This is a genomic window from Pseudoflavonifractor phocaeensis (assembly GCF_021531375.1).
Classification (GTDB): Bacteria; Bacillota; Clostridia; order Oscillospirales; family Oscillospiraceae; genus Lawsonibacter; species Lawsonibacter phocaeensis_B.
This window is the reverse complement of sequence record NZ_JADYTU010000002.1, coordinates 112,212-168,362: the sequence shown is the minus strand read 5'-3', so window position 1 is coordinate 168,362 and position 56,151 is coordinate 112,212. Positions and strand designations below refer to the sequence as shown.

Genomic DNA, 56,151 nt, shown 5'->3' with positions numbered 1-56,151 from the left:
ATAGGCAGCATAGTAGACTGCTGGGCGATTTCGATGTCAGTCATGATTGTTGGCCTCCTTAAAAATATGTATGGTTTTTACGCGTTCCGCGTTTTGCGACTGTTATTATTGTACCGCATTTTTTCCGTTTGGTAAAGATTTTTTGTTGCTTTTTTCAGAAACAATTGACTTTGTGCACTGCTGTTTTTGATGGTTTTATTTTAGCGCAAAACGCTCGATTTCGTAAAGTTTTTCCTTTTTCCTTTTTCTCGCTCCAACTTTCCTTTGTTAAGCAAGATTCTCTTTTTTCAGAATAAAAAAAGGGGGTCTTTTTTTCTCTTCGTCCATCCCCCCTTCCGCGTCAAGGGTTCGGCCCATTTTTTGGTTATTTTCTACAGAAAACCCTATCCTTCTTTTTTGTATTTGCATTCTTCTGTTCTCTATGCTATGCTGTAACAAACGTTTCGAAAGGACGGCTCCCCCATGAAAACGGCTCCGGCCGTCCCCGCACGCGCCCCCAAAACAATGATTTGGAAAGGATGGATCTTCTATGGAATCGTCTCTCACCCCCGCTGAAATTGCCGCAAAATACGCCGCCGTCGGTGAAGGAAAAGCAAAACGCTCGACCCCGCTCCTCATCGTGCTGGGCATCCTGGCCGGCGCGCTGATCGCTCTGGGCAGCGCCGCCACCAACACCGCTGTCTACGGCATCCAGGACACCTGGACCGCCCGCACCATCTGCGGACTGCTGTTCCCCTTCGGACTGGGCATGGTAGTCATCATGGGCGCGGAGCTGTTTACCGGCAACTGCCTCATCACCGTCTCCCTGCTGGACAAGCGCTGCACCTTGGCTGAGATGCTCCGCAGCTGGGTCATCGTCTACCTGGCCAACTTCGTGGGCGCCCTGGCCGTGGCCGCCGGCTGCGCCTTCTTCGGACAGCTGAACTACTCCGGCGGCGCTCTGGCCGTCTACACCATGAAGGTAGCCGCCGGCAAATGTGCCATTCCCTTCGCCAACGGCGTGGTACTGGGCATCCTGTGCAACCTGCTGGTCTGCCTGGGCGTCCTCATGGCCATGTCCGCCAAGGACACCACCGGCAAGATCATCGGCGCTTTCCTGCCGGTGGCTTACTTCGTCCTGTGCGGCTTTGAGCACTGCGTGGCCAACATGTATTACATCTCCGCCGGCCTCATGGCCAAGGCGGTTCCCGCTTACGCCCAGCTGGCCGCCGAGGCGGGTGTGGACCTGTCCGCCCTCACCCTGTCCAATTTCCTGTTGGGCAATCTGGTCCCTGTCACTCTGGGCAATATTCTGGGCGGCGCGGCCCTGGGCTGGCTCATGTGGTTCTGCCACCTGAAAAAGCGTTAAATACAAGCAGCAGGATAAAAAAACTTCCCATCCGGCCGGATGGGAAGTTTTTTGCTTTTAGCCCGGAGGCCAGGTCATATCACGGCCGCTCAGAACATGAAAATGCAGATGGTGGACGGACTGCCCAGCCTGCTCGCCGATGTTGGACACCACGCGGTAGCTGTCCAGACCAAGTTCCTTGGTCACTTTGGAGATGACGGCGAAAATGTGGGCCACCACAGCGGCGTTGTCCTCATTGACCTCGGCTACGGAGCCGATGTGGGCCTTGGGGATCACCAGAAAATGGGTGGGCGCCTGAGGATCAATGTCGTAAAAGGCATAGCACACCTCGTCCTCATAAACCTTGTTGGACGGGATCTGCCCCCCTGCGATCTTGCAAAACAGACAATCGGACATGGAAAAACCTCCTTTGTTGCTTGGTAATTCCATTTTACCTCATTCTGCGGGGATTGCAACAAAAATCTGCGGGAATCCCGAAGGATTCCCGCAGATCATCTGGTAATCAGGTTTTCCGCTCCAGACCCAGCACGTCATAGTACTCGTCAGAGAACCGCAGAATACCGGGGTCAAAATCCGCCTGAAACGCCCGGACCGGACCGTAAGAATCGGCGGGAGTCAGGCCAAAAGCCTCTCCAATGGCAACCAGGGTGGACTCCTTCTGCGCCAGGAAGGACTCACAGCCCGGCCACCGGGCCTGGGCGTCCTCCTCCAGCAGCTGACGGAAACGTTCTTCCTCCAGCCACCAAATCTGGGCAATCGGGCCGACATCACAGCAATAAAGGACGAAGGACAGGAACTGGCGCATATCCTCCGCTACCGGCAGCACATAGGTCCCCGGCTCCCCCATGGCGGGGTCTACACAGAACACCCGCTCATCCCCGGGAAGTAGGACGAAATGGACGCCGTCACAGCCCAGCCGCCCCACATATTCCGCGCCCACAGGCGTGCAGAAATAGGGAGGCTGGTCCACGCCGGGCTCCAGCAACCCGATGGACTCAAAGTCGATCTCCAGCGCACAGAAGCGGCTCAGGTCCTCCCGGGTCATCTTACAGGCCCAGCTTCATGGACACCACGTTGTCCACCATGGCCAGAGCGTTGTCCAGCATCAGGATATCCTTGCCGCCGCCCATGGCGGAATCGGGCTTGCCGCCGCCGGAGCCGCCGGCAATGGCGGAGACCTGCTTGATGATGTCCCCGGCCTTAATGCCCTTGGCCACGGCCTCTTTGCCGCAGACGCACAGGAAGGTGATCTTCTCCCCGTTGACGGAGGCCAGGACGGCCACGATATTGGCGGCCTTATCCCGGAGCATATCGCCCATTTGGCGCAGACGGTTGGCATCGGCGTCGGGGATGTTGGCGGTAAGGACCCGCAGCTCGCCCACGCTGTGGGTGCTGAACAGCAGCCGCTCGGTCTCGCCGGCGGCCTCCCGGGCCTTGAACTTCTCCACCATCTGGTGCAGTTGCTTGATCTCGGCCATGGCGGCCTCGGCCTTTTCCCGCAGCTCGCCGGGCTTGGCCTTCAGAGAGGCGGCGGCCTGGAACAGCATCTCCTGATTCCGGTTCATGATCTCCAGAGAAGCCTTGCCGGTGGTGGCCTCAATGCGGCGGACGCCGGAGGCCACGGAGAACTCGCTGCTGATGTGGAACACGCCCACCTTGGCGGTGTTGTCCAGGTGAGTACCGCCACAGAACTCCACGGAGTAGCCCTGGCCCATGTCCACCACCCGGACGGTGTTGCCGTACTTTTCGCCGAAGAGGGCGATGGCCCCCTTCTTCTTGGCCTCCTCGATGGGCATCTCCTCGGTGACGATGTCATAGCCCTCCAGCACGGCCTCGTTGACCATGGCGCTGACACAGGCCAGCTCCTCGGAGGTCATGGCGGAGAAATGGGTGAAGTCGAAGCGCAGGCGGTCGGGCTCCACCAGAGAGCCAGCCTGATGGACGTGGTCGCCCAGTACGGAGCGCAGAGCCTTGTCCAGCAGGTGGGTGGCGGAGTGGGCACGCATGACGGCCTTCCGGCGGTCCAGGTCGATGGCGGCGGAGACCGTGTCGCCCAGTTTCAGAACGCCCTGGGTCACCTTGCCGTAGTGCATATACTTGCCGCCCTTGTTCTTCTGGACGTCGGTGACCTGGAAGGTGACGCCGCCGGCGGTGATGACACCGTGGTCGGCCACCTGGCCGCCCATCTCAGCGTAGAAGGGGGTCTTGTCCAGGACCACGATGGCCTCCACGCCGGGCATGACCTCCTCGGCCTGCTCGTTCTCCACCACCAGAGCCACCACCTTGGCGCCGGTGATGGAAGCGTTCTCATAACCCATGAACTGGGTCTCGGGCACGTCCTTGCCGAACTCCACGCCGGCCCAGCCCAGGTCGCCCAGGGCCTCGCGGGCCTTCCGGGCCCGCTGACGCTGCTCGTCCATCTGCTTGTGGAACTCGGCCTCGTCCAGCTTCATGCCCTGCTCCTCCACCATCTCCAGAGTCAGGTCGATGGGGAAGCCGTAGGTGTCGTACAGCTTGAAGGCGTCGGCGCCGGAGAAGGTCTTCTCCCCCTTCTCCTTATGGCCGGCCAGCATCTCGTTGAAAATCTTCAGGCCGCCGTCGATGGTCTTGGCAAAATTCTCCTCCTCGGTGCGGATGACCTTGGTGATATAGTCCTGGCGCTCCCGCAGCTCGGGGTAGTGGCCCTCGTTCTCATGCACGACGGTGTCGCAGACCTTGTACAGGAAGGGCTCGTTAACGCCCAGCAGCTTGCCGTGACGGGCGGCCCGGCGGAGCAGACGGCGCAGGACATAGCCCCGGCCCTCGTTGGAAGGCAGCACGCCGTCGCAGATCATGAAGGTGGCGGAGCGGATGTGGTCGGTGATGACCCGGAGGGACACGTCCTTGTCGTGGCTCTGGCCGTAAGAGGCGCCGGTGATCTCGGTGACCTTGGCGGTGATGTTCATCACGGTATCCACATCAAAGAGAGAGTCCACATTCTGGCAGACCGCGGCCAGACGCTCCAGACCCATGCCGGTGTCAATGTTTTTCTGCTTCAGCTCCGTGTAGTGATCTTCCCCGTCGTTGTCGAACTGGGAGAACACCACGTTCCAGACCTCCATGTAGCGGTCACAGTCGCAGCCCACGGTGCAGCCTGGCTTTCCACAGCCATACTTCTCGCCGCGGTCATAGTAGATCTCGGAGCAGGGGCCGCAGGGGCCGGAGCCGTGCTCCCAGAAGTTGTCCGCCTTGCCGAATTTGAAGATGCGGTCGGCAGGGATCCCAATCTCCTCATTCCAGATGCGGAAGGCCTCTTCGTCGGCGGGAGTGGTCTCGTTCCCGGCGAAGACGGAGGGATAGAGACGGTCGGGGTCCAGACCCACCCACTCGGGGGAAGTGAGGAATTCCCAGGCCCAGTGGATGGCGTCCCGCTTGAAGTAGTCGCCGAAGGAGAAGTTGCCCAGCATCTCGAAATAGGTGCCGTGGCGGGCGGTCTTGCCAATATTCTCAATGTCGCCGGTGCGGATGCACTTCTGGCAGGTGCAGACCCGGTGGCGGGGCGGCTCCTGCTCCCCGGTGAAGTAGGGCTTCATGGGGGCCATGCCGGAATTGATCAGCAGCAGGGACGCGTCATTCTGGGGGATCAGGGAAAAGCTGGGCAGGCGCAGGTGTCCCTTGGTCTCGAAGAAGGACAGGAACATCTCACGCAGTTCGTTTAAGCCAAAGGGCTTGGGATCGCTCATGGGTATTACCTCCGTTTTTTATCTTAAATTTTGGTTTCTCACTTTTGTTTTACCTGAAGGCCGATCACCTTCAGGTCGGCATCGAAGGAGATCTCATAGATCACATCCTTCGACTGGTGCTCGCAGTAGACGGCGGTGGCGGCATAGGGCTCGGTGAATTTCTTGCTGTCGCCCCCCACCACCAGGGTACGGGTAGTCTTCACATAGCCGCCAGCCTCAGACACCGTGTCCATCATGGCCTTGACGGTGTCGGCGGTGACGGAATACTCCTCCTTCACCTCAGGGCGGAAAGAATCGGCCACCTCCTGGTAGTTTCCGTCCACCAGCAGGGCTACGATCTCCCGGGCGGCCTCGCCCACCGCCTCCTCCTCCATGCCCTCGGGCAGGGGACGGGCGCCTCTGCACCCGGTCAGCGTCAGAAGGGCCAGCAGAAGCACGGCCATCAGAACAGATATTTTTCGCTTCATTCCACATCCTCCAGCATCAGTTCACATTCGGCATACAGCACCGCGCGGCCCGCCAGAACCACCCGGTCTCCCTCCAGGCGGCAGTACAGGGTGCCGCCCCGGGGCGAGGCCTGCCGGGCCGTAAACTCGGTTTTTCCCGTTTTGGCGGCCCAGTAGGGGATGATGTGACAGTGGCCGGAGCCGCACACCGGATCCTCCGGAATCCCGCATTTGGGCCCGAAGGTCCGGGACACGCAGTCATACCGGCTGCCTCTGGCCGTCACCTGGCACAGCGCCCCCCGCAGCTTTTTCATCGCCTCCAGGTCGGGCTTCAGGTCCGTCACGTCCTCCTCGCGCTCCAGCACGCAGACCAGGTCCCTGGCCCGCCAGGCCTCCACAGGGCGTACGCCCAAGGCCGCCTCCATGTCGTCGGTGACTTCCACTTGCTTCAGGGAATAGGCCGGAAAATCCATCTCCAGCAGGTCCTCCCGCCGCCTTACGGTCAGCGTCCCGCTTTTGGTCTGAAAAGCCACCTGCTCCGTCTCAGGCCGGACCCGGTTCAAGATCACATAGGCGGCGGCCAGGGTGGCGTGTCCGCACAGGTCTACCTCCTCCCCGGGGGCGAACCACCGCAGGCGGTAGCCCTCTCCCTCCGGGACGGCAAAGGCCGTTTCCGGGAGGGCGTTCTCTCCGGCGATCTTAAGCATCAGCTCCTCGCCGGGCCACCGGTCCATGACGCACACCGCCGCCGCGTTGCCTTCAAACATACGGTCGGCAAAGGCGTCCACGATATACTGCTTCATGATCTCTCCTTTCCTTCGGAACAAAAAACCGCCCCTGACAAAAGCCAGGGGCGGAAAGTTCCACGGTACCACCCTGATTATCCCGATAAAAGGCGTCTCAGTCATCCAATAACGGGGATGGGCCGTCCCGCTCGTCGCGGGCCGTTCCGGAGTGGCGCGCGCTGCCGTGTGGCCGAGGGCTCCCACCGTCCCCTCTCGCTCGTGACCGCGTACCGCGCTTGGTTCCGTCAACACATTTATCGGGAGTATTTTATCACATTTTCCCTTCTTGTCAAGGTATCCCGTCCACTTTTCTTCCAAATGCGGGCGGGCAATCCCGGCAAGAGACTCACAGGCGTATATCGGTCAGCGGGTAAAAAGCCCGGCGCGGCAAAGCACCGAGCTTTCTGTCTATTCTCCTAGAATTTGATTCGCCAGAGCATCCATAGCCTTTTCCATAAACTCGTTCAGGCTATACCCAGCAGCCGTCGCCGCCGCTCTGTATCTTTCCTTTTTCCCCTTCTTGACAAACGGGGAAAGCCTGTCGTAATTTGCGGCGTTATATTTGTTTTTCGCTCTTGTCGCCGCCGTACCGGTTTTCTTTTCCATGGGATCGCCTCCTTTTGCTATATTATAACAGCGTTCTTATAACTGTGACCGGACACACATCGCGCAGCCTCACGCAAGTACTTTTACTCAATATTTCGCCCTTCATATACACTCACACCAAGATGCAATGATGATCAGAACGGAAGTCATTGAGCCGGTCAGGTGAAAGAAAAAACGCCGCAGGCAAAAGCCCACGGCGAGGCCCGACAGATTGGAACAGATTCTCGCTGACATTCTGGCGGGCACGGTGTCCGGCCTCATAGTTCTGGCAATGCAAGAATTGCTGAACTGGTAAAGGCCGGGGGTGCGGGGCTACCACCCCGCACCCCAAATATAAAACAAATCTCACGTTTTTGTCAATAGGAGGGCATGATTGCGCATCTTTTTTATCTCGAATTCCACACCGGCGTCAATTACATGGGAAAGGAAAATCTGTGCTAACTATCATGCTAACTATAGAATATTTTCTTCTCAATATCAGGGCATGATTGCACATCCTTTCAATCTCTTTCCCCCAGCACAAAAAATGCTAAAACACAAAAAGAAAGTGCCGAAACCGCTTGTTCAAGCGATTTCGGCACTTTCTGGCGCAGAAGGGGGGATTCGAACCCCCGCACGGTTTTACCCGCCTACTCCCTTAGCAGGGGAGCCCCTTATAGCCACTTGGGTACTTCTGCATGGCTGTAAGTTCCGGATCAATCTTCAGTTGTCCGAGATTAAAGTGGCGGAGAGAGTGGGATTCGAACCCACGGCTCTTGCGAGTCACCGGTTTTCAAGACCGGCTCCTTAAACCACTCGGACATCTCTCCTCATCTTTACTCAATCAGAGGCGAATGTTATCTTAGCATGTTTTCCTCTGTTTGTCAATAGCCAGCTTACCCGGTCCCGGCTCAAAAATAAATCATCACCTTCCCAAATTTTCTCTGAAACCGCCGTATAGTTTCGCCCGGTCCCTGCCAAACTACCTGCGTATCCAAATTATGAGGAGGTACGATCCATGAATCCCAATCAGCAAAACAATCAGAAGCGCCAGAACAATCAGGCCCAGGACAGCGTTCAGAATTCTCAGAATCAGAATGCTCAGAACGCCCAGAACCGTCTGAACCAGAAGAAGAACAGCCGGGACCCTTCCGCCCGCTGAGCCCTTCTCCCCCTCCGCGAATCCCCGCGTCTACTCAACACGCCGCCGGGCTGTTAAGCAGCCCGGCGGCCAAAGGTTTCGGCGGGATAGCTCGTCTGAAAGGGAACCGTCAGGGTACCCTTTCTTTTTTATCTCTTAATACCAACTCCAAAACAGTCAGAAATCTGCCCAGGCTGGTGAAAAATGGTTTCGCCCGTCCGGGCGCTCTTTATTTTTTGCACCTTTCTCCGCACCTTAAAGACTTCTTAACAATTTCTCCCTTGCAACTTAATCTGTCTGTGATATGCTAATCTTAAAGATATGATCAAGAAAAAGGGAGAACGGCCATGACCCACACCATTCTGATTTGTGACGACGACCGGGACATCGTCTCGGCTCTGGATATTTATTTGACCAGCGAGGGCTACCAGACCGTCAAGGCCTACAACGGACGGGAAGCCCTGCGGGCGGTGGAGCAGAACGACATCCACCTGATCCTGATGGACATCATGATGCCCGAGCTGGACGGCATCCGCACCACCGCCAAGCTGCGGGAGGACAACAACATACCCATTATCCTGCTCACCGCCAAAAGCGAGGACGCGGACAAGATCCTGGGGCTGAACATCGGGGCGGACGACTATATCACCAAGCCCTTCAACCCCCTGGAGGTCATCGCCCGGGTCAAGTCCCAGCTGCGGCGGTACACCAGCCTGGGCGGTGCGGAGAAGGGTCCCGGTCTGCTCAGCGTGGGTCCCATCGCCATGGACGACGGAGCCAAGCAGGTGACCGTGGACGGCGCGCCAGTCTCCCTCACCCCCATCGAGTACAACATTTTGAAGCTGCTTTTGTCTCACCCGGGGCAGGTGTTCTCCTCGGCCCAGATCTATGAGCAGGTATGGAACGACCCGGCCTACGGCTCGGAGAACACGGTGGCCGTACACATCCGCCACCTGCGGGAGAAGATCGAAATCAATCCCGCCGAGCCCCGGTATCTGAAGGTGGTCTGGGGGCTGGGCTATAAGATGGAAAAGGAGTGACGTGCCTTGAAGCGGATACAGGACGGCATTCCGGGCAAGCTCATTGCCTGGATGCTGCTGTTTTGCGCCGTATTTATGGGCGCCAGCTGCGGACTCAAGGCACTCCAGGCCGCCCCCTATCTGGGCGGAGAGAGCTACCAGGATACCGGCCAATTTCGCAACCTGCTGCGGGAGTACCAGAACCAGATCGCAGAGGCTTTCGCGCTGGACCATGAACTGGAGCAAGCGGACCTGACTTATGTGGAACGGCAGCAGATCATGGAGCGCATGCAGCAACTGGAACAGAGCCTTGATCCCTCCGCCACCAATTTCCGCTTTGTGGTCCGCAGCGCCGGGGGCGAAGTGGTGACCTCCAATTTGGAGGAGGGGACCATTCTCGCCGACCAGGTCCAAGAAATCAACTACGCCTTTTTCATCCTGGGAGAGTTCTTCACCTCCGACGCAGGCGAGGCATACGCCGCAGAGTCCTCCATCCCTCCCGGTCTGTCGGAGAACACAACCTCACCGGGCAAGACGTCCCAGGAAAAGACCGTTTATACCGTGGAGTGCGGCGTTCCGTCCATGGACCAGCTCGGCACAGTGCAAGACGACTTCGCTCAAATCTCCTACCGATATTACCAGGCAAATTACTGCTTCTCTCAATGGCTGATCATTGCCGGTGTCTGTCTTGCCGCTGCCGCTGCCGCCCTGTTTTTCATCCTTTGGGCCGCCGGACACAAGGCCGGTGTAGAGCAGATCGTCCCTACCTGGCAGGAAGCTATCTTCTTTGACCTGTATCTTATGGTTATGGTAATCGCCGGAACGGCGCTCTTTGCCCTGGGATGGTACCTTTTGGAGTGTTTTTACAGCTACGTGGTGGGTCGTCCCCAGCTGGAGCCGGAGTACGGCTGGCTGTCCGCAGCAGTGGCGGCGGTCTGCGTTTTGTTTGCCGCTGTCATCGCCCTGACTCTGCGGACTCTGGCGGTCCGTCTGAAAGCCCACACCCTGGCCCGGACCACCCTGATCTGCCGCATCTGCGGCTGGCTGTGGCGGAGCGGTCTGGAACTTGTCCGCTCCCTCCCCCTCCTGTGGCGGATCATCGCCGCCTTTGGCGCATACTTTTTTGCAAACGTGATACTGTTTACCCGGTCAATGTACGATGGGTGGGCCGGTCTGCTGTGGTGGCTGCTGAACGGTGCGGTCCTACTTCTGCTGTGCTGGTGGTCCCTGGGCTTCCGCAAGCTGCGCAGGGGCAGCCAGGCCATCGCCGCCGGCAATCTGAGCCACCAGATCGACACCCACCGCATGCCCCATGACCTGCGTTGTCACGCCGAAGACCTGAACAATATTTCCCAGGGCATGGCCGAAGCCGTGGACGAGCAGATGAAGAGCGAGCGGTTCAAGGCCGAGCTCATTACCAACGTGTCCCACGATCTGAAGACTCCCCTCACCTCCATCATCAATTATGTTGACCTTCTCAAGACCACCGACCAGACCGACCCCAAGGCGCTGGAGTACATTGAGGTGCTGGACCGGAAGTCCCAGCGGCTGAAAAAGCTGACGGAAGATCTGGTGGAGGCCAGCAAGGCCTCCACTGGGGTGCTCAGCGTCAACCGGGAGAAGATTGGCATGGCCCAGCTCATTGACCAGGCTCTGGGAGAGTGGACGGAGAAGCTGGAGGACCGGAAGCTCACCGTGGTCACCGCCCTGCCCGAGGGGGAGACCTGGGTCTATGCCGACGGCAGGCACCTGTGGCGGGTCATTGACAACCTGCTGTCCAACTGCTCCAAGTACGCTATGGAGGGCACCCGGGTCTATCTGGATCTGAGCCGGGGCCACGGCCAGGTAACGCTGTCGGTCAAGAACATCTCCCGGGAGCCTCTGAACGTCCCGCCGGAGCAGCTGATGGAGCGTTTCGTCCGGGGAGAGGAATCCCGGACCACCGAGGGGTCCGGTCTGGGGCTGTCCATTGCCCGCAGCCTCACCGAGCTCCAGGGCGGCACCTTCGATCTGACGGTGGACGGGGATCTGTTCAAGGCCATCGTCTCCCTGCCCCAGGCCAACTGAATTACGCAAAAAATCGGAGCCCCGGATCAATTTCCGGGGCTCCGATTTTATTTACGGTCTGTGACTATGTCACCTGGTTCAGAGGACGGACTTGACCTGCTCCACGGCCCGCTTGGTGGCCTCGGCATCGCCGAAGGCGGTCAGCCGGACATAGCCCTCGCCGCTGGGGCCAAAGCCTGCGCCGGGGGTGGTGGCCACGTTGGCCCGGTCCAGCACCAGGTCGAAGAAGTCCCAGGAGCCCATGCCGTTGGGGGTCTTGACCCAGATGTAGGGGGCGTTGACGCCGCCGAAGCACTGGAAGCCGGCGGAGGACAGGCCCTCCCGGATCACCTTGGCGTTGTTCTGGTAATAGGCGATGGACTCCATGATCTGGGCGTGGCCCTCGGGGGTATAGACGGCGGCGGCGCCCCGCTGGACCACATAGGGCACGCCGTTGAACTTGGTGCACTGGCGGCGGTTCCACATCTTGTTCAGGCTGGCTCCGTCCCGCTCCAGCTCCATGGGGACCACGGTGTAGGCGCAGCGGTTGCCGGTGAAGCCGGCGGTCTTGGAGAAGGAGCGGAACTCGATGGCGCAGGTCCGGGCCCCCTCGATCTCAAAGATGCTGTGGGGCACATCCTCCTCGGTGATGAATGCCTCATAGGCCGAGTCGTACAGGATGACCGAGCCGTTGGCGTTGGCATAGTCCACCCAGACCTTCAGTTGCTCCCGGGTGGCCATGGCGCCGGTGGGGTTGTTGGGGAAGCACAGGTAGATGATATCCGCCTTCTCCTTGGGGGGCTCGGGAGAGAAGCCGTTGGACTCCACGCAGGGCATGTAGATCAGCTTGTTCCAGCGGCCCAGCTCCTCCTGGAAGTCGCCAGCCCGGCCCGCCATGGCGTTGGTGTCCACATAGACGGGATACACCGGGTCACACACCGCCACCACGTTGTCCACGCCGAAGATATCGCCGATATTGCCGCAGTCGCTCTTGGCGCCGTCGGAGACAAAGATCTCATCGGGCTTGATATCCATACCCCGGGCGGCGTAGTCGTGCTGGGCGATGGCCTCCCGCAGGAAGGGATAGCCCTGCTCCGGGCCGTAGCCGTGGAAGCCCTCGTAGGTCCCCATCTCATCCACGGCCTTGTGCATGGCCTCCACCACAGCGGGCACCAGGGGGCGGGTCACGTCGCCGATGGACAGCTTGGTGATCTGGGCCTCGGGGTGGGCGGCGGAATAGGCGGAGATCCGCCGGGCCACCTCGGAAAACAGATAGCTGCCGGGCAGCTTCAGATAGTTTTGATTGACTCTTACCATGGTTCACAGCTCCTTTGTGCGATTGATCTTACCGCAAATCTGATGGTTGATATTATCCCCGATTCCAGAATCGTTGTCAATGTAAAAATTCCTCGGCCCCGCGCCTGCCCGGTTCATTCCCCGATCTCCCCTTCAAAAACAGTGCGGGCCGGACCGGTCAGGAAGATCCGCCGTTCCCGCTCTTCCAGCGTCAAAACGCCCCCCGCCAGACGGACTGAGGCCGCGGGTCCGCACAGCCCCAGCTTCCGGGCGGCGGCAAAGACAGCGCAGGCTCCGGTGCCACAGGCCAGGGTGACGCCGCTTCCCCGCTCCCAGACCCGGACGGTCAGGCAGTCCTGGCCAGACAGGGCCGCAAACTCCACATTGGACCGCTCCCGCAGGGCTGGGTGGTGTTCCAGCGCCGGCCCCAGCCGCTCCAGCTCCACCCGGTCCGGAGCGTCGCAAAAGATGACGGCGTGGGGATTGCCCACGGAAACCTGGAATACGGAGAAGCTCTCTCCCGCCAGCTTTACCTCCACCCTTGGGAAGATATCCGCCTGCCCCATATCCACCGTCACCCGCTCCGTCCTCCCTCCGGCCACTGACAGCTCCAGCCCTCTGGGACCGGCATCGGTATCAATGGTCAGGCAGGTCTTTCGGGTCAGTCCCCGGTCATAGACATACTTTGCCAAGCAGCGGATCCCGTTTCCGCACATGGCGCCCCGGGACCCGTCGGCATTGTACATCTCCATGGAAAAGTCCCCGCTCCGTCCCGGCTTGATACAGATCAGGCCGTCCGCGCCCACCCCGAAATGCCGGTCGGACAGCCGCACCGCCAGCCCTGGCAGGTCGGGCGGCTCCCAGTTTCTGCAGTCGAGATAGATATAATCGTTGCCCAGTCCCTCCATTTTGGTAAACCGCATAGCTTCGCCTCCCTGTTGCCAGTAAAGAGGGCGGCGGCCATTCGGCCGCCGCCCTCTTTGATGACCATCCGTGATGTCAGAAGATATGCGCTTTGGACGCCGGTTATTCCTCCTGTGACAGCTCCAGCTCGGAAATGACCAGCCGGGCGGTCTGAGACATACGGGTCTGGGAATCCATGCTCCGCCGCTGGAGCAGCCGGTGGGCCTCCTCCTCTGAAAGCCCCTTGCGCTCGATGATCAGCGCCTTGGCCCGGTCCACCAATTCCTGGTCCGCCCCGCTGCGGCGGGGTCGGAGATAGCGCTCCATCCGCCGTCCGAACTGGAGCAGCATCCTGACGGTGTTCAAGGCCTCCTCCTTTCGGATGGGGGTGGGCAGTTTGAACACATCCTGGTTTCCGCAGGCATCCAGCATGTGCTGGGGACCCACCAGGAGCAGGGAGCAGACCGGGGGCAGGTCCTCGCAGAGCCATTCAGCCGGACCATCCGTCAAGTGAGGGGAGCAGATTGCGCAGTATGCCGTCTGTTTGCTCAGCAGCCGACGTACCTGGTCGCCGGAACGGCAGGTCAGGCACCTGGCGGTGCCGGTACTCTCCAGCAGATCGCTGAACCGCCGGCAAAGGGCCGGGTTCTCAAAGGCTACAATGACGGTATCCACGTTTTCTCACTCCTTTCGGCGGGGCCGGGACAGCGCGGCTGGCTCAGTAGGTGACCAGATACTTCTCCAGCTCCCAGCTGGAGACGCGGGTCTGGTACTCAGTCCACTCCTTCATTTTGCCGGCGATGTAGTGGCTGGCCACATGCTCGCCCAGCACGCCCATGATCAGGGGGTCCTGCTTCATCTCTTCCAGAGCCTCCTTGATGTCTCTGGGCAGGGCGTCGATGTTATTGGCGCGGCGGGTGGCCTCGTCCATGGAGTAGATGTTGTCCCGGATCTCAGGGGGCGGAGTCAGGCCCCGGGCGATGCCGTCCAGACCGGCGGCCAGACAGGCGGCCACCGCCAGATAGGGGTTGCAGGAGGGGTCGGGGCTGCGCAGCTCCACGCGGGTGGACTGGCCCCGGGCGGCGGGGATCCGGATCAGCGCCGAACGGTTGGAGGCCGACCAGGCCCGGTAGCAGGGCGCCTCATAGCCGGGCACCAGCCGCTTGTAGGAGTTGACCAGAGGGTTGGTCAGCGCGGTAAAGCCCTTCACATGCTCCAGCAGACCGGCGATAAAGGCGTAGGCCGTCTTGGACAGCTGGCGCTCGCCGCACTCGTCGAAAAACACATTCTTCCCGTCCTTGAACAGGGACATATTGATGTGCATACCGGAGCCGGCCACGCCGTAAATCGGCTTGGGCATGAAGGTGGCGTGGAGGCCGTTGCGCTGGGCCAGGGTCTTGACCGCCAGCTTGAAGGTCATGATCTTGTCCGCGCCGTCCATGGCGTCGGCGTACTTGAAGTCGATCTCGTGCTGGCCCACCGCGCACTCGTGGTGGCTGGCCTCGATCTCAAAGCCCATGGACTCCAGATTCATGCAGATCTCCCGGCGGGTGGACTCGCCGTGGTCCAGGGGGCCCAGGTCAAAGTAGCCCGCTTCGTCCCGGGTGACGGTGGTGGCGTGGCCCTGGCTGTCCGTCTCAAACAGGAAAAACTCCAGCTCGGGACCGATGTTGAATACATCAAAGCCCATATCCTTGGCCTGCCGGAGCACCCGGCGCAGCACCCCCCGAGGGTCGCCCACAAAGGGAGTCCCGTCGGGATTGTACACATCACAGATCAGACGGGCCACCTTGCCGTGGGAGGGACGCCAGGGGAAAATGGCAAAGCTGTCCAGATCGGGATAGAGGCACTGGTCCGACTCGTTGATACGGGTATAGCCCTCAATGGAGGAGCCGTCGAACATGATCTGATTGTTCACCGCCTTCTCGATCTGAGAGGCCATGATGGCCACGTTCTTCAGCTGGCCGAAAATATCCACAAACTGCATCCGGATAAATTCGATCTCTTCCTCTTTGACAATGCGAATAATATCTTCCTTGGTATAACCCATGACTGCCGCTCCTTCTCAATTTCTTCCTTGATCTTTCCGGGCGCCGGTTCCCGCCCATGATTCCCAATCAATATATGGTCAGTATTACACTTTCCGCCCGGCCGTGTCAAGAATTTTTGAATCGTTTCCGTTGTTCGGGGCAATTTTCGTCCTGACAGACCAATTTTCCCGGAAAAATTCCTCAATTTTTGCATCTTTTGAAATCATTCCTGCAAATCAATAATTTTTCTGTCTTGTTAGCTCGCTGAATTTGTGATATCCCCCAGGGCCATTTCCGGCAGAGGGCGGTAAATTTGGTCAGAATTTGGACTTGCAAATTTGGGCAAGATGGTTTATTGTTGTGGTGTAAAAAATGCGGCCACGGCGGCTGCATGTCATGACCGGATCTGATATGAGACAAGGACGTCCTTCGGGCCTCCTTGTCTCCTTTTTTGTTTCCGGCCGCCAGCAAACGTATGGAAAGGGTTGAGACAATGAGCGTCAACATCTCTGAAATTTTCGGCTCCAACGTATTCAGCATGTCAGTTATGCGGGAGCGCCTGCCCAAGAAAGCCTATGCCGAAGTGGTGGACGTGATGGAGAACGGCGGCAACATCAGCATGGCCACCGCCGACATCGTGGCCAACGCCATGAAGGACTGGGCGGTGGAGAAGGGCGCCACCCACTACACCCATTGGTTCCAGCCTCTGACCGGCGTCACCGCCGAAAAGCACGACTCCTTTATCACCGCCCCCAAGGACAGCAAGACTCTGCTGCAGCTCACCGGCAAGCAGCTGATCATGGGCGAGCCTGACGCCTCCTCCTTCCCCTCCGGCGGCCTGCGGGCCACCCACTACGCCCGGGGCTACACCGCCTGGGACATGACCTCCCCCGCCTTCGTCAAGGAGATGTCCTGCGGCACCATTTTATGTATCCCCACCATCTTCGTCTCCTACAACGGCGAGGCCCTGGACAAGAAGACTCCCCTGCTGCGCTCCATGGAGGCCATCAACGTCCAGGCCCTGCGGATCCTCCGCCTGTTCGGCAACACCGAGGCCAAAAAGGTCACCCCCTCCGTGGGTCCCGAGCAGGAATATTTCCTGGTGGACCGGGAGAAGTACCTCAAGCGCCGGGACCTGATCTACACCGGCCGGACCCTGTTCGGCGCTCCCGCCCCCAAGGGTCAGGAGCTGGAGGACCAGTACTTCGGCGTCATCCGCTACCGGGTAGGAAAGTTCATGGCCGATCTGAACCAGGAGCTGTGGAAGCTGGGCATCCCCGCCACCACCCAGCATAACGAGGTGGCCCCCGCCCAGCATGAGATGGCCCCCGTCTACACCACCTGTAACCTGGCCGTGGACCAGAACCAGCTGGCCATGGAGACCATGAAGCGTGTCGCCACCCGTCACGGTCTGGTGTGCCTGCTCCACGAAAAGCCCTATGCCGGCGTCAACGGCTCCGGCAAGCACAACAACTGGTCCCTGGGCACCGACACCGGAGAGAACCTGCTGGACCCCGGCGACACCCCCAACGAGAACCTCCAGTTCCTGCTGGTGCTGGCCTGTATCATGAAGGCCGTGGACACCCACGCCGACCTGCTGCGCTGCTCCGCCTCCTGCGTGGGCAACGAGCACCGTCTAGGCGCTCAGGAGGCCCCGCCCGCCATCATCTCCATCTTCCTGGGCGACCAGCTGGACGACGTGGTCAGCCAGATTGTCTCCAACGCGGATTCCATCAAGCTGCTGACCTCCTCCAAGCTGGACTCCGGCGTGTCCACCGTCCCCGTTATCAAGAAGGACGCCACCGACCGGAACCGCACCTCCCCATTCGCTTTCACCGGCAACAAGTTCGAGTTCCGCATGGTGGGCTCCTCCGACTCCATCGCCGACGCCAACGTCACCCTGAACGCCATCGTGGCCGAGGCCTTCTGCCAGGCCGCCGACGCGCTGGAGCAGGCCGACAACTTCCACGACGCCTGCTTCCGGCTGATCCATGACTGGATGACCAAGCACCAGCGTATCGTCTTTAATGGGAACGGCTACTCTGACGAGTGGGTGGCTGAGGCGGCCCGCCGGGGTCTGCCCAACCTGCCCTCCATGGTCAACGCCATCCCCGCCCTCACCACTGAGAAATCCGAGGCACTGTTCACCAAGTTCGGCATCTACACCAAGTCCGAGCTGGAATCCCGCGCCGAGATCATGTACGAGACCTACGCCAAGGTGCAGAAGATCGAGGCCCAGACCATGATCCACATGGCCGGCAAGCACTATATCCCCGCCGCCATCCACTACAACACCCGTCTGGGCCAGTCCATCGCCGCTGTGACCGCAGCCTCCGCCGAGGCCGACCTGTCTGTCCAGAAGAGCCTGCTGATCCGGTGCAGCGCGCTACTGTCCGAGGCTTCCAAGGCTCTGGAGGCGCTGAAGGTCCTGCTGCCCGAGGTGGATTCCATGGAGAATGTGGAGGAAATGGCCCACGCCTACCACGACAAGATCGTTCCCGCCATGGCCGCCCTGCGTAAGCCCGTGGATGAGCTGGAGTTGCTGGTGGATAAGGACATTTGGCCCGTTCCCACCTATGGCGACCTCATGTTCGAGGTCTGATCCCCTTTCATTCTTCGGTTGCTTCAACCGTCTCTCTTCTCACATTCCTTTTCCGCCAAAAGCCCCGCGCCGTCACGGCGCGGGGCTTTTGGTGCGCGGCGGAACAAAGTCCGGCCGGATCACATCTCCCCTCATCCCCTCCCGTGCAAAACAGCGCCGGAGTGGATAGTCAGTGTCAGTCCATGTCGATAGGGTACTTCCCGGTAAAGCAGCCCTCGCAGAAACCGCACCGGGCATCCGGGGCCAGCTTATGGAGATTCTCCAGCGTCAGATAGTCCAGGCTGTCCGCACCGGCCAGCTGCCGGATCTCCTCCACGGTATTGTGGCAGGCGATCAGCTTCTCCTTATTCGGGATGTCCGTGCCGAAGTAGCAGGGGGAGATGAAGGGGGGAGAGGACACCCGCATGTGGACCTGGGTGGCTCCGGCCTCCCGGAGCAGATTGATGATCTGCCGGCAGGTGGTACCCCGGACGATGGAGTCGTCCACCATGACCACACGCTTGCCCGCCACCTCGCTGGCCAGGGCGGAGAGCTTGATCCGCACCGCCTGCTCCCGGCTCTGCTGGTCCGGGGTGATGAAGGTCCGGCCCACATAGCGGTTTTTCACAAAGCCCATGCCGTTGGGAATGCCGCTCTCCAGGGCATAGCCCCGGGCGGCGTCCAATCCGGAATCGGGCACGCCCACCACCAGATCAGCCTCCACCGGGTGCTGCCGTGCCAGCAGCCGCCCGGCGTTCACCCGGGCCCGGTGAACCGACTGGCCGGCGATGACCGAGTCGGGACGGGCAAAATAGATGTATTCGAAGATGCACATGTGGGACAGTCCCCGGCAGTTGTCCCGGATGGACCGGATCTGCCCGTCCTGGACCACCACCACCTCGCCGGGTTCCAGCTCCCGCTCCACCCGGCCGCCCACCGCCTCAATGGCGCAGGACTCGGAGGTGAAGAGGATGGCCTCCCCCTTTCGGCCCATGCAGAGGGGGCGGAACCCCCAGGGGTCCCGGCAGGCGATCATCTTCTGGGGAGACATGACCAGCAGGGAGAAGGCCCCCCGCAGCCCAGAGGTGGCGCGGCAAACCGCCTGCTCCACACTGCCGCAGTGGAGACGGGCCTGGGCAATGGCATAGGCGATGAGTTCAGAGTCGCTGGTGGTGTGGAAAATGGCCCCTTTATACTCAAAATCCTGCCGCAGGGCGTCAACATCCACCAGATTCCCGTTATGGACCACCGCCAGCGTCCCTTTGGCGTACTTGATGGTCAGCGGCTGGGCGTTTTCCCGTTCCCCCGCTCCGGTGGTGGCATAGCGCACATGGCCCACCGCCATGGTCCCGTTGAGCCGCTGGAGGGTCTCCTTGTCAAAGACCTCGCTGACCAGCCCTACGTCCTTATAAAAGGACTGCTCCCGGTCGTTGATGGCGGCGATGCCGCAGGCCTCCTGTCCCCGGTGCTGGAGGGCATACAGCCCGTAATAGGTGGTCTGGGCGCAGTTTCCCGCCGGATCGCACACGCCAAATATCCCGCATTCCTCATGGAGTCCCCGATCCGGTTCCTCCAGCTCCATCCATTCTTCCATGACGCTCTCCCCTTCCTGTGCATAAAAAAGCGCAACGGCGCCCGTCTCCAGGCGCCGTTGTCCGTGTGTACTATTATACTATAAAATATTTTTCTTTTTCAACCAAAATCTCCAGGTAAAACCCCCCATATCCGGCTCCGCTCAGGGACGTTTCTGGTGAAATCTTCACAATTTCTTCTCTCCCCCGCCGCCCCCGGTTCCATGCGCTCCGCCCCGTTTCGAACAGCAAAGCTTTTTTCCGCGCCGGGTGAAAAAAAGCTACACAACGATGAAAAAATATGCTACAATAACTACATTATTTTGAAGACTTTGGGAGGTATCTGCCATGAAGTGCCCCTTCTGTTCTCATCCTGAAAGCAAGGTCGTCGATTCCCGTCCCGCCGAGGAGGGCGCCAGCATCCGCCGCCGCCGGGAGTGCTTGGCCTGCCACAAGCGTTTCACCACTTATGAGACCATGGAGAGCCTGCCCCTCATGGTGATCAAAAAAGACGGAAGCCGCCAGAGCTTTGACCGGAACAAGGTGCTGGCCGGTCTGATCCGCGCCTGCGAGAAGCGCCCGGTGTCGTACAGCACGCTGGAGAACATGGTCAGCGAGATCGAGCAGGTCCTCCAGAACCAGATGGAACGGGAAGTCAGCTCCGCCGAGATCGGCGAGCTGGTCATGGAGCGGCTGAAAAAGACCGATGAGGTAGCCTATGTCCGCTTCGCTTCGGTATACCGCCAATTCAAAGACATCAACACCTTCATGCACGAGCTGAACAAGCTGTTGGAGGACAAATAACAATCCCGCCGCCGGAGCCTTCCGGCGGCGGTTTTTGCGTTCTTTGGGACCACACAGCGACCTTACCCGCTCCCTCTTGGACTGTTCGGCCCCGCCGCCGCATACCTCTTGAGGGAGGTGATGCGCCATGACGATCCTGGCCAAAACGGCCGACGCGCTCTGGAACCCCTGGCTGCTGGGGCTGTTTCTCTTCACGGGGCTGGTCTACTCCGCGGGCTCCGGCTTCTTTCAGCTCTTTGAGGCCAAGCTTTGGCTGCGCTCCACGCTGGTTTCCCTGCTTCGCCGCCGAAGGGACGCCGGAGACGGCCTCTCCCCACTCCAGGCTCTGGCCACCGCTCTGGCCTCCACCATGGGCACCGGCTCCATCGCGGGAGTGGCCGTCGCTCTGACCCTGGGCGGTCCCGGCGCCATTTTCTGGATGTGGGTCTCCGCCTTTCTGGGAATGATGACCGGATGCGGAGAAAAGCTTCTTGCCGTCCAATATCAGCGTCCCGCCCCCGGCGGCGGGCTTCAGGGCGGTCCCATGTTCTACCTTCGGGACGGGGCTGGCTCCCCCTTTCTGGCCGGATGGTTCGCTCTGGCCTGTCTCCCGGCTACCCTGGCGGGGGGTGATTTGGTCCAATCCTCCTCCATCGCCCTCTCCCTGGAGGCTGCCTTCGGCGTAGACCGGCTTCTGACCGGCCTTGTCACCGCCCTGCTGGCCGGACTGGTCATGGTGGGCGGCATTGGCCGGATCGCCGGCGTGGCCTCCGCGCTGGTCCCCGCCATGGCTCTGCTCTACCTGGGGAGCGGGACGGCGGTACTCCTCTGCCGGGCCTCCGCCCTGCCCGGCGCCCTCCGCGCCATCTTTTCCTGCGCCCTCTCCCCCGCCGCCCCTCTGGGGGGCGGGGTGGGCTGGACCGTGGCCTCGGCCCTGCGCTACGGCGTGGCCCGGGGGGTATTCACCAACGAGGCCGGTCTGGGCACCTCAGCTATGGCTCACGGCGCTGCCCGGACGGATCACCCAGCCAGACAGGGGATGTGGGGCATCTTCGAGGTCTTTCTATCCACACTGGTGGTGTGCACCATGACCGCCCTGGTCATCCTGGTCAGCGGCGTATGGCAACCCCAGGACCCCTCCGGTCTCACCGGAGCCCCCCTCACCGCCGCCGCCTTTGGCTCCGTGCTGGGCCCGGCGGGAGAGGGCATCGTGGCCCTTTCCCTGCTTCTGTTCGCCTTCTCCTCTATCCTGGGGTGGAGTTACTACGGCCAGCAGAGCCTGCACTACCTCACGGGAGACGACCGCTTTCTCCCCGCCTACCGTGGGGTATTTCTGGCCTGCACGCTGGCTGGGGCCCTGTGGGAGCCTGCCGGCGTGTGGCAGTTGGTGGACCTGTGCAACGCCCTGATGGCCCTCCCCAATCTGGCGGCGCTGCTGCTTCTGGCCCCCCAGAGTCTCCGGACGCTCTCCTGCTGGAAGGCCGAGCAGCGCCCCGCTCCACGCCGCCCCGGACGGCAAAATGGGGAGAGGCGGCGTTTGCTTTGAAAAAGGACTGCCGCCGCGGACGACAGGACGCCAGCGGCGGCGTTGAAAAGCAAAATGGTTATGATTCCAAGCCGTTCAAATCATTGGCAGGGGGCAGGCAGCTGTGGTTCCGGCACACATAAAATGTGTTTGCTCCATTTTTCAGCGGGAATTCTTTGGTCGGCTCCGGCAAAAGGACCACAATGGTATCCAATGGGACGGTGAGGGGTAGCGCTTCCTTGTCCTCCGGCGTTTTCAATACCGCGGTCACTTTGGGCGGCGGATCGTCATGGTCCAGCAGGGCCAGCAGGAACACGGCATACCCCGGAGGGAACCGCTCCGCCTCCGCCGCGAGAAACTCCAGTTGGCCAACGGCCTCCCGCTCATAGCGTTCACGGCCGGTCAGCTGGGCCAGGCGCACCAGAGCCCACGCCATCAGGGAATTCCCGCTGGGGGTCGCGCCATCGTAAGTTTCCTTTGGGCGCAGGATCAGGTCCTCACTCGACGCCCCATAGAAATAGAAGCCGCCGGATGGGGCCCGGAATGAGGCCAGCACGGCTTCACACAGACGCTCGGCCCGCTCCAGATATTCCTTATCCAGGGTCGCCCCGTACAGGGCCAGCTGGGCGCAAAGATAGCCCGCGTGATCGTCCAGAAAGCCCCGCGCCCCCCGCTTCCCGGCCCGGAAGCTGGCAAACAGCACATCGCCTTCCAACAGGTTCTCCCGTAGGGACCGGCCTCCCGGACGGTCCGCTTGCGGGTTCTGTCGTCATGCGTACCTTACGGGCGGTTGATAACCGCCCCTACGAGATCTATTGCACTGCATTCTCTTCGGGCCGCCGGGGGCGGCGGCCCCTACACGCAATGAAATAACGGTGTACTGAATTTCAGCACGCCGCTTTTTTAGTCTTTGTAGAATTCATACTGGATACACTTGGCCGGGCACTCCCGGGCATAATATAATAGCTCGTATTTATCATCTATGCCATTGGTCTTTATGTAGGCATTTAATGCATACACACCATCTCCACCGTAAATATAGGCAACTTTGGCATTACCCGATCCATCCGCTATAGTGGCCTTGATATGTCTACCATTTTCGATACAGGCCTTACCATTTACCTCGGTAAAGAAATCGGAACGCAGACATTTTCCGCAGTTTGTGCAGCCGCTATTGACTGTTGCCCTGATATAGTAATCCCTGTCAAACACCTTATCGTAAACAGCCATGTCCTCCCGCTCGGCTTTCCAGCCCTCTTTCATGATGCGCTTATACTCTTTGGCATATTTCTCCTTGATCTCATAAGCCTGGAGCAGATCCCAGTTACGCAGCGCCGTATAATGGGCCCAAAAGGCGCTGCCGTCGCTTTCGATTTCTCCATCAAGCAGATATCTCTTAGTAGCAAGGGTATCCTGATAGGCTTTCGCCAGACAGTACTGGCCGTAAGGACTTTTCACAAAGCCTTCGTTTACATCAAACTTCTTTAACTCTTGATATCCGCCCTTGGAAACATAATGGTCTGCCAGCCAGTGGACCGCCTCGGTATCGCCTCTGGCTGTCATATGGTCGGCCATAGCTATCGTCACAGGGAGGTTATATCGCCTTATATCCCGCTTGACAAGCTCCGGCTTCATACTGCAAACGGTATCCTTATTGAATGCAAAGGACAACGCTTCTTTGATCGTTTCTTCAGAATTATGCCGTCTTGCGCAATGAATCGCCAGATGATAGTGGCCATTATACCAATATTCTTTCTTCCTCTCTTCAAAGCGCACAACTTCCTTAAGATACTCATAGGCTTTATTATAGTTATAGCCGGAGTAAGATTCCTCACTCAAAATCCGGTACAATGCTACACGGGAAAGAAGATCCCAAGTCTGTACTCCGTTCAGGCTCTTTTCATAGTATTCCCTGGCCTTTTCCAGATCCCTGGCAGTGCCACGGCCATACTCATAGCATTCCGCAATGCCGAAAATGGCATCTTTATGTCCTTTCGCCGCCGCTTCACTGAACTTTTGGAACGCTTCAGCATAATTGCCTTTTTTTTGCGCATCAAAGCCGGCTCTGCTTGCCCGGGAACCGTCCTCGTCCAGTTCGTACCTGCGCTGTTCTTCCAGTTTTCTTTGCTTTCTTCTGCCAAATAAGCCCATGTTTCATTCCCCTTCCTAATAGGCTTTGATATTAACATTATAGCATGCTCTGCGTCTGTTCACAAGATTATTTTAAATTGTAGTATCTACCATACGGACCGTCCGGGAGGCCGGTCCCTACAGAAGTGGATGGCAGACAGGACATCTGCCGACCTTTATGCGTCATTGCGAAGCCGGTTCGCAAACTGGCTGTGGCAATCTCCCACCGGCCAAGCGTTGCTTGCCGTGGGGATGGTAGATTCGATTTGTATTCTCCCATGCTCCAAGTCATTGCGAGGAGCGTAATGACGTGGCAATCCATTTCCCCAATTATGGCACTTTGTGCCGTGTGGGGGATGGTGGATTCGATTTGCATTTCTCATTTCCACTAAGGAAATGAGAAATAGTTGTGTTGCCGCCGTCCAGCCGTCGGCAAGCAACGCGCCACCGGAGCGTTGCATTTAATTTGGTTCGAATCCACATCCTTATAAAACAAAGAACACCATCCAAAAGATGGTGTTCTTTGTTTTGGTGCCGGTGACCGGACTCGAACCGGTACGCTGTCGCCAGCGGTGGATTTTGAGTCCACTACGTCTACCAATTCCATCACACCGGCAGGTGCGGTAAGTATTATACCCGAAAAAAACGCGCTTGGCAAGAGTCTGACGTCACTTTCTTCGCGCCTTTTCGGTCCATTCCGGAATTCATGAAAGCCAGAGGGTTTGCCGGAAATCCGTTAGGGAGCTATTTTCCATCAAATATGATTCGACATGGTGATTCGTGAAGAAAATCAACAAAAAAATCGGTACTTTTCTTTCGAAAAGTACCGATTTCTGGAGGTGCCACCCAGATTTGAACTGGGGAGTGGAGCTTTTGCAGAGCTCTGCCTTACCACTTGGCTATGGCACCATAATGGAGCCGCAGAGTGCTCCAAAAAATTTGGAGCGAGTGACGAGGCTCGAACTCGCTACCTCCACCTTGGCAAGGTGGCGCTCTACCAGATGAGCTACACTCGCATATGTCTTCTCCGCAGAAACTTCTACGGAGAAGATGGTGCCTCCGGTCGGAATCGAACCAACGACACGGGGATTTTCAGTCCCCTGCTCTACCAACTGAGCTACAGAGGCAAAAATGGCGACTCGGAAGGGACTTGAACCCTCGACCTCCGGCGTGACAGGCCGGCGTTCTAACCAACTGAACTACCGAGCCAGGTAGTCCGCGGGGAAGTTTGGGTCAAAATGGTGGGAACAACAGGGCTCGAACCTGTGACCCCATGCTTGTAAGGCATGTGCTCTACCAGCTGAGCTATGCTCCCCGGTGTTGCCCCGCTCTCGCGACGGCTTGCTCATTATACTAAACCCTGGCCCACTTGTCAACAGGGAAATCCAATTTTTTTGCAAAAATTTTTCTCTTTAAAAAAGCATACTCTAGTCAAAATAAACCGTCTTTTTATAAGGTCTATCAGGCTTCTTGACATTCCATTTTAATAATGACATAATGACTTCGTTGCGTGAACAAAACCAGAAGCGGCGGTCTCCGCCAATCTCACGAGTGATTCTAAGGAGGGCCCAGGATATGAGCGCACAGGTAAAACGGATCGGCGTATTGACCAGCGGCGGCGACGCTCCCGGCATGAATGCCGCGGTTCGCGCCGTGGTGCGTACCGCTACCAGCAGGGGAATCGAATGCATTGGCATCCGCCGAGGCTGGAGCGGCCTCATCAACAGCGACTTTGTCCGGCTGGACAGCTCCAGCGTCAGCCATATCATCAACAAGGGCGGCACCCTGCTCTATACCGCGCGAAGCAAGGAATTTATGCAGCCGGAGGGCCGTGAAAAGGCCATCGCCACCTGCAAGCTCCTCGGCCTGGACGCCATCGTTGCCATCGGCGGCGACGGCACCTTCCGCGGCGCGCTGGCCCTGTCCCGTCAGGTGGCCGAGTCTGGCCAGAAGCTGACCGTGGTGGGCATCCCCGCCACCATCGACAACGACATCGGCTGCTCTCATTACACCATTGGCTTTGACACCGCCTGCAACACCGCGATTGAGTGCATCGACAAGCTGCGCGACACCATGCAGTCCCATGAGCGCTGCTCTGTGGTGGAGGTCATGGGCCGCCACGCCGGCTATCTGGCCCTCTATGTTGGCATCTCTGTGGGCGCAACCGCCGTTCTAATCCCGGAGCGCCCCGTGGACTTTGAGCAGGATGTGGTAGAGAATATCCGCCGGGCCCGTCTGGCCGGCAGCACCCACTACATGGTGGTGGTGGCGGAGGGCGCCGGGAGCGCTTTTGAGATCGCCAAGCGCATTCAGGAAGAGGTGGGCATCGACCCCCGGGTCACCGTACTGGGGCACATCCAGCGGGGCGGCTCCCCCACCGCACGGGACCGGGAGACCGCCAGCCGCATGGGCTATGAGGCGGTCCAGGTGCTGCTCCAGGACAAGGGCAACCGCATCGTTTCCTCCCTGGACGGCCGTATTGTGGATCTGGACATGGAGGAGGCCCTGGCCATGACCAAGAGCTTCGAGATGGACCGATACGACGTGCTGGAGGCCCTGACCAACAGCGGCAACTAAAAGATGATAAAAGCCCGGAAGGCAATGCCTTCCGGGCTTTTTGTATGCCAGGATCAGGGAGCGGTTGGGAACACCACCACCAGGAGCATCTTAAACGCCTCCTGGGCGTAGACTGCGTGAGGCTTGCCCGCGGGCATGACCAGAGCCTCCCCTTGCCGGGCGATGTGTTCCACACCGTCCACAGTAAACTTTCCGGTACCCTTTAACACCGTCACCATGGCGTCGCCAACCGAGGCGTGGGTGCTGATCTCCTCCCCTTTGTCAAAGGCGAAGAGGGTGACGCTCACCGCCGGGTTCTGGGCCAAGGTACGGCTGACTACCTGTCCAGGTCCGGCCTCCACCAGCCCCGCCAGGTCCAGCACCTGTTCGCCGGGGATGTTTTTCATATACTGCAAAGATTCCATGTCCTCCACCTCGTCTACCGTTCAGGCCGTCAAACGGCCTGTATCCTCTTAGTATAAAGGACCGGAGGCGAAAGTATGTTGGCAGCACAACACAATTTAAGTTTTTTCCGATCAAATAGTCGTTTCGGCTGCGCTCACATGTTGGCCAGCAGTTCCTCCAGCTCCTCCTTGGAGTAGTGATACACCTTGTCGCAGAACTGACAGGTCAACTCCGCCTGGCCCTGCTCTTCGATGAGGGAGGACAGCTCCTCACGGCCCATGCTGATGAGGGCCCGGGACACCCGCTCCCGGGAACAGTAGCAGCGGTACTCCACCGGATGCTTCTCCAGGATCTCCAGCTCAAAGTCGGACAGGACGGCCCGGAGCAGACCCTCTCCGTCCAGTCCCCCCTCCAGGGCGGCGCTTACCGAGCCCACCCGGCGGACGCCGGCCTCGATCTTCTCGATGATCTCCTCGCTGGCGCCGGGGAGCAGCTGGATGAGATAGCCTCCCGCAGAGGTGACCGACTGGTCTGTGCCCACCAGCACTCCCAGGGCGCAGGCGGTGGGGATCTGTTCGCTCTCCACGAAGTACATGGCCAGATCATCGGCGATCTCTCCGGAGAACAGGCCGATGGACCCCACATAGGGTTCCTTCAATCCGATATCCTTGATGACGGTGAGGGTGCCGGTCTCGCCCACGGCGGCCCCCACGTCCAGCTTGCCCTGGTGCTTCTCGATCAGGTCCACATGAGGGTTTTGAACGTAGCCCCTGACGTTGCCCTGGCAGTCAGAGACGGCCAGGATGGTGCCCAGCGGCCCGCCTCCCTTGATCTGGAGGGTCAGGGAACCCTCCTGCTCCTTGAGCATGTCGCCCATCATGGAGGCCCCCAGCAGAGCCCGTCCCAGGGCCGCGGTGGCCATAGGCAGCAGGGTGTGGATGTTCCGGGCCCGCTCGATCAGGTCCCGGCCGGTAATGGCGACGGCCTTTACATAGCCGTCGCCGGTGATCGCTCTTACGATTTCATCGCGCATGGTTTAGTTTTCCTTTCTTGCAACAAAAAAGACCCGCTCCTCCCCCGGTTTGGGGCGGCGCAGCTTTAAATTGCCAAACACTTTGATATCCCGGAAGCCTGCCTGCTCCAGAAAGCCCGTCAGCTCCGGAATGGTGTAGGCCCGCTCCCGGTGGAGTTCCTCCCCCCGGTCCCACTGGCCCGTCTCCCGGTCCAGCTGGAAGATGTCCATGAAGTAGGAACAGATCCGGCTGCGCCGGGAATACTCCGCCCGCCACACGCAGTAGGCATCCTCCGTCTCGTCCAGGAATACCTGACCGTCCAGCCCCTCCAGTTTCTCCGGAGTGTTCACGTCAAAGAGGAACAGCCCTCCGGGCATGAGAAACAGGTGGACCCGCTCGAAGGCCTTCTGCAGCTTTTTGGGGGAGGTGACATAGTTCACACTGTCCAGACAGCAGACACAGGCGTCGATGGTGCCGTACAGGTCCAGCTTCTCCATGGGCTGACACAGAAACATGGGGGATATCTCCCCCACGTTTCTGTTCTTCTCCGCCGCCTCCGCCAGCATCTCGGCTGAGAGGTCCACTCCGATCATCTCATAGCCCCGCAGGGCCAGCTCCCGGGTCAGAGATCCTGTTCCGCAGGCCAAATCCAGCACCGTCTTTCCGGGCAGACCCCGTTTTCGAAAGTGCTGCTCAATATAATCGGCCCAGGCGGCATAGTCCACATCATAGGTAAACCTGTCATAGCAGCCCGCCAAAAACTCGTAGCTGCTCATTCTTTCTGATCCTTCTCCTTCAAACGGGGGATAATGGTGCGGTAGCCGTCGGCGCCATAATGAAGACAGCGGTTGACCCGGCTGATGGTAGCGCTGGAGGCGCCGGTGCGCTCCAGGATCTCGCTGTAGATCAGCCCGTCGTCCAGCAGCATGGCCACATCCATCCGCTGTTCCATCGCCTTCAGCTCAGACACCGTACACAGGTCCTCCAGGAATCTGCGGCACTCCTCCTCGTTCTGCAGAGCCGCAATGGCTTTATAAAGCGTACCGCTGGATGGCTTGTCTAAAAATTTCGACATGAGAACGCTCCTTCCTTTCCTCCGGCTGACCGGGACACCTTTCTTCTTGAATTTTAACACACTAAAATATGAAAGTAAACAGGAAAACCACATTTTTTTCACTTTATGAAAGTTTCAGCACAATTTTCTGTTTTCCCTCCCGGGACCTCCCTTCCGCCTCCCTCATAGAATGGAGAAAGACGAGACTGTGAGGTGCCGGCTATGAAAAAATTCGAACGTTCCCATTACGCCCCCGAAGTGATCTGGCATCAGGAGGCCAGTACCCTGACACTGGAGGGTGAGCCCGTCCTGAAGTACAGCCTGTCCTGGCCCGAAGTCACCGGCGCCGGGCCGGGCGGGTGCTGGATCAGCCGGTACTATGCCCGGCTGGCGAAAAGCTGGCGTCTGCGGTGGCGGCGGGAGATGTACTGGCGGGCCTGTTTGTCGCTGGCCGGACAGCGGGCTGCCTCCCGGCCTTTCACCCCCTGGTCCTGCCGGCTGGCAGGCGAGGTGGCTCTGTGGCAGGACGATCTTCTCAGCCTGCGTCTGGAAGGGGAGGAAATTCGCGGCGACGGCAAGGCCAGCCGGGTGCGCTGGGGAGATGTTTGGAAGGTGAAGGACGGTGCGCCCTGCCCGCCGGGCGAACTGTTCGCTCAAAAAAGAGGTTGGCGGCGTTATGTTCTGAACCAGATCCGCGCGCAGGGCGGCGCCCGTCAGGCAGCGGGGGACCTGGTTCTGGACCCTGACTGGAAGGTCCGTGTGAAGCGGGCGCTGCCAACCCACGGCCTCTGCCTGACCGAAGCAGGGGTGGAGGCAGCCTTCCCCCAGTGCACCATCGCCCCCGCCGCAGAAGGCACTCCCATTTTTGTCATACCACGGAACAACCGACCACAGCCGCCTGAAAAAACAACAGACGCGGCACCCCGACCGGCAGAGATTTAGCGAAACAGACTTATCTTAAAGGCAAAAAGCAGCGGTATTTTATGGAGTCTGGCAATTTTTTAATCAGCAAGAAAAAAGTGAAATTTCCCCTTGACAATTTGAAATTGTTTGCTATAATATCACTTGTGCTTGCGACAGCAGGTACAAATAGCGGGATTGTGTAAGGGTAGCACGACAGACTCTGACTCTGTTTGTGAGGGTTCGAATCCTTCTCCCGCTGCCAAAGCGGAGCAAGCGTGATATCGCTTGCTCCGCTTTTTTTCAAAAATCCGAGTGCGCTCATTCTGCTGCTCCTCCTTTCCAAATCACAACCGCTGCGCTGGGTTGTGTTTTGGTTTTAATGTGCCCGTCGACTGGCTGTATCCATAGTGTTGCGATTACGCACGTCAAAAAGTCCGGCAACCGTTGATTATTCAACAGTTGCCGGACTTTTTATATTTTCCTGTCAGTGAATCATATGATTCTTTTTATGCGCCCTCCCATTACCACACCGCCTCCAGTTCCCGGACGGCGGTTTTTCGGTCCTCCAAACTTGTTCCGTCTTTATCCCCAGCCTCCGATAAAACGCTGCCGGCTCTGTTCCAGCTCACGGACCACAAATATTTCGTACAGCCGGGCCAGCAGGTCCCAGGTCTCCCGGTCCAGGCTCCCGGTCTCTTCCAGCCCCGCGACGTGCTGGAGCCAACGGACATTATCCGCTGAGATCTGGTCGTGTATGCCTCGAGCCACTCCCTCGGTTATGCCGTTCAGGTGGCGGGCCAGGACCTGGAACATGGTTTGGGGCAGGATCAGATACTCCTCCTCATCTCCCGGCTCCACCCGGGCTCCTTCCGAGGGGAAGGCCCTCAGGGTCCTGGCAGCGGAGATCTGCCGCTCCAACCGGTTCCACATGGCCCAGATTGCGTTCCACGTCCCCCGGTCCACCACCCCGGTCACCGGGGGATGGAATTCCCGCTGGAAGAGCATCACCGCCTCCAGCGTTCGCTCCCCGAAAATACCGTCCGTGGCCAGTTGGGGCAAAAACTCATAAACCTCCGACAGCCGCCGCAGCATATATTGAAGGCCCCGTACCGGCTGGGCCAGCAGCTCCCGCTCCAGGATCTCCCGTCTCACATCATTCATACCATCACCCCTTTCTGGTGGTCGCTCTGGCCCAGACTCACGCTGCTGCCCGGGAACTGTCCCAGCCGCGGGGTATCCGAAAACCGGCCTCCCTGTCCGGTAGAGGCTGCGGCCAATCCCTCCCGGAACGCCTGAGCCCGCACCGTGTCCCGGCTCAGCGCAAAATAGGCCTGGGAAGCGTGACTGTACAGCGAGTTCCAGGTAGCCTCCCCCGCCACGCCGTCCGGAGTCAGACCCACCAGGCTCTGATACTGCCGTACTGCCTGTGCGGTCTGGGGCCCAAAGACCCCGTCCACGGCAAGGGGCAGCAGGGAGTTGTCAAATTCGGCCAGCAGGGCCAGCATATACTGGAGGATCCGGACCTCGTTTCCCGCGTCCCCCTCCCGGACCACACCGGGGTACTGGAACTGGAAGCCATAGAAGGTCTGTCCCTGGCTTACCAGCTCCGACAGCCGCTGTACGCCCACATAGAGGTAGACCATCTGATACCAGGTGCCTTTGCCCACCACGCCGTCTGCTGTCAGGCCGAAAATACGCTGGAACTCCTTCACCGCGGCTTCGGTAGCCTCTCCAAAGGTGCCGGTGACGGGAGAGATCTTGGGAATGGCCGGATAGTTTTGGGAGATGCGGTTCAACATGGCCTGGATCCGGAGTACGTCGTCCCCCACCGCCCCGATCCGCAGGGGCGTACCGGGATAGGAGGCGGTGATGTCCTGGATGGGGGCATCCACCACCAACTCGATGTCGTCCCCGTAATAGTTCCGAAGGATCTCCATGGAGTTGTAGCCCTGCTCCGCCAGACGCTGGCTCCCCCACTGGGACAGTCCGTCGCAGGTGGTGGTGGTGCCGTTGCAGAACTTTGCGGCCAGAGGCTCCACATAACCTTGCCGGCGGATATAATTGTTGAAGATCTCATCCACCATCTGGCTGATATTTTCGAAGACGCTCCGGCCCCGAATGAACTTTTGATCGTAGGCGGTGGTGGAGGTGATCTGAAAATCATAGCCCCGGCTGGGGTAAAACTCCGTATAGACCCGGTTCAGGGCGAAGGAAATGATGGCCAGGATATTGGCCCGGATGGCGGCCGGTTCCCAGGTGGGATAGATCTCGCTGGAGGCCACATTCTTAACATACTCCGGAAAGGAGACGGTGATGTTCTCCGCCCACTGGTCCGGAGGGCCCAGATGTACCGTGATGTTCTGAGGAATATAGGGAAAAATATTCGGCATGGCCCACCTCACAGATTCTGGGCGGTGGTCGTCCGAACTCCCCGCTGCTGAAGGCTGCTCTCTCCCTCCCCCAGGGGGATCAACTCCACATCCTGCATCGTCTCCACCTGGGGGAAGATCTGGACACCATCCATCTGGAGCATGGCAAAGCCCGGGTGCTCCACCCATACGCTGCATGTGGAAAAGGGCACGCCCCCATTCACTCCGTCCGGTTGGGTGCTCTCCCCGGCGCCCGGGGTAGTGATCCGAATGGGCTGGGTCAGCCCGCTGCGGTCAGTGATCTGGACCGAGATCAAGCTCTGCTTTCCGTTTTTTTCCCGTCCCATCACCACCACTGTGGCCCCCTCTACCGGGATCTGCGCGTTTGAGGTATAGACCCGGACTCTTAGCGTTCCTATCCCTGACATAGCTGATACCTCCTGTTCCGCGGGCTTGGGCCCGCCTTGTTTCCCCATTCTATGTCTTGTGCCCGCCTCCGGTGCCCGGGCAGCACAAAGCCGCCTGCCAAAGGGCAGGCGGCTTGTGGCAATCTATGGGATTGGATCAGCTCCAGCTCTCCTCCAGCTCGGAGCGCTTGGCGCGGCTCATCAGGTCGTCCACCACGCCACGGACATCCCGGCCCTGGTAGAGCACCTCATAGGCGGCCTGGGCGATGGGCATCTCCACACCGGCCCTCTGAGCCAGCGTACGGGCGTTGGCGGCGGCATAGTAGCCCTCCACCACGGCGCCGATCTCCTCCAGGGCCTCCGGAATGGGCTTGCCCTGGCCGATGAGGATACCGCAGCGGCGGTTCCGGGAATGCATGGAGCAGCAGGTGACGATCAGGTCCCCCATGCCGGCCAGACCTGTGAAGGTCTCCTTCCGTCCCCCCAGAGCCACACCCAGCCGGGCCATCTCCGCCATACCCCGGGTCATGAGCAGCGCCTTGGTGTTGTCGCCGCAGCCCATGCCGTCGCAGCAGCCGGCGCACAGGGCAATGACATTTTTCAGGGCGGCGCAGATCTCGGTACCCACTTTGTCGTCGCTGGTGTACACCCGGAAGCGCTGGTTCATGAACAGGTCCTGGACCTGCTGGGCGATGGTCAGATCGTCAGCGGCGGCCACCACGCCGGTGGGGATGCGGCGGCCCACCTCCTCGGCGTGGGAGGGGCCGGACAGCACCACCACAGGGCACTTGCCCCCGGTCTCCTCCTCGATGACCTGGCTGAGGCGGAGGGAGCTGTCCTTCTCGATGCCCTTGGAGGCAGAGACGATGATGGTCCCGGGCCTGATAAACTCCTTCATCCTCCGCGCTGTCTCCCGGACAGCGTAAGAGGGGGTGGCCATCAGCACAGCCCCGCTGTCTGCCACGTCGGCCAGGTCACTGGTAAACCTCATTTCCTTCGGCAGGGCGACCCCGCTGAGCATGGGGTTTTCTCCAGTTGCCCGCAGAATATCGGTCTTTTCCTGGGTGTGGGACCACAGGGCCACATCGTTTCCATTTTCCAACAGCAGCAAAGCCAGGGCCGTGCCCCAGCCTCCGCTGCCTACTACCGTGATTTTCATGGGTTCCGATTCTCCTTGTCGCTTGTGATAAAATCAGGGGTGGCCGCAGGCCGCCCCCACGAAACTATACCGTATCACTTCTTTTTATGCAGGGTAAATTTGCTCTCTGTCCCGGTAAGCAGGCGTTTGATATTGCCCCGGTGCATGTACAGGATCAGGCCGCCGATGACAAATCCAAGGACGGTCAGGACCGCGTTCTGGTAGATGATCCATGTGGCGAAGGGGAAAGAGGCGGCGGCCCAGCAGGAGCCCAGGGACACATACCGGGTGAGGACGGCCAAAACCAGGAAGCCGCCCCACACCACCAGGGCGATGCGCCAGTCGATCATGATGGCGATGGCGCCGCCGGACAGGATGCCCTTGCCCCCCTTGAAGTGGAACATGCAGGGGAACATGTGGCCCAGCAGGCACCAGAGTCCCGCCCAGTATTTGGCCAAAATATCCACCATGGGGAGATACTCCCAAGGCCATCCGTCAAAGGAATTGCATACCATCATCCGCGCCAGCAGAACAGCCAATACCGCTTTCAGCACATCAGTGAGGATGACCACCAGAGTCAGAGGGCCGCCGAAAGTACGGTAAAAGTTTGTCAATCCCGCATTTCCGCTGCCGTGGTTGCGCACGTCGTCTCGCAAAATATACTTGGAAACGATGACTGCTCCGTTAAAGCAGCCACAGAAGTAGGCGATGACCGCAATGAGCAGCCCATGGAGCCACAGTGCCCCGTTGACATCAAGGGCGTAGAACCATTGCATCCCTTACCCCTCCTTATCGCCCTTCTGCCGGATGGTCATGCGGACGGGGGTGCCCTCCAGGCCGAAGGTACTGCGAATTTGGTTTTCCAGATACCGCTGGTAGGAGAAATGGAACAGCCGTGCGTCGTTGCAGAAGCATACGAAGTGGGGCGGGCGAATACCCGTCTGGGTCATATAGTAGATCTTCAGGCGGCGGCCCTTGTCCGTAGGGGGCTGGACCCGGGCGGTGGCGTCTGCCAGCACGGTGTTCAGCATCCCGGTGGAGATGCGGGTGGCGGCCTGGTTGTTCACATAGTTGATCAGGTCAAAGAGCCGGTCCACCCGCTGGCCCGTCAGGGCGGAGATGAACACGATGGGGGCGTAGGTCATATAGGACAGGTCCCGCATCACGTCCTGGCGCATCTTGTCCATGGTCTTGCCATCCTTTTCGATGGCATCCCACTTGTTGACCACGATGATGCAGGCTTTGCCCGCCTCATGGGCCAAGCCGGCCACCTTGGTGTCCTGCTCGGTGACCCCGTCCTCGGCGTTGATCATGATGAGGCACACGTCCGCCCGCTCGATAGCCATGGTGGCCCGGAGGACGGAGAACTTCTCGATGCGGTCGTCCACCTTGGACTTTTTCCGCATACCGGCGGTGTCGATGAACAGGTACTTGCCCTTCTCATTCTCAAAAAAGCTGTCCACCGCGTCCCGCGTGGTGCCCGCCACGTTGGAGACGATGACCCGCTCCTCCCCCAGAATCCGGTTGACCAGGGAGGACTTACCCACGTTGGGCTTGCCGATGACGGCCACCTTGATCACGTCGTCGTCCTCTTCTTCCTCCTCCTCGGGGGGGAAGTAGGCAAAGCAGGCGTCCAGCAGGTCGCCGGTGCCATGGCCATGGAGGGCGGAGACGGAGATGGGGTCCCCCAGGCCCAGGTTATAGAACTCATACACATCCGGGTTCTCCCGGCCGGTCTGGTCGGCCTTGTTCACCGCCAGCACCACCGGCTTCCGGGAGCGCAGGAGCATATTGGCCACCTCCTGGTCGGCGGCGGTCATGCCCGTCTTGATGTCGCAGACAAAGACGATGACGGTGGCGGTGGAGATGGCGATCTCCGCCTGCTCCCGCATGAAGGACAGGATCTGGTCGTCGGTGCCCGGCTCGATACCGCCGGTGTCCACAATGTCGAACACCCGGTTTCTCCACTCGCACTGGGCGTACAGCCGGTCCCGGGTGACGCCGGGGGTATCCTCCACGATGGACAGCCGCTGGCCGCAGAGCTTATTGAACAGCATGGACTTTCCCACGTTGGGACGGCCCACGATGGCGACTAAAGGCTTCATAATCCTTTCTCACTCCTGATTCTCTCGCACTTCATACACGAGGCACAATGGGGGTAAAACACACAATGCAACGTGCAGAAATATAAAATATTGGAAAACTAATTTTTTCAGCGTATGGGGCAGCGGTTCCTGTCCGGCCGATGCCGCACCCTGCCTTTACCGATTATACCGGTACCACTCATCCTCCGGCAGGGTCTGCCCGCCAAACGCAGCGGGTCCGGTCTGGATACCGCAGACGGCGTCCAGCAGCTCATAGCCGTCCTGGGCCACCGGGATCACCGGGACGCCCAGCTCCCGCTCCACATCGTCCAGTGACACGTCGTCCAGAAAGACCCGCTCCCCGGAGCGGAGCATATTGGCGGGGATGAGCAGCCGCTCCCCCAGCTGCTTCCCCCGGAGCTGGTCGATGAGATCGCCGCCGGTGACCAATCCGGCCACGGTGATGGTCTCTCCGAAAAAGCGGTTGACGATGGGGTACACCGTGCCTTTTATTGTATCACATTTTTCCCGGGCCATGTCAACCAATCGGGTTAAAAATGGGCCGGCAGACACGCCGGTGGCGATGGAGAAGGGCGCTGCCCCCGCCATCTCCTCCGGTTCCATCAGGTCCAACGCCCGGCGGAACTCCTCAGTCAGCAGGCGCAGCATCCCCACGCCGTTATCCAACTGGGTGAATTCCTCAAAGTAGTCCTCCGGGGGCAGGTCCCGGCCAGCCAGGAGGTAAAACTCGTCGGAGCACCACACCAGGCGGGTCCCCTTCTCTTCCAGATGCCGGGCGGCGAAGGCCTCCACCTGGTCCAGTACCCGGGCGGCTCCCTCCCGGTCGTAGGGAGTCAGGGGATACAGGCCCTCCCGGAAACGGGTCACGCCCACCGGCACCACCGAGATACTGTTTACCGCCGGATACATCTCAGCCAGCTCCTTCAGCGTCCTGTCCAGCGCAGGGCCGTCGTTGATGCCGGGACAGGAGACGATCTGGCAGTTCATGGTAATGTGGTTTTGGGCGAAGCGGCGCATGGTTTCAATGGACTCCCCCGCCCGCTTGTTTTTCAGCATCTCGCACCGCAGCACCGGGTCGGTGGTGTGGACAGACACGTTGATGGGCGAGATACGAAGGTCGATGATCCGCTGGACCTCCCGCTGGGACAAATTGGTCAGGGTCAAATAGTTGCCCATGAGGAAGGAGAGCCGGGCGTCGTCGTCCTTGAAATACAGGCTCTTCCGCATCCCCGGAGGCATCTGGTCCACAAAGCAGAAGATGCAGTTGTTGGCGCAGGAGCGGGCCCGGTCCATCAGATAGGTCTCGAACTCCAGTCCCAGATCCTCCCCCTCGGATTTGCGGACCCGGAGGGTACGGACGGAGCCGTCGGTCGCTTTCAGCGTCAGCTCCAGCCGGGGGTCGTAGCTGTAAAATTTATAGTCCAGCACATCCACGATCTGGTGGCCGTTGATGTGGGTCAAGGTCTCCCCCACCCGCACTCCCGCCCGATGGGCCGGACTGCGGGGGTCCACTGACCGGATGACCGTCATACTCACAGATGTTCACCGCCTTGTCTGTTGATGCGCAGAAGAACGTTCTTTTCATTTTACAATAGGATTTGCCATATTGCAAGCAAAAGGGCATATTCTCCCTGTTACCTTTCGGGCTGATCTGAGCTTATTTTCCAATTTTACTCATCTTTTTACATAATTTCCCCCTGTACAACAAGGGCAGTCCTAAAACAGGACTGCCCGATAAACTGGAATTCGATTCACTTTTCTTATAAAACTATTTTGATTATCAACACAATGATAACAATCCAAAACAATACAATCGGAATAGCATAATACCACTTTTTAGGTTTTCCACTTTCCCACAATCCCTCTGCTTCCCGTCTGTTTCTTTCCATGATATCCCTAGGGATAAACTTTTTCGTCAATGCTACCAACATCGGTAATAGAATAATATCATCTAAATATCCTAAAACAGGAATAAAGCCTGGAACCAAATCAATAGGCGAAAGTGCATATACTACTGTTATACTTGCAAATCTTTTTGCAAGTATTGGTGTATCTTGATCTTTTAATGCCAAAAATACCGTTGGAATCTCCATTTTTAACTTTTTTGCCCGTTCTTTTAAGCTCATTTTCTTATCTCCACAAATACCGACTTGTCGAGTTCATCATACCACGTCGAAAAACGATCCGCAACAAAGCTGGTTTGTGAAATCGCCGTGGATTTTCCCAGCAGTCCAAGAGGCAAAAGGGACGGTATATCCTCTCTTCATATCAGAGGACGCCCGGCAAGGGGCAAAGCGGTACTGTCTTGGCAATTCAAGCACCGGTTGGTATTGGTAAATCCCGCTTGATCGGATGTTTGCCCCACCAAACATTTGTGTGCTTTTTGGGCTTTTTACAGAGCATGCCGGAAATGGGCTTCTTCCGCAAAAGGGGAACCGGACGGCTATATCCGGGAATCGCTTCCGGCTCCGTTCCATTTTTTCACGGTAAGGCTCTTTTCCCGTACCATTGACTTTTTACACCGTTTTGTGTATCATAACATTTGATTCTCTTGACAGGTGGGCGCGATGGACGCAGATTCACTTGAACGCAGGTCACCTGTTTGGTTTGGCGGATACGAACAAACGAAAAAAATCATTTCCTGCTAATAAAATTACTACCGGGATTTCTGCCAGCAGTTCAGATAGGCAGGTATGGCGGAATTGGCAGACATGCGAGATTTAGGTGCTGTCACCTCAGTGAAGGTTTTTAGTAAATAAAAAGCGACAGATAAGCTCTGTCGTTCATATACGCGGGTATGGTGGAATTGGTAGACTCGGAGGATTTAGGTTCCTCTGCCGAGAGGCGTGTGGGTTCGAGTCCCACTACCCGTACCACGTCGTCGCGGACTTCGTATCGTTCGCGACGACTTTTTATTCTAAAAAGTCATCGCTCATTCACTACGTCGCTCCTCCTTTCCGAATCGAACCCGCTGCGCTGGGCTTCGATTCGGTTTTTAGTGCGAACCTGAAAGTTAATGCCTCGAAAGTGTTCACGCTTTCCACGTCGTCGCGGACTGCATAGCGAAAGCCTGTGCCCGGACCGTATTCGTTCCCTTCAAACAGAAAAATCTGCGTATAACAAAAGTTATACGCAGATTTTCTTCTGTTTCAATCACTAGTGGACGTCTCAGAATACCCCGGCGTCAGCCTGGGCCGCGGAGGCTCAGATCTTATGCACCTCAAAATACGCCTGGCTGTACTTGCACACGGGGCAGACCTCGGGGGCCTTGGCGCCCACCACAATATGACCGCAGACCCGGCACTCCCACATGGCTTGGCCGCTCTTCTCAAAGACCTGCTTCATCTGCACGTCGTTGAGCAGCTTGCGGTAGCGCTCCTCGTGTCGCTTCTCAATGGCGCCCACCATGCGGAACCGGTCCGCCAGGTCGTGGAAGCCTTCCTCGTCCGCCTCCCGGGCCATACGGTCATACATGTCGGTCCACTCGTAGTTCTCACCCTCGGCGGCAGCCAGCAGATTCTCGGCGGTGGTGCCGATGTGGCCCAACTCCTGATACCAGACGCGGGCATGCTCCTGCTCATTGCGGGCGGTCTTTAAAAACAGCTCCGCCAGTTCCTCATAACCCTCCCGCTGGGCCACCAGCGCGAAGAAGGTATACTTATTCCGGGCCTGGCTCTCACCGGCGAAGGCCTCCTCCAGGTTCTTTTCCGTCTTGGTGCCGGCGTAGGGAGAGGTTCCAGCCGCTGGGGTCTCCTCCACCTTCTCAAAGGCGGACGCGGGCTGCTTGCAGATGGGGCATTCGAAGTCCACGGGCAGCTCCTCACCCTCGTAGATGTAACCGCATACCTTGCATTTCCACTTTACCATTTGTTTTGCTCCTCCTTGCTTTAAGTCGCCGCTCCGGTCCAGATAGGCCGTGTGCAGCATTTTTTCTGCAAGCTCGCTCAAAGGCTGGCCGTAGAATTCCTCATAAATTTGCTTGATTTCCTGGTTCTCATGGCTCAGGCGCTGTTGCATGGCCGCGTCCCGCTGGTACAGGCTGCCGATCCGGGCCTTGCGGATCTCGTCGGCATCCGCCAGAATATCCCGGGGTTGTCCGCCTCCGCCAATGCAGCCACCGGGGCAAGTCATGACCTCAATGAAGTGGTACTGCTTCTCACCGGATTTCACCCGATCGATCATCTTCCGGGCGTTGGCAGTGCCGTAGACGACAGCCACGTTCACCGTGATGCCATTGATGTCCAGACTGGCCTCCCGGATGCCGTCGTAGCCCCGGACGGGCTGCAGGTCCAGCAGGGCCTCGGGGGGCTGCTGGCCGGTGATAAAGGCGTAAGCCGTCCGCAGGGCGGCCTCCATGACGCCGCCGGTATTGCCGAAGATGACGCCCGCGCCGGAGGCCTCGCCCATCAGGCGGTCATAGTCGCTGTCAGGCAGGGAGGCGAAGTCAACGCCCTCCTCCTTGGCCCACATGGCCAGCTCCCGGGTGGTGATGACCTGGTCCATGTCCCGCATGGTGGGGATGCCCAGCTCTTTGCCCGACGCATTCATCTCGGAGCGTCGAATTTCGAACTTCTTGGCCGTGCAGGGGGTCAGGGCCACATTGACGATCTTCTCCGGGTCAATGCCCATCTTCTTGGCGAAGTAGGTCTTGATGGTGGGGCCCTGCATCCCGATGGGGCTCTTGGCGCTGGAGATGTTGGGCAGCAGCTCCGGGTAATAGGTCTCCGCGAACTTGACCCAGGCGGGGCAGCAGCTGGTGAACTGAGGCAGAGGCTTGTCCCCGGTGGTGATGCGCTGGATCAGCTCGCTGGCCTCCTCCACGATGGTCAGGTCGGCGGCAAAGTTGGTATCCAGCACATAGTCGGCGCCCAGGGCCCGCAGCAGGGCCACCATTTTCCCTTGGACAAAGGAACCCTTGGGCATTCCGAATTCCTCGCCCAGCGCCGCGCGGACGGAGGGAGAGGTGCTGACGATGACCACCTTGTCCGGATCCTTCACGGCGGAGCGGACTGCCGGATATTCGTAGACCTCGGTGATGCTGGTGGGCGGGCAGACATTGGCGCACTGGCCGCAGTGGATGCAGATGGCCTTTCCGCCGGTCTCCTCCAGGGTGTATGTACCATGTATGCCGATCTGCTGTGTGCAGACCTCCTTGCACATGCCGCACTTGATGCACAGAGCTTCGTTCCGGCAAATGCTGGGGTTGTCCTCCTCAATGGGGACACGAACTGACAATGGCAAATGCTGTGCCATGATGATCTCCTCCCAATCAAATCATATCCGGATCAACGGTTTCACAGGCTGCTGACCTGTTCCATTTTCGATGATCCATTCCGACAAAGGGAAGCGCCAGGACGTTTGCCCTGGCGCTTCCGCAGGCAATTCCCTCAATCAGCCTTTCTTATACCCGCACTTCGGGCAGACGCCCTTTTCATTCAAGGCGATGCCGCACAGCGGGCAGCGGTCGATGTTGTTCTTGGTCTCAAATTCCGCGGAGGCCGCGTTGACGCCGCTGGTAAAGGTGAGCTTGGCGATGTTCAGCTTGTCCTTCAGCAGGTCGTACACGATCTTGATCATGCCTTCCACCGTCATGGTCTCCTTGGTCACCACCAAACGGCACTCGGGATAGGCGGTGGCAAGCTCCGTCTTGAATGCGGGGCCCTTCATCTTGTTGGCCGGCGTGCCGTCCTTGATCCCCTGCTTTTCGTAAACGTCAAGGATGGCGGGCAGGAGCGGGTCGTCCTCTCTCAGAATGAGGGCATGGTCAAAGTTCTTCAGAACCTCCCAGGCGGTCTTCTGGATCTCGTTGCAGGGAAAGACCATGTTCACGCCGGGCTCGATGGAATCCTCCACCTCAATGGTCAGGACGCCGGTGTGGCCGTGGAGATACTGGGCCTCGCCCTTGAAGCCGTAAAATCTGTGTGCATACTGCAGATTCAATGTCGTAATGCTTCTCATAATCAATACTCCTCCTGTTTTATTATTTGTGGGCGCATTGACGCGCCCACATGTGCACCGTTCCATGCGTCGCTTATCTCGTTTTTCTTGCCTTCTCTGCCCTACATTCCGGACAGAGATAGTATACTTTCAGGTCATAGTACAAAAAGTCCTCTCCCAGTTGACTGCGCAGGGGCGCAGTCAAGTCTTCAAAGGAGATATCCATGATTTTCCCGCAATGCTTGCAGACAAGGTGGTCATGCTTCTGCGGCGAATCATACCGGTCCGGCACACCCTCAACGGAGACTTTGCGGATAAAACCGGATTCCCACAGCTTGTTCAGATTGTTGTATACCGTTGCGGGGGCCACTTTGGGATAATCGCCTTTCAGCCGCTCATAAACCTGATTGACGGTCAGATGTTCATGGCTCGTGGCAACAATATCGTAAATCGCTTTCTCGTACTTTGTCATATGCACATCATGTCCAGTTATAAATTAGAATGATTTTAATATTATTATATTCTTTCTAATAAATTTGTCAATAGTCTTTTTCCCGCTACACATCATTGATCCGCTCTCCGCATTCATTCAGCAGGTTCGGTCTCCACTACCTGCACCACGTCGGAACAATGTCCGCTTTGTCCCTCTTTTCCAAATCACAGCCGCTGCGCTGGGTTGTGATTTGGTTCTAGGGTGCAGGCTTGAATGTCAGCGCATCGAACGTGTCCGCGGGTTCCACGTCGTCGCGGATTGTATCTCATTCCCCTTTTCCAACGTCAGAGGCTTCCTATTTGATGTCTCCGGCATTTCCTGACACCGTTCAAACGCCTGGGCCATAAAATGTGATATTCTTGAGTAAAGCTTGTTATTCTTTTCATTTTCCCAAAATTTGCCGCAGAGAATTTTCTTCAGCAATATACTTCCTATCTCCATGGAAGCTGTGTTATAATATTTTTCATTGAAATAACAGCACCTTTCGGTCCCTGTGAAGCGGTCCGTACGAGGCCGTCCCTACCGCCCATTCATGAGAAACAGGCCGCTCGCAGGGTGGCCTGTTGTCTTTTTCTAACCGCCCGCAGGCCGCGAAACCTGAGATGATGAGGAGCGAGAGAATATGTGGTGGAAGAACAACAAATGGAAGGTCATACTCCCGATCCTGATCGCGGCGGTGCTGGCCGGGGCCTTCTGGTACGGCGGCAGCGCCCCCGGCACATCAGGCTTTCCGGCGTCGGACGGCGGGAGCTCCCCAGAGAACAGCGTCCCGGCCTCCGTCTCCGACCCGGCAGAGTCCTCCCAAACTCCGGGCCCCGGGGTCGGACCGGACGGGGCCGCGAAGTCTGATGGAACGCCCCCCGACGCTTCCGAAAACGGACAGTCTGACGAGCAGGCCGGGCCGGACGCCAGTTCCTCCTCCGGCATCCAATCTGTGGACGCGGACCGCTCCGGGCAGCAGAATACGGCCACTATCCCGGCGTCCGAAGACGCGCCCCTGCCGGCAGGCCCCCAGGACGCAACCCCCTCGGATACGGAGCGCACCTGCACCCTGTCCATTTCCTGCGCCTCCATCCTCAGCCATATGGACTGGCTGGACCCGGAGAAGGCGGAGCTGGTGCCGGAGGACGGCTGGGTCCTGAAGCCCATTTCTGTCACCTTTACAGAGGGGGAAAGCGTGTTCGACGTGCTCCGGCGCACCTGCCGGGAACAGAAGATCCACCTGGAATACACCAACACCCCCCTCTACGACAGCGACTATATCGAGGGCATCCACAACCTGTATGAGTTTGACTGCGGCGAACTGTCCGGCTGGATGTACAAGGTCAACGAGTGGTTCCCCAACTACGGCTGCTCCCGCTATCAGCTCAAGGACGGCGATGTTATCTGCTGGGTCTACACCTGCGACCAGGGCGCCGATGTAGGCGGCCGCAATTCGGTGGAGGGTTGAACCCTTCCCCCAAAGGATCTTACACATGCTTGGGCGCGCCGCCTTCGCGCCACAGGAGGGTTGCCTTATTCAAAACCGAGACGCCTTTTCCGGCTACCACCCCATCGTGAATTTTCTGTACTTCGGGCTGGTGCTGGTGTTCACCATGTTTTTCATGCACCCGGCCAGCCTGGCCATTTCCCTGGGGTCGTCCCTCTGCTACGCGCTCTGCCTCAACGGCCGGAGAGCCGCGCGGTTCTCCCTGCTGTATATGCTGCCCATGATACTCATGGCGGCCCTAGTCAATCCGGCTTTCAACCATCAGGGGGCCACGCTGCTGGTCTATCTCCCCTCCGGCAATCCACTGACCGCGGAGAGCATCCTCTACGGCATTGCCGCGGCCGTGATGCTGGCCAGCGTCATCACCTGGTTCTCCTGCTATCACGCCGTCATGACCTCGGATAAGTTCATTTACCTGTTCGGCCGCATCATTCCGGCCCTGAGTCTGGTGCTGTCTATGACCCTGCGCTTGGTGCCCCGCTTCAAGGCGCAGCTCCACGCGGTCAGCGAAGCCCAGCGGTACGTGGGGCGCGACGTGTCCAAGGGACCCTTGATCTGGCGGCTTCGCGGCGCCGTAACAGTCCTCTCCATCCTGGTCACCTGGGCGCTGGAAAACGCCATTGAGACGGCGGACAGCATGAAGAGCCGGGGTTACGGTCTGCCGGGCCGCACCGCCTTTTCCATCTACCGTCTGGACAGCCGGGACAAGGGCGCTCTGGCGTGGCTGTCCTTCTGCGGATTTTATATCCTGGCCGGGTGGATGGCCGGCGGGCTGTACTGCCGCTATTACCCCACCGTCCGGGTCGCCCCCATCACCCCCATGACGGTCAGCTTCCAGCTGGTGTATCTGGCACTGTGTCTGACGCCGGTATTTTTGAACAAATCGGAGGATCGAAAATGGAAACACTTGAGATCCGAAACCTGAGCTTTTTCTATCCGGAGCAGGAAAAGCCCGCGCTGGAGGACCTGACCCTCTCGGTGGGGCAGGGGGAGTTCTTCGTCCTCTGCGGCCCCTCCGGCTGCGGCAAAAGCACCCTGCTCCGCCAGTTGAAGACTGTTCTGGTCCCCCACGGGAGGCGGAGCGGTCAGATCCTCTTCGAGGGGACGCCCCTTGACCAACTGGACCGGCGCACCCAGTCCCGGCGCATCGGCTTTGTACAGCAGTCCCCGGACAACCAGATCGTCACCGATAAGGTGTGGCACGAGCTGGCCTTTGGGCCGGAGAGCCTGGGCTGGGATACACCCACCATCCGCCGCCGGGTGGCGGAGATGGCCTCCTTCTTCGGCATCCAGACCTGGTTCCACCGGGACGTCGCCCAGCTGTCCGGCGGGCAGAAGCAGCTGCTCAATCTTGCCTCCGTCATGGTCATGCAGCCCGATCTTCTGCTTCTGGACGAGCCCACCTCCCAGCTCGATCCCATCGCGGCCTCGGATTTTCTGGCCACCCTGGGCAAGATCAACCGGGAGCTGGGCACCACCATCCTTCTGACGGAGCACCGTCTGGAGGAGGCGCTCCCATTGGCCAGCCGCGCCGCCGTTCTGGACGGGGGCAGGCTGCTTTGCGCCGGAACTCCCAGGGAGGTGGGCGCACAGCTGAAGAGCCGTGGACACGCCATGTTCCTGGCCATGCCTACCCCTATGCGGGTGTGGGCGGCGGTGGAGAACAACGCCCAATGCCCCATTACCGTCCGGGAAGGCCGGGAGTGGCTGGCCGGCTTTGGCGCGAGCCATACTTGGAACGATCTGCCTCCGGAGCCCGGGCACATCCCCTACGGCGCAGCCGCCGTCCAGGCCGACGGCCTGTGGTTCCGGTATGAGCGGGACCAGCCCGACGTGGTGAAGGGCCTGTCCCTCACCGTCAGGAGGGGAGAATTTCTGGCTCTGCTGGGCGGCAACGGCACCGGAAAGACCACCTCGCTCAAGTTAGCGGCCGGGCTGCTGAAGCCCGTCCGCGGCAAGGTGTCTGCCCAGGGCACCGTGGGCGTGCTGCCCCAGAGCCCCCAGACTCTGTTTCTCAAAAAGACCGTCCGTGAGGACCTGCTGGAGATTCTCAGGGACAAAAAGCTCAGCCAGGACGTCCGGGACGCCAAGGTAGCCCGCGTGGTACGGCTGTGCCGCCTGGAGGAGCTGCTGGACCGGCACCCCTACGATCTGTCCGGCGGCGAACAGCAGCGCGCCGCCCTGGCCAAGGTCCTGCTCCTCGACCCCGAGATTCTCCTGCTGGACGAGCCCACCAAGGGCCTGGACGCCCAGTTCAAGCAGGTATTCGGGGAGATCCTGCAGGCCCTTTTGGCCTGGGGCACGGCGGTGCTCATGGTCAGCCATGACATTGAGTTCTGCGCCAAATACGCCCACCGCTGCGCTCTGTTCTTTGACGGGAACATCGTCGCCGAGGCGCCGCCCCGCGCCTTCTTCTCCGGAAACAGCTTCTACACCACCTCCGCCAACCGGATGGCCCGGTCCCTGCTGCCCGAGGCGGTGACGGCGGAGGATCTCATTGCCGCCTGCGGCGGCGAGCTTCCCCCCGCGCCGGAGCTTCCCAGGGACACCCCGGCGCTGCCTGAGCCGGACGTCGGCAGCAGCGCAGACAGGCCGCAACCCCTTTCGTGGCCGCGCAGGCTGGGGGCCGTACTGTCCGGCGGGTTGTCCCTGACGCTGTTGCTGCGCTTCATGGGGACCGCCGATCTGACCGCTCTGGTCAATACGCAGGGCCTGTCAGAGCAGGCTGCGGGTCAAATGGGACTGTACGGCATTTTCATTGCGGCGCTGCTTGTGTTCGCCGCCTGCGTCAGCCGCAGGCACCGCCGCCCGGACTACCTGGAGCAGCCTCCCCGGGAGAAGCGGAAGCTTGCCAAGCGCACACTGGCGGCAATGGTCATGATCCTGCTGCTGATCCCGCTGACACTGTTTTTCGGCGTGTATTATCTGGACAGCAGGAAATATTATTTCATTGCCCTGCTGATCCTGTTGGAGACCATGCTACCCTTCTTCCTGATCTTTGAGGGGCGCAAGCCCCAGGCCAGAGAGCTGGTGGTCATCGCGGTACTCTGCGCCATCGCCGTGGCCGGGCGGGCGGTTTTCTTCATGCTGCCCCAGTTCAAGCCCGCTCTGGCCATCACCATCATCGCCGGTGTGGCTTTCGGAGGCGAGACAGGCTTTCTGGTGGGGGCTATGACCATGCTGGCCTCCAATGTGATGTTCTCCCAGGGTCCGTGGACGCCCTGGCAGATGTTCGCCATGGGCATCACCGGCTTTCTGGCGGGCGTTTTGTTCCGCAAGGGCTGGCTGCGCCGCACCAGGGGAGCTCTCTGCTCCTTCGGAGCCCTCTCCGCCATCCTCATTTACGGCGGCATCATGAACCCGGCCTCCGCCCTGATGTGGGCCAGCGAGCTCAATTGGAAGATCCTTTTGACCTATTATATCACCGGGTTCCCCATGGACTGCGTTCATGCCGCCGCCACATGGCTGTTCCTCTGGTTTGCGGCCGAACCCATGCTGGAGAAGCTGGACCGCATCCAGGTCAAATATGGGCTGGTGGAGTAGGAATCGGACGCTCTCCCAATTTTTTGAAAAGCGTATCACCGCTCCCACCGTGGGGGCGATCAAGCCGGTAAGAAAGGGTGTGAAACAATGGACCAATGGAAGCGGATGGACGGACGGCGGTCCGGGATGCGGCTGGCCGGGCTGGCGGCGCTGCTGCTGGTATCGGTGGTCCTGTCCCTTCTGCTGGGCTCCATCCGCCTGTCCCTGTGGCAGGCGCTTCGTGCGGCCCTGGCCGGCGACTGGGAGGATACGGCCCTGCGGATCTTCCTCTATTCCCGCCTGCCCAGGACCCTGGGCGGCGTTCTGTGCGGCTGCGGTCTGGCAGTCTCCGGGGCGGTACTCCAGGTGGTGCTGAACAACTCCCTGGCCGGACCCAACATCATCGGTGTAAACGCCGGGGCGGGTTTTGCCTCCCTGATGGTGATGGCCCTGTTTCCCAGGGCGGTGGCCCTGCTGCCGGCTGCCGCCTTCGTAGGCGCGCTGGCCTGCGCCCTGCTGATCTACGGGGTGGCCCGGTGGACCGGAGCCTCCCGGATGACCCTGATTTTGGCCGGCGTGGCGGTGACCAGCGTCATCAACGCGGCCTCCGCCTGCATTAGGTTCCTGTTCCCCGACATTCTGGCGGCCTATAACAGCTTTTCCGTGGGCACCCTCAACGGCGTCACCATGGGAGAGCTGAAAGCAGCCCTGCCCTATCTGGCGGCGGGACTGGCCGCCGCCCTGGTTCTGAGCGGAGATATGAACATCCTCGCTCTGGGAGAGGAGATGGCCCACTCCCTGGGGCTGAAGGTGGAGCGCTGCCGGCTGCTGCTGATCCTGACGGCGGCGGTGCTGGCGGGGGCCTCGGTGAGCTTTGCCGGGCTCATCGGCTTTGTGGGGCTGTTGGTGCCCCATGCCGCCCGCATTCTCCTGGGCGCGGACAGCCGGACGGTGGTGGCAGGGTCGGCCCTGCTGGGGGCCAGCAGCGTGCTGCTGTGCGATCTGCTGGGCCGGGTGCTGTTCGCCCCCTTCGAGCTCCCCGTGGGTGTGGTCCTGTCCCTGGTCGGCGGGTGCTGCTTCATCGTCCTGCTGTTCCACAGGAGAGGAGGGAAGCTGCATGATTGAGTGTATCCGCCTGGGCACCGGCTACGCCGGCGTTCCCGTCTCCCGGCAGGTGGACCTGACCGTCCGCAGGGGGGAAATCCTTTCCCTGATCGGGCCCAACGGCTGCGGAAAGACCACCCTGCTCCGAACCATGGCCGGACTGCTCCCCCCTCAGGCTGGCTCCGTCCAGGCAGAGGACCGGGACTTGGCCCAACTGTCCGAGCGGGAACTGGCCCGGTTCCGGGCCTATCTGCCCCAGCTCCGGGAGACCCCGGACATCACCGTAGGGGCTCTGGTGGCCCACGGCCGCTTCCCTTATCTGGGATTTTCCAGGCAGATGACCGCCCACGACCGGGAACAGGTGGACCGCGCCATGGAGATCACGGAGGTGACCCAGTGGCGGCACAAAAAGCTGCGACAGCTGTCCGGCGGTCAGCGCCAGCGGGTGTATCTGGCCATGACGGTGGCCCAGGAGACGCCGCTGCTGCTGTGGGACGAGCCCGCCACCTACCTGGACGTGGGCAGCAGGCTGGCAGTTATGGAGCTGGCCCGGCGGCTGAACCAGAGCGGAAAAACGGTGGTCATGACGCTCCACGACCTGTCCGACGCCCTGACCGTGTCCCACCGGGTCTGTCTGATGGACGGAGCGGGCACGGTGGTCATGGCGGCCCCGCCCGAGGCGGTCTACCGCTCCGGCGCACTGGACCGGGTGTTCTCCGTCCGTACGGAGCAGGTGCGCTCCCCTTCCGGCGGCGTCGCCTATCTGTTTGCGCCGGGAGATACCCGGAAAGAGGGCTGAATCCTTTTAAAAAGGCCTGTAACGTTGCCGTTACAGGCCTTTTTGTTCCCGTCCCGTTTCTTAACACCCGGCAGTAGCAAACGTTACGACAACCATGTTTCCTGATTTGCATAAAGACTATTGAATCAGTGGCTCCTCAAAGGACGCCTTTCACCGTTTGGGCACCCAGTTCATCCAGCGAGGACATTTCCAAGCTCAGTGCATGGGACAGCACATACTCGACAGCCCCGTCACTGCTGCGCAGGCAGCGGACGTCGTCAGCACGGGAAAGCCTCTTCAGGGTCCGGTCAGCTTCTGCTGTCAGGAGCTGCGCCGCCGCACATCCTTGGCGGGCCGCACGGTACAAAGCCTGATCGTAAATATAAGGACACCTCTTCTGGTATCGGCACTTCTGACAGTATACGCAGAGCAAGCTGTCGCTGTCCTTAGGGACTAAGGGTTCTGAAAGAAAGCAGCCCATGAAATGGTCCTCCTCAGCAATACAGCGCGGATCGGGAGCTTGCTCCTGATCCGCGTCCGGTTCATTTATGGCAGGGGGAGTGGTCGCCGGAGCACGGTGTATCCGGGCAGAGGCAGTCCTGGAACAGGTCCAGCTTCAGCTGGAGTGCCAGATCCAGGCGGGTCACCGCGGCCAGAACACGCTCGACGCTCTTGTCGATCTTGACCAAGTCATCCACATCGGTGCCGCACAGCTCGGTGGTCTTTTCGATCTTTTTGTGCTCGGCCTCCAGAATGCGGGCCAGGGTCTCCTGCTCCTTGGCGACAGCTTCGATCAACTCAGTAATCGCTTTGCAGCGGCTGTCATCGTGACGGAAAGGTAAGCTTTGCATGGCTTCCATAGAATAATCGTCCCTTCGTTCATGATTGTGCCTGTGTGCCGGTTGGCACAGTTCATCCTATGCGCTCTGGTAAGGGGTTGACACAATTTGCAGGGGACCATCTGGAGCGTCCATTGCTGGCTGGTGGTTTCATTGACGCAAATGCAAAGGACTCGTTTCCTTTTGGAAACGAGTCCTTTGCATCTCTTTTTGAAATTGGTGGAGATAAGCGGGATCGAACCGCTGACCTCTTGAATGCCATTCAAGCGCTCTCCCAGCTGAGCTATACCCCCATATTTACTTTTACTCAAATGCGTTTCAGGTCCCGCACTCAAGTCCGGGTGTTATTATACCATATTTCCCTGACTTGTCAACCCCTAAAATTCGTTTTCTTTTTGTGCTATAATATTATTGTATTCGGCGCATGAATCGCGCTGTCCCGCCGCCGGCGGGCAAGATTTTTTCCGGAAAAGCAACTTTTGATCCAAGGAGGTGTGCCGGCTCTGTCCGGCAGAGATCTATGGGATATTTTCCGTTTTTTGTTGAGCTGGCCGGTCAGCCCGGTCTGATCGTAGGCGGCGGGACCGTGGCCCTGCGGAAAGTAGAGAAGCTCCTGCCCTACGGCCCCCGCCTCACGGTGGTCTCCCCCGCCCTCCTGCCGGAGCTGGAGGCCATCCCCGGCCTCACCCTTCTCCGGCGCGCCTTCTCCCCTCAGGATCTGGAGGAGGTATTTTTCGTGGTGGCGGCCACCGACGATCAGAATCTCAACAGGGAGATCTCCGCCCTCTGCCGGGAGCGGCGCATTCCCGTGAATGTAGTAGACGACCGGGAAGCCTGCTCCTTCCTGTTCCCGGCGCTGGTCCGGCACGGGGACCTCTCCGTGGGCATCTCCACCGGCGGCGCCAGTCCCACCGCCGCCATCTGGCTGAAGGAACAGGTGGAACGTCTTTTGCCCGAGCGCTTCGACGAGATCCTGGAATGGCTGGAGGGACAGCGCTCCGGGCTGAAGGAGGCCTTCCCGTTGGAGCGTCAGCGCTCCCGGCTCTTCACCCAGCTGTTCGCCGCCTGTCTGGATCAGGGCGGACCGCTGACTGACGAACAAATACGTAACATCTTACAGGGGGAGGAATCATTCCAATGAACACCGGATGCGTCTACCTGATCGGCGCCGGCTGCGGTCCGGCAGATCTGATCACCCTGCGGGGGATGGAGCGGCTGCGGCGCTGCGACGCCGTGGTCTATGACGACCTCATCGACCCCCGGCTGCTGGAATTGGTCCCGGAGGGAGCGGAGCGCCTCTACATGGGCAAGCGGCAAGGCCGCCACTCCGCCTCCCAGTCCGACATCAGCGCCAAGCTGGTGGCCCTTGCCCGGGAGGGCAAGGGTGTGGCCCGTCTCAAAGGAGGGGACCCCTTCGTGTTCGGCCGGGGCGGTGAGGAGATCCTGGCCCTCCAGGCCGCCGGCATCCCCTATGAGGAGATCCCCGGCGTCTCCTCCGCCATCGCTATCCCCGCTCTTGTCGGCATCCCGGTCACTCACCGGGGCGCCAGCCAAAGCCTCCACATCGTCACCGGGCACACCGCCCACACGCCGGACGCCCTGCCCTCCCAACTGGACAAGCTGGCCGTGCTGGAGGGGACGCTGGTCTTTCTGATGGGACTGAGCCAGCTTCCTCAGCTGGCCGCCCGGCTGCTGGCGGCGGGAAAGGACCCGGACACACCGGCGGCCGTCATCTCCGGAGGGAACGCCCCTCATCCTGCCACGGTGCGGGGCACCCTGGCCGACATCGCCGATCTGGCCCGTGAGGTACAGCCTCCCGCCGTCATCGTGGTGGGCCAGGTGGCCGGGATGGACCTCTCTTCCACCCTCTCCGGGCCCCTGGACGGGGTCCGTGTGGGGATCACCGGCACGGAAGCCGTCGCCGGGCGTCTGGAGGAGGCGCTGACAGGGCTGGGCGCCTCGGTCACCTTAGCGGAGCGCTCCCTTCTTTTGGAGCTTGAGCCCGATCTGGAATTCTCCGTGCTGGCGGACGGAGCCCCCCACTGGCTGGTCTTTACCAGCGCCAACGGGGTCCGGCTGTTTTTCCGGCGGCTCCGGGAACAGGGGCTCGACCTGCGAAGGCTCCACGCCTGCAAATTCGCCGTGATCGGGGCAGCTACCGGAGAAGCTCTGGCACAGCACGGCATCCGGGCGGACCTGTGTCCGGCCCAGTACACCAGCCGGGGGCTGGGGCTCGCCCTCCGGGAGATGGCAAAACCGGAGGAGGACATCTTCCTCCTCCGGTCTCTGAAGGGCTCCCCGGTGCTGCCCGCCCTGCTTCATGAGCGGGGGCTGACCGTCCATGAGATCCCCCTCTATGACTTGCAATCAGATCCGGAGATCGCCCGGCAGACCGCCCACGCGCTGCCCAGCCTGGACTACCTCACCTTCTCCAGCGCCAGCGGAGTGGACCTGTTTTTCCGGCAGTACGGCGCTCTGCCCTCTCGGGCCAGATGCGTCTGCATCGGCGAGGTCACCGCCCAGGCCCTGCTGGACCGGGGCGGTCCCTCCCCCCTGGTCCCGGCGGACACCTCCGTCCAGGGGATGGTCCAGTCCATCCTGGCGGACTGCCAGTCCCCGCGTTAAGACACAGGATACAGGATATCCGCCAGATTTTCGTAGGCCTCGCCCCACCGGGCATTGGGCTTCAGGTTATACAACTGGTGGTCCATCATATAGCAGCGCCCCTCCTTCACCGCGGTAAGGCTCTTCCAGGCCGGGTTGGACAGGAGGGTACGGTCCAAAGTCTCCTGGGCGGCGGTGGGATCGGCCCCCTGCAGGACCACAAAGATGAACTGAGGGTCGGCCTCCAGGATGGCCTCTATGCTGAGCTCCTCCAGCAGTCCGGTATTGCTGTCCGCCACATTGACGCAGTCCAGGTCCGCCAGCATCTCGCCCAGCACACTGTCCCGGCTGTTCTTCACCTTACAGCTGGACCCCGTGGCCCGGACATAGAGCACCGTGGGCCGGCTGCCGTCCGCCCGGTCTATGGCAGCTTGGCGCTGCTCCTCCAACGCCTGGCCGTACTGGAGGTAATTCTCTTCCCGTCCGGTGATCTGGGTGCAGATCTTCAGCATCCGCAGATAATCCTCAAAATCGGCCACCTTAAAATAGGCCACATTGAGACCGCTGCTCTCCAGCACCTCCAGCAGGTCCACCTGGGCGTCGGTGTTGCTGCTGGCCAGGACCAGATCGGGCTCAGACGCCAGAAGAAGTTCTATGCTGGGCTCCTTCACCGCCCCCAGGTCCGCCACGGAGTCCTCCAGACCCAAATCAAAGCTGGTCCAGCTGTCGTGGGCCGCCGCCACCAGGGTATCCTTCCCTCCCGCCAGACACCAGATGTCCGCAAAGCTGCCGATCAGCACGGCCACGCGCTCCGGCTGATCCACCGTCACGGTCCTGCCCAAGTCGTCGGTAAAGGTGATCCCTTCCTCCCCCTCCGGGACCGTATCCCTGTTTCCGGAGCCGCAGCCGGCTAATAGGCTGACAGCCAGGATGACGCATAAAAATTTTTTCACGTTGTCCTTCCCCTTCCTTTCGCTGCGGACAGTCTGTATTCTTCCCGGAAGCCGGTTTTCTAACAGAAAAAGAAAAACCTGTAACTTTTCAGTTACAGGTTTTTTGGTGGAGATAAGCGGGATCGAACCGCTGACCTCTTGAATGCCATTCAAGCGCTCTCCCAGCTGAGCTATACCCCCATCGGAACCGCGCTGATCTCGCTGTCACGCTCAGCGCAAGTAGTATCTTATCAGATACTGTCGAGTTTGTCAATGCTTAATTTCAAATTTTTTATTTTTTCTGTTTGGTCCTTCTCACGCCGGCCTTTGTGAAGATAAAAACCGCCGCAGCCTATGCTGCGGCGGTTTTCGGCTTAGTAGAACTTCTTGCGGTTCTTGCGGGCAGCCTCGGACTTCTTGCGGCGCTTGACGCTGGGGCTCTCGTAATGCTCGCGCTTACGGACCTCGGCCAGCACGCCGGACTTGGCGCAGCTGCGCTTAAAGCGCTTCAGAGCGCTCTCCAGAGACTCGTTCTCTCTGACACGGACTTCAGACATTTATATTTCCCTCCCTCCGGCGCGGCGGGGCGTCCCCTGCCACGTAAGGGCCATATTTATGGCTTTAACAGTGATATTATATTCATTTTTCGCGCCTCTGTCAAGAGGGGATTTATGAACGCAGTGTAAATTGCGCCTGGGGCTTAAAGATCAGGCCTGGGGCTTGAAAATCAGGCTTACCAGCTTGCCCTTGACCGCCCCGCGAAATAAATTTCGCGGGGACCCCATTGATTTCAAATGCTCGGGCGAAGTGAATTCGCCCTGCGCAATTCTACGCTTCGCTTCGAATTTACGCGCCACTCGGCGCGCCGCGCTGTCGCGTGGTCGTGTTCAAGGGCAAATCAGGCCTGGGGCTTGAAAATCAGGCTTACCAGCTTGCCCTTGACCACGATGGACTTCACCAGGTTCATTCCCTCGGCCAGCTTGGCCACCTTGGGATCGGCCAGGGCGGCGGCCACAATGTCCTCGTCGCTGGCGTCGGCGGGTACCACGATGTTGGCCTTCACCTTGCCGCTGACCTGGACGGCCATCTGGACGGTGGCGGCCACGGTCTTGGACGCGTCATACTCGGGCCAGGGCTGGAGGCAGACCTGACCGCCGTAGCCCGCCATCTCCCACAGCTCCTCGCACATATGGGGGGCGAAGGGGGACAGCATCAGCAGCAGGGCCTTCATGTCGCCCCGGCTGGCGCCGTTGGCGTAGAAGTCGTTGACCAGAGCCATGAGGGCAGCGATAGCGGTGTTGAACTTCATGGCCTCGATGTCCTCGGACACCTTCTTGATGGCCTTGTGAACGGCGGCCTCGTTGGCCTTGGAGTACTCGTCGCCCACATGCTCCTGCTCGGTGGCCAGGTTCCAGACCCGGTCCAGGAACCGCTTGCAGCCCTTGACGGCGTTGGCGGACCAGGCGGCAGCCTTCTCGAAGTCACCGATAAACATAATATAGGTGCGCATGGTATCAGCGCCGTACTGCTCAATGATGTCGTTGGGGTTGACCACATTGCCGCGGCTCTTGGACATCTTCTCGCCGCCCTCGCCCAGGATCATGCCGTGGGAGGTGCGCTTCTGGTAGGGCTCCTTGGTGGGCACCACGCCGATGTCGTAGAGGAACTTGTGCCAGAACCGGCTGTACAGCAGGTGGAGAGTGGTATGCTCCATGCCGCCGTTGTACCAGTCCACGGGGGACCAGTACTCCAGAGCCTCCTTGGAGGCCAGAGTCTTGTCGTTGTGGGGGTCCATATACCGCAGGAAATACCAGGAGGAACCGGCCCACTGGGGCATGGTGTCGGTCTCACGCTTAGCGGGACCGCCGCAGCAGGGGCAGGTGGTATTGACCCAGTCGGTCATCTTGGAGATGGGGGACTCGCCGTCGTCAGTGGGCTCGTAGGACTCCACCTCGGGCAGCAGCAAGGGCAGCTGGTCCTCGGGGATGGGCTGCCAGCCGCACTTGTCGCACCACACCATGGGGATGGGCTCGCCCCAGTAGCGCTGACGGGAGAATACCCAATCGCGCAGCTTGTAGTTGACCTGGGCATGGCCGATGCCCTTCTCCTCCAGCCACTTGGTGATGACGGGGATGGCGTCCTTGACGGTCAGACCGTTGAGGAAGTTGGAGTTGACCATGATGCCGGTATCGTCTTTGGCGGTGAAGGCGGCCTGCTGCACATCCTCGCCGCCGGAGACCACCTCAATGATCTCGCAGCCGAACTTCTTGGCAAATTCCCAGTCGCGGTCGTCGTGGGCGGGAACAGCCATGATGGCGCCGGTTCCGTAGGTGGCCAGGACGTAGTCGGAGATGAAGATGGGGATCTCCTTGCCGTTGACGGGGTTGACGCCCCGTACGCCGTCCAGCTTCACGCCGGTCTTTTCCTTGTTCAGCTCGGTGCGCTCCAGGTCGGACTTGGAGGCGGCCACCTTCTGATAGGCTGCCACCTCGTCGGCGTTGGCCAGCTTGCCGGCCTCCATCCAGCCCTTGATGAGCTCATGCTCGGGAGACAACACCATGTAGGTGGCGCCAAACAGGGTGTCGGGACGGG

Annotated in this window: 50 protein-coding genes and 12 tRNA genes (2 of these 62 running past the window's edge); 18 read left to right on the top strand and 44 right to left on the bottom strand. The window is 59.7% G+C overall.

Going from position 1 to position 56,151, the window contains the following annotated elements; all coding sequences use genetic code 11:
• Positions 1–44 carry the 5' end (the start) of a formate--tetrahydrofolate ligase gene (locus I6E39_RS02210; protein ID WP_235379660.1) on the bottom strand. 1,624 nt of this gene lie to the left of the window's left edge, so only the first 44 of its 1,668 coding nucleotides appear in the window; it begins with the start codon at positions 42–44; its stop codon lies off the left edge, out of view.
• 485 nt (positions 45–529) lie between these two features.
• On the opposite strand from I6E39_RS02210, the gene I6E39_RS02205 reads away from it, so the two are divergent.
• On the top strand, positions 530–1,348 hold the full coding sequence (locus I6E39_RS02205; protein WP_235379659.1) for a formate/nitrite transporter family protein: 819 nt from the start codon (positions 530–532) through the stop codon (positions 1,346–1,348).
• Positions 1,349–1,405: 57 nt separating this feature from the next.
• Here the strand turns inward: I6E39_RS02205 and I6E39_RS02200 are convergent, their stop codons facing one another.
• The 8 genes from I6E39_RS02200 to I6E39_RS02165 all read right to left on the bottom strand — a co-directional run bounded on the left by I6E39_RS02200 (position 1,406) and on the right by I6E39_RS02165 (position 7,716).
• The gene (locus tag I6E39_RS02200) at positions 1,406–1,744 is read right to left on the bottom strand and encodes a histidine triad nucleotide-binding protein (RefSeq protein ID WP_235379658.1); all 339 of its coding nucleotides are present in this window, start codon (positions 1,742–1,744) and stop codon (positions 1,406–1,408) included.
• 106 nt (positions 1,745–1,850) lie between these two features.
• Positions 1,851–2,393, bottom strand: a complete 543-nt coding sequence (locus tag I6E39_RS02195; RefSeq protein WP_235379657.1) for a hypothetical protein — start codon at positions 2,391–2,393, stop codon at positions 1,851–1,853.
• Between the two features lies 1 nt (position 2,394).
• Entirely contained in the window at positions 2,395–5,070 is a 2,676-nt protein-coding gene (gene alaS, locus I6E39_RS02190; RefSeq protein WP_235379656.1) for an alanine--tRNA ligase, read from the bottom strand.
• A 38-nt stretch (positions 5,071–5,108) separates the two neighbouring features.
• A complete protein-coding gene (locus I6E39_RS02185) occupies positions 5,109–5,537 on the bottom strand; it encodes a DUF3887 domain-containing protein (protein ID WP_235379655.1) in 429 nt (142 codons plus the stop codon).
• Positions 5,534–6,319 (bottom strand): PhzF family phenazine biosynthesis protein, encoded by a 786-nt coding sequence (locus tag I6E39_RS02180; protein ID WP_235379654.1) that lies wholly within the window; start codon positions 6,317–6,319, stop codon positions 5,534–5,536. The genes I6E39_RS02185 and I6E39_RS02180 overlap by 4 nt, the downstream gene beginning before the upstream one ends.
• A gap of 390 nt (positions 6,320–6,709) precedes the next feature.
• A complete protein-coding gene (locus I6E39_RS02175) occupies positions 6,710–6,907 on the bottom strand; it encodes an antitoxin (protein WP_235379653.1) in 198 nt (65 codons plus the stop codon).
• A gap of 585 nt (positions 6,908–7,492) precedes the next feature.
• Positions 7,493–7,584, bottom strand: a tRNA-Ser gene (locus I6E39_RS02170).
• A 45-nt stretch (positions 7,585–7,629) separates the two neighbouring features.
• Positions 7,630–7,716 (bottom strand) — tRNA-Ser (locus I6E39_RS02165).
• A gap of 188 nt (positions 7,717–7,904) precedes the next feature.
• Between I6E39_RS02165 and I6E39_RS02160 the strand changes: the two genes are divergently transcribed.
• From I6E39_RS02160 to I6E39_RS02150, 3 genes are all read left to right on the top strand, one after another.
• A complete protein-coding gene (locus I6E39_RS02160) occupies positions 7,905–8,048 on the top strand; it encodes a hypothetical protein (protein ID WP_235379652.1) in 144 nt (47 codons plus the stop codon).
• A 326-nt stretch (positions 8,049–8,374) separates the two neighbouring features.
• Positions 8,375–9,067, top strand: coding sequence for a response regulator transcription factor (locus I6E39_RS02155; RefSeq protein ID WP_235379651.1), 693 nt, complete (start codon positions 8,375–8,377; stop codon positions 9,065–9,067).
• Positions 9,068–9,073: 6 nt separating this feature from the next.
• Positions 9,074–11,113: a sensor histidine kinase gene (locus tag I6E39_RS02150; protein ID WP_235379650.1), complete on the top strand. Its 2,040-nt coding sequence runs from the start codon at positions 9,074–9,076 to the stop codon at positions 11,111–11,113.
• A gap of 78 nt (positions 11,114–11,191) precedes the next feature.
• Here I6E39_RS02150 and I6E39_RS02145 read toward each other — a convergent pair whose 3' ends face one another.
• From I6E39_RS02145 to I6E39_RS02130, 4 genes are all read right to left on the bottom strand, one after another.
• A complete protein-coding gene (locus tag I6E39_RS02145) occupies positions 11,192–12,409 on the bottom strand; it encodes an LL-diaminopimelate aminotransferase (RefSeq protein WP_235379649.1) in 1,218 nt (405 codons plus the stop codon).
• Between the two features lie 113 nt (positions 12,410–12,522).
• Positions 12,523–13,311: a diaminopimelate epimerase gene (gene dapF / locus I6E39_RS02140; RefSeq protein ID WP_235379648.1), complete on the bottom strand. Its 789-nt coding sequence runs from the start codon at positions 13,309–13,311 to the stop codon at positions 12,523–12,525.
• Between the two features lie 103 nt (positions 13,312–13,414).
• Positions 13,415–13,966: an ANTAR domain-containing response regulator gene (locus I6E39_RS11115; protein WP_235379647.1), complete on the bottom strand. Its 552-nt coding sequence runs from the start codon at positions 13,964–13,966 to the stop codon at positions 13,415–13,417.
• Between the two features lie 43 nt (positions 13,967–14,009).
• Positions 14,010–15,341 carry a glutamine synthetase family protein gene (locus I6E39_RS02130; protein ID WP_235379646.1) on the bottom strand — a complete coding sequence of 444 codons (1,332 nt, stop codon included), beginning with the start codon at positions 15,339–15,341 and terminating at the stop codon, positions 14,010–14,012.
• Positions 15,342–15,814: 473 nt separating this feature from the next.
• Between I6E39_RS02130 and I6E39_RS02125 the strand changes: the two genes are divergently transcribed.
• Positions 15,815–17,923, top strand: coding sequence for a glutamine synthetase III family protein (locus I6E39_RS02125; protein WP_235379645.1), 2,109 nt, complete (start codon positions 15,815–15,817; stop codon positions 17,921–17,923).
• A 175-nt stretch (positions 17,924–18,098) separates the two neighbouring features.
• On the opposite strand, the gene purF is transcribed toward I6E39_RS02125, so the two are convergent.
• Positions 18,099–19,496: an amidophosphoribosyltransferase gene (purF, locus tag I6E39_RS02120; RefSeq protein ID WP_235379644.1), complete on the bottom strand. Its 1,398-nt coding sequence runs from the start codon at positions 19,494–19,496 to the stop codon at positions 18,099–18,101.
• 325 nt (positions 19,497–19,821) lie between these two features.
• On the opposite strand from purF, the gene nrdR reads away from it, so the two are divergent.
• Both nrdR and I6E39_RS02110 read left to right on the top strand, forming a co-directional pair.
• The gene (nrdR, locus tag I6E39_RS02115) at positions 19,822–20,277 is read left to right on the top strand and encodes a transcriptional regulator NrdR (protein ID WP_235379643.1); all 456 of its coding nucleotides are present in this window, start codon (positions 19,822–19,824) and stop codon (positions 20,275–20,277) included.
• A gap of 127 nt (positions 20,278–20,404) precedes the next feature.
• Positions 20,405–21,802 carry an alanine/glycine:cation symporter family protein gene (locus tag I6E39_RS02110; RefSeq protein ID WP_235379642.1) on the top strand — a complete coding sequence of 466 codons (1,398 nt, stop codon included), beginning with the start codon at positions 20,405–20,407 and terminating at the stop codon, positions 21,800–21,802.
• A gap of 58 nt (positions 21,803–21,860) precedes the next feature.
• Here I6E39_RS02110 and I6E39_RS02105 read toward each other — a convergent pair whose 3' ends face one another.
• The 8 genes from I6E39_RS02105 to I6E39_RS02070 all read right to left on the bottom strand — a co-directional run bounded on the left by I6E39_RS02105 (position 21,861) and on the right by I6E39_RS02070 (position 25,226).
• The gene (locus tag I6E39_RS02105; RefSeq protein ID WP_235379641.1) at positions 21,861–22,496 is read right to left on the bottom strand and encodes a YyaL domain-containing protein; all 636 of its coding nucleotides are present in this window, start codon (positions 22,494–22,496) and stop codon (positions 21,861–21,863) included.
• Positions 22,497–22,684: 188 nt separating this feature from the next.
• The gene (locus I6E39_RS02100; protein WP_235379640.1) at positions 22,685–23,932 is read right to left on the bottom strand and encodes a hypothetical protein; all 1,248 of its coding nucleotides are present in this window, start codon (positions 23,930–23,932) and stop codon (positions 22,685–22,687) included.
• 508 nt (positions 23,933–24,440) lie between these two features.
• A tRNA-Leu gene (locus I6E39_RS02095) sits at positions 24,441–24,527 on the bottom strand.
• A 218-nt stretch (positions 24,528–24,745) separates the two neighbouring features.
• Positions 24,746–24,820 (bottom strand) — tRNA-Cys (locus tag I6E39_RS02090).
• Between the two features lie 31 nt (positions 24,821–24,851).
• A tRNA-Gly gene (locus I6E39_RS02085) sits at positions 24,852–24,927 on the bottom strand.
• Positions 24,928–24,962: 35 nt separating this feature from the next.
• A tRNA-Phe gene (locus tag I6E39_RS02080) sits at positions 24,963–25,038 on the bottom strand.
• 5 nt (positions 25,039–25,043) lie between these two features.
• Positions 25,044–25,120 (bottom strand) — tRNA-Asp (locus I6E39_RS02075).
• A gap of 30 nt (positions 25,121–25,150) precedes the next feature.
• Positions 25,151–25,226: transfer RNA gene (locus I6E39_RS02070), tRNA-Val, on the bottom strand.
• Between the two features lie 260 nt (positions 25,227–25,486).
• Between I6E39_RS02070 and pfkA the strand changes: the two genes are divergently transcribed.
• Positions 25,487–26,488 carry a 6-phosphofructokinase gene (pfkA, locus tag I6E39_RS02065; RefSeq protein ID WP_235379639.1) on the top strand — a complete coding sequence of 334 codons (1,002 nt, stop codon included), beginning with the start codon at positions 25,487–25,489 and terminating at the stop codon, positions 26,486–26,488.
• A gap of 53 nt (positions 26,489–26,541) precedes the next feature.
• On the opposite strand, the gene I6E39_RS02060 is transcribed toward pfkA, so the two are convergent.
• The 4 genes from I6E39_RS02060 to I6E39_RS02045 all read right to left on the bottom strand — a co-directional run bounded on the left by I6E39_RS02060 (position 26,542) and on the right by I6E39_RS02045 (position 28,960).
• Entirely contained in the window at positions 26,542–26,892 is a 351-nt protein-coding gene (locus I6E39_RS02060) for a cupin domain-containing protein (protein WP_235379638.1), read from the bottom strand.
• Between the two features lie 134 nt (positions 26,893–27,026).
• The gene (gene hslO, locus I6E39_RS02055; protein WP_235379637.1) at positions 27,027–27,905 is read right to left on the bottom strand and encodes an Hsp33 family molecular chaperone HslO; all 879 of its coding nucleotides are present in this window, start codon (positions 27,903–27,905) and stop codon (positions 27,027–27,029) included.
• A 3-nt stretch (positions 27,906–27,908) separates the two neighbouring features.
• A complete protein-coding gene (locus I6E39_RS02050; protein WP_235379636.1) occupies positions 27,909–28,661 on the bottom strand; it encodes a class I SAM-dependent DNA methyltransferase in 753 nt (250 codons plus the stop codon).
• On the bottom strand, positions 28,658–28,960 hold the full coding sequence (locus I6E39_RS02045) for a YerC/YecD family TrpR-related protein (RefSeq protein ID WP_235379635.1): 303 nt from the start codon (positions 28,958–28,960) through the stop codon (positions 28,658–28,660). Before I6E39_RS02045 ends, I6E39_RS02050 begins: the two co-directional genes overlap by 4 nt.
• Before the next feature lie 201 nt (positions 28,961–29,161).
• Between I6E39_RS02045 and I6E39_RS02040 the strand changes: the two genes are divergently transcribed.
• Together I6E39_RS02040 and I6E39_RS02035 are read left to right on the top strand one after the other, a co-directional pair.
• Positions 29,162–29,881, top strand: a complete 720-nt coding sequence (locus tag I6E39_RS02040) for an RsiV family protein (RefSeq protein WP_235379634.1) — start codon at positions 29,162–29,164, stop codon at positions 29,879–29,881.
• A gap of 149 nt (positions 29,882–30,030) precedes the next feature.
• Positions 30,031–30,104, top strand: a tRNA-Gln gene (locus I6E39_RS02035).
• Between the two features lie 320 nt (positions 30,105–30,424).
• Here the strand turns inward: I6E39_RS02035 and I6E39_RS02030 are convergent.
• From I6E39_RS02030 to I6E39_RS01995, 8 genes are all read right to left on the bottom strand, one after another.
• Positions 30,425–31,003 carry a peptidoglycan-binding domain-containing protein gene (locus tag I6E39_RS02030; RefSeq protein WP_235379633.1) on the bottom strand — a complete coding sequence of 193 codons (579 nt, stop codon included), beginning with the start codon at positions 31,001–31,003 and terminating at the stop codon, positions 30,425–30,427.
• Positions 31,000–32,232 carry a peptidoglycan-binding domain-containing protein gene (locus I6E39_RS02025; RefSeq protein WP_235379632.1) on the bottom strand — a complete coding sequence of 411 codons (1,233 nt, stop codon included), beginning with the start codon at positions 32,230–32,232 and terminating at the stop codon, positions 31,000–31,002. Before I6E39_RS02025 ends, I6E39_RS02030 begins: the two co-directional genes overlap by 4 nt.
• 8 nt (positions 32,233–32,240) lie before the next feature.
• Positions 32,241–32,639, bottom strand: a complete 399-nt coding sequence (locus I6E39_RS02020; protein WP_235379631.1) for a spore cortex-lytic protein — start codon at positions 32,637–32,639, stop codon at positions 32,241–32,243.
• 136 nt (positions 32,640–32,775) lie between these two features.
• On the bottom strand, positions 32,776–33,777 hold the full coding sequence (locus I6E39_RS02015) for an NAD(P)H-dependent glycerol-3-phosphate dehydrogenase (protein WP_235379630.1): 1,002 nt from the start codon (positions 33,775–33,777) through the stop codon (positions 32,776–32,778).
• 74 nt (positions 33,778–33,851) lie between these two features.
• Positions 33,852–34,532, bottom strand: a complete 681-nt coding sequence (locus tag I6E39_RS02010; protein WP_235379629.1) for a glycerol-3-phosphate acyltransferase — start codon at positions 34,530–34,532, stop codon at positions 33,852–33,854.
• Positions 34,533–34,535: 3 nt separating this feature from the next.
• On the bottom strand, positions 34,536–35,861 hold the full coding sequence (gene der, locus I6E39_RS02005) for a ribosome biogenesis GTPase Der (protein WP_268842143.1): 1,326 nt from the start codon (positions 35,859–35,861) through the stop codon (positions 34,536–34,538).
• Between the two features lie 156 nt (positions 35,862–36,017).
• Complete coding sequence (locus I6E39_RS02000) at positions 36,018–37,391, bottom strand: DUF512 domain-containing protein (protein WP_268842150.1); 1,374 nt, start codon at positions 37,389–37,391, stop codon at positions 36,018–36,020.
• Positions 37,392–37,621: 230 nt separating this feature from the next.
• Positions 37,622–37,987, bottom strand: coding sequence for a YkvA family protein (locus tag I6E39_RS01995; RefSeq protein WP_235379627.1), 366 nt, complete (start codon positions 37,985–37,987; stop codon positions 37,622–37,624).
• Between the two features lie 665 nt (positions 37,988–38,652).
• Between I6E39_RS01995 and I6E39_RS01990 the strand changes: the two genes are divergently transcribed.
• Positions 38,653–38,737 (top strand) — tRNA-Leu (locus I6E39_RS01990).
• Between the two features lie 328 nt (positions 38,738–39,065).
• On the opposite strand, the gene rbr is transcribed toward I6E39_RS01990, so the two are convergent.
• The 3 genes from rbr to I6E39_RS01975 form a co-directional block, all read right to left on the bottom strand.
• Positions 39,066–41,114, bottom strand: coding sequence for a rubrerythrin (rbr, locus tag I6E39_RS01985; protein WP_235379626.1), 2,049 nt, complete (start codon positions 41,112–41,114; stop codon positions 39,066–39,068).
• Positions 41,115–41,252: 138 nt separating this feature from the next.
• Positions 41,253–41,819 (bottom strand): 6-pyruvoyl trahydropterin synthase family protein, encoded by a 567-nt coding sequence (locus I6E39_RS01980; RefSeq protein WP_235379625.1) that lies wholly within the window; start codon positions 41,817–41,819, stop codon positions 41,253–41,255.
• Between the two features lie 73 nt (positions 41,820–41,892).
• The gene (locus I6E39_RS01975) at positions 41,893–42,270 is read right to left on the bottom strand and encodes a Fur family transcriptional regulator (protein WP_235379624.1); all 378 of its coding nucleotides are present in this window, start codon (positions 42,268–42,270) and stop codon (positions 41,893–41,895) included.
• 643 nt (positions 42,271–42,913) lie between these two features.
• On the opposite strand from I6E39_RS01975, the gene I6E39_RS01970 reads away from it, so the two are divergent.
• The 5 genes from I6E39_RS01970 (at position 42,914) to I6E39_RS01950 (ending at position 49,205) form a co-directional block, all read left to right on the top strand.
• Entirely contained in the window at positions 42,914–43,741 is an 828-nt protein-coding gene (locus I6E39_RS01970) for a DUF4430 domain-containing protein (RefSeq protein ID WP_235379623.1), read from the top strand.
• 25 nt (positions 43,742–43,766) lie between these two features.
• Positions 43,767–44,705 carry an energy-coupling factor transporter transmembrane component T gene (locus I6E39_RS01965; RefSeq protein WP_235379622.1) on the top strand — a complete coding sequence of 313 codons (939 nt, stop codon included), beginning with the start codon at positions 43,767–43,769 and terminating at the stop codon, positions 44,703–44,705.
• Entirely contained in the window at positions 44,678–47,323 is a 2,646-nt protein-coding gene (locus tag I6E39_RS01960) for an ATP-binding cassette domain-containing protein (protein ID WP_235379621.1), read from the top strand. The genes I6E39_RS01965 and I6E39_RS01960 overlap by 28 nt, the downstream gene beginning before the upstream one ends.
• An 87-nt stretch (positions 47,324–47,410) precedes the next feature.
• The gene (locus tag I6E39_RS01955) at positions 47,411–48,427 is read left to right on the top strand and encodes a FecCD family ABC transporter permease (RefSeq protein ID WP_235379620.1); all 1,017 of its coding nucleotides are present in this window, start codon (positions 47,411–47,413) and stop codon (positions 48,425–48,427) included.
• A complete protein-coding gene (locus I6E39_RS01950) occupies positions 48,420–49,205 on the top strand; it encodes an ABC transporter ATP-binding protein (RefSeq protein WP_235379619.1) in 786 nt (261 codons plus the stop codon). The genes I6E39_RS01955 and I6E39_RS01950 overlap by 8 nt, the downstream gene beginning before the upstream one ends.
• Positions 49,206–49,341: 136 nt before the next feature.
• Here I6E39_RS01950 and I6E39_RS01945 read toward each other — a convergent pair whose 3' ends face one another.
• The 3 genes from I6E39_RS01945 to I6E39_RS01935 all read right to left on the bottom strand — a co-directional run bounded on the left by I6E39_RS01945 (position 49,342) and on the right by I6E39_RS01935 (position 50,316).
• Entirely contained in the window at positions 49,342–49,665 is a 324-nt protein-coding gene (locus I6E39_RS01945; protein WP_235379618.1) for a hypothetical protein, read from the bottom strand.
• A 61-nt stretch (positions 49,666–49,726) separates the two neighbouring features.
• Positions 49,727–50,044 (bottom strand): alpha-helical endospore appendage domain-containing protein, encoded by a 318-nt coding sequence (locus I6E39_RS01940; protein ID WP_235379617.1) that lies wholly within the window; start codon positions 50,042–50,044, stop codon positions 49,727–49,729.
• 196 nt (positions 50,045–50,240) lie between these two features.
• A tRNA-Ala gene (locus I6E39_RS01935) sits at positions 50,241–50,316 on the bottom strand.
• A 227-nt stretch (positions 50,317–50,543) separates the two neighbouring features.
• On the opposite strand from I6E39_RS01935, the gene I6E39_RS01930 reads away from it, so the two are divergent.
• Positions 50,544–51,164 (top strand): precorrin-2 dehydrogenase/sirohydrochlorin ferrochelatase family protein, encoded by a 621-nt coding sequence (locus tag I6E39_RS01930; RefSeq protein ID WP_235379616.1) that lies wholly within the window; start codon positions 50,544–50,546, stop codon positions 51,162–51,164.
• Positions 51,161–52,648, top strand: coding sequence for a uroporphyrinogen-III C-methyltransferase (gene cobA, locus I6E39_RS01925; RefSeq protein ID WP_235379615.1), 1,488 nt, complete (start codon positions 51,161–51,163; stop codon positions 52,646–52,648). Before I6E39_RS01930 ends, cobA begins: the two co-directional genes overlap by 4 nt.
• Here the strand turns inward: cobA and I6E39_RS01920 are convergent.
• From I6E39_RS01920 to leuS, 4 genes are all read right to left on the bottom strand, one after another.
• Positions 52,645–53,580 (bottom strand): ABC transporter substrate-binding protein, encoded by a 936-nt coding sequence (locus I6E39_RS01920; RefSeq protein WP_235379614.1) that lies wholly within the window; start codon positions 53,578–53,580, stop codon positions 52,645–52,647. The genes cobA and I6E39_RS01920 overlap by 4 nt on opposite strands.
• Positions 53,581–53,684: 104 nt before the next feature.
• Positions 53,685–53,760, bottom strand: a tRNA-Ala gene (locus I6E39_RS01915).
• Between the two features lie 173 nt (positions 53,761–53,933).
• The gene (gene rpsU / locus I6E39_RS01910; protein ID WP_023348912.1) at positions 53,934–54,116 is read right to left on the bottom strand and encodes a 30S ribosomal protein S21; all 183 of its coding nucleotides are present in this window, start codon (positions 54,114–54,116) and stop codon (positions 53,934–53,936) included.
• A 341-nt stretch (positions 54,117–54,457) separates the two neighbouring features.
• Positions 54,458–56,151, bottom strand: the 3' portion of a protein-coding gene (gene leuS / locus I6E39_RS01905) for a leucine--tRNA ligase (RefSeq protein WP_235379613.1). The gene runs 736 nt beyond the window's last position; only the last 1,694 of its 2,430 coding nucleotides appear in the window; the start codon falls outside the window, past its right edge; the stop codon is at positions 54,458–54,460.

Excerpts from the sequence above, each read along its gene's own strand:
- I6E39_RS02205 (WP_235379659.1), top strand. The coding sequence starts at position 530 with ATGGAATCGTCTCTCACCCCCGCTGAAATTGCCGCAAAATACGCCGCC.
- I6E39_RS02200 (WP_235379658.1), bottom strand. The coding sequence starts at position 1,744 with ATGTCCGATTGTCTGTTTTGCAAGATCGCAGGGGGGCAGATCCCGTCC.
- I6E39_RS02195 (WP_235379657.1), bottom strand. The coding sequence starts at position 2,393 with ATGACCCGGGAGGACCTGAGCCGCTTCTGTGCGCTGGAGATCGACTTT.
- alaS (WP_235379656.1), bottom strand. The coding sequence starts at position 5,070 with ATGAGCGATCCCAAGCCCTTTGGCTTAAACGAACTGCGTGAGATGTTC.
- I6E39_RS02185 (WP_235379655.1), bottom strand. The coding sequence starts at position 5,537 with ATGAAGCGAAAAATATCTGTTCTGATGGCCGTGCTTCTGCTGGCCCTT.
- I6E39_RS02180 (WP_235379654.1), bottom strand. The coding sequence starts at position 6,319 with ATGAAGCAGTATATCGTGGACGCCTTTGCCGACCGTATGTTTGAAGGC.
- I6E39_RS02175 (WP_235379653.1), bottom strand. The coding sequence starts at position 6,907 with ATGGAAAAGAAAACCGGTACGGCGGCGACAAGAGCGAAAAACAAATAT.
- I6E39_RS02160 (WP_235379652.1), top strand. The coding sequence starts at position 7,905 with ATGAATCCCAATCAGCAAAACAATCAGAAGCGCCAGAACAATCAGGCC.
- I6E39_RS02155 (WP_235379651.1), top strand. The coding sequence starts at position 8,375 with ATGACCCACACCATTCTGATTTGTGACGACGACCGGGACATCGTCTCG.
- I6E39_RS02145 (WP_235379649.1), bottom strand. The coding sequence starts at position 12,409 with ATGGTAAGAGTCAATCAAAACTATCTGAAGCTGCCCGGCAGCTATCTG.
- dapF (WP_235379648.1), bottom strand. The coding sequence starts at position 13,311 with ATGCGGTTTACCAAAATGGAGGGACTGGGCAACGATTATATCTATCTC.
- I6E39_RS02130 (WP_235379646.1), bottom strand. The coding sequence starts at position 15,341 with ATGGGTTATACCAAGGAAGATATTATTCGCATTGTCAAAGAGGAAGAG.
- I6E39_RS02125 (WP_235379645.1), top strand. The coding sequence starts at position 15,815 with ATGAGCGTCAACATCTCTGAAATTTTCGGCTCCAACGTATTCAGCATG.
- purF (WP_235379644.1), bottom strand. The coding sequence starts at position 19,496 with ATGGAAGAATGGATGGAGCTGGAGGAACCGGATCGGGGACTCCATGAG.
- nrdR (WP_235379643.1), top strand. The coding sequence starts at position 19,822 with ATGAAGTGCCCCTTCTGTTCTCATCCTGAAAGCAAGGTCGTCGATTCC.
- I6E39_RS02110 (WP_235379642.1), top strand. The coding sequence starts at position 20,405 with ATGACGATCCTGGCCAAAACGGCCGACGCGCTCTGGAACCCCTGGCTG.
- I6E39_RS02100 (WP_235379640.1), bottom strand. The coding sequence starts at position 23,932 with ATGGGCTTATTTGGCAGAAGAAAGCAAAGAAAACTGGAAGAACAGCGC.
- pfkA (WP_235379639.1), top strand. The coding sequence starts at position 25,487 with ATGAGCGCACAGGTAAAACGGATCGGCGTATTGACCAGCGGCGGCGAC.
- I6E39_RS02060 (WP_235379638.1), bottom strand. The coding sequence starts at position 26,892 with ATGGAATCTTTGCAGTATATGAAAAACATCCCCGGCGAACAGGTGCTG.
- hslO (WP_235379637.1), bottom strand. The coding sequence starts at position 27,905 with ATGCGCGATGAAATCGTAAGAGCGATCACCGGCGACGGCTATGTAAAG.
- I6E39_RS02050 (WP_235379636.1), bottom strand. The coding sequence starts at position 28,661 with ATGAGCAGCTACGAGTTTTTGGCGGGCTGCTATGACAGGTTTACCTAT.
- I6E39_RS02045 (WP_235379635.1), bottom strand. The coding sequence starts at position 28,960 with ATGTCGAAATTTTTAGACAAGCCATCCAGCGGTACGCTTTATAAAGCC.
- I6E39_RS02040 (WP_235379634.1), top strand. The coding sequence starts at position 29,162 with ATGAAAAAATTCGAACGTTCCCATTACGCCCCCGAAGTGATCTGGCAT.
- I6E39_RS02030 (WP_235379633.1), bottom strand. The coding sequence starts at position 31,003 with ATGAATGATGTGAGACGGGAGATCCTGGAGCGGGAGCTGCTGGCCCAG.
- I6E39_RS02025 (WP_235379632.1), bottom strand. The coding sequence starts at position 32,232 with ATGCCGAATATTTTTCCCTATATTCCTCAGAACATCACGGTACATCTG.
- I6E39_RS02020 (WP_235379631.1), bottom strand. The coding sequence starts at position 32,639 with ATGTCAGGGATAGGAACGCTAAGAGTCCGGGTCTATACCTCAAACGCG.
- I6E39_RS02015 (WP_235379630.1), bottom strand. The coding sequence starts at position 33,777 with ATGAAAATCACGGTAGTAGGCAGCGGAGGCTGGGGCACGGCCCTGGCT.
- I6E39_RS02010 (WP_235379629.1), bottom strand. The coding sequence starts at position 34,532 with ATGCAATGGTTCTACGCCCTTGATGTCAACGGGGCACTGTGGCTCCAT.
- der (WP_268842143.1), bottom strand. The coding sequence starts at position 35,861 with ATGAAGCCTTTAGTCGCCATCGTGGGCCGTCCCAACGTGGGAAAGTCC.
- I6E39_RS02000 (WP_268842150.1), bottom strand. The coding sequence starts at position 37,391 with ATGACGGTCATCCGGTCAGTGGACCCCCGCAGTCCGGCCCATCGGGCG.
- I6E39_RS01995 (WP_235379627.1), bottom strand. The coding sequence starts at position 37,987 with ATGAGCTTAAAAGAACGGGCAAAAAAGTTAAAAATGGAGATTCCAACG.
- rbr (WP_235379626.1), bottom strand. The coding sequence starts at position 41,114 with ATGGCACAGCATTTGCCATTGTCAGTTCGTGTCCCCATTGAGGAGGAC.
- I6E39_RS01980 (WP_235379625.1), bottom strand. The coding sequence starts at position 41,819 with ATGAGAAGCATTACGACATTGAATCTGCAGTATGCACACAGATTTTAC.
- I6E39_RS01975 (WP_235379624.1), bottom strand. The coding sequence starts at position 42,270 with ATGACAAAGTACGAGAAAGCGATTTACGATATTGTTGCCACGAGCCAT.
- I6E39_RS01970 (WP_235379623.1), top strand. The coding sequence starts at position 42,914 with ATGTGGTGGAAGAACAACAAATGGAAGGTCATACTCCCGATCCTGATC.
- I6E39_RS01965 (WP_235379622.1), top strand. The coding sequence starts at position 43,767 with ATGCTTGGGCGCGCCGCCTTCGCGCCACAGGAGGGTTGCCTTATTCAA.
- I6E39_RS01960 (WP_235379621.1), top strand. The coding sequence starts at position 44,678 with ATGGAAACACTTGAGATCCGAAACCTGAGCTTTTTCTATCCGGAGCAG.
- I6E39_RS01955 (WP_235379620.1), top strand. The coding sequence starts at position 47,411 with ATGGACCAATGGAAGCGGATGGACGGACGGCGGTCCGGGATGCGGCTG.
- I6E39_RS01950 (WP_235379619.1), top strand. The coding sequence starts at position 48,420 with ATGATTGAGTGTATCCGCCTGGGCACCGGCTACGCCGGCGTTCCCGTC.
- I6E39_RS01945 (WP_235379618.1), bottom strand. The coding sequence starts at position 49,665 with ATGGGCTGCTTTCTTTCAGAACCCTTAGTCCCTAAGGACAGCGACAGC.
- I6E39_RS01940 (WP_235379617.1), bottom strand. The coding sequence starts at position 50,044 with ATGGAAGCCATGCAAAGCTTACCTTTCCGTCACGATGACAGCCGCTGC.
- I6E39_RS01930 (WP_235379616.1), top strand. The coding sequence starts at position 50,544 with ATGGGATATTTTCCGTTTTTTGTTGAGCTGGCCGGTCAGCCCGGTCTG.
- cobA (WP_235379615.1), top strand. The coding sequence starts at position 51,161 with ATGAACACCGGATGCGTCTACCTGATCGGCGCCGGCTGCGGTCCGGCA.
- rpsU (WP_023348912.1), bottom strand. The coding sequence starts at position 54,116 with ATGTCTGAAGTCCGTGTCAGAGAGAACGAGTCTCTGGAGAGCGCTCTG.